The sequence below is a fragment of the Gammaproteobacteria bacterium genome (assembly GCA_029881255.1).
GTDB lineage: Bacteria > Pseudomonadota > Gammaproteobacteria > S012-40 > S012-40 > JAOUMY01.
Genome location: JAOUMY010000003.1, coordinates 57,376 through 115,046, shown reverse-complemented (window position 1 = coordinate 115,046; position 57,671 = coordinate 57,376). Strand labels below are relative to the sequence as shown.

General features: G+C 47.7%; 44 protein-coding genes and 1 pseudogene (2 of these 45 only partly in view). 28 read left to right on the top strand and 17 right to left on the bottom strand.

Annotated features, from left to right (window positions below; translation table 11 throughout):
• The 3 genes in view from OEZ43_07930 to OEZ43_07920 are tightly spaced (at most 18 nt apart) and all read right to left on the bottom strand, a layout consistent with a single transcriptional unit that may run on beyond the window.
• Positions 1 to 1,703, bottom strand: partial view of an SGNH/GDSL hydrolase family protein gene (locus OEZ43_07930; GenBank protein MDH5545504.1) — the 5' portion only. 67 nt of this gene lie to the left of the window's left edge; only the first 1,703 of its 1,770 coding nucleotides appear in the window; its start codon is at positions 1,701 to 1,703; the stop codon falls past the left edge of the window.
• A gap of 18 nt (positions 1,704 to 1,721) precedes the next feature.
• Entirely contained in the window at positions 1,722 to 1,901 is a 180-nt protein-coding gene (locus OEZ43_07925) for a hypothetical protein (protein MDH5545503.1), read from the bottom strand.
• Positions 1,902 to 1,903: 2 nt separating this feature from the next.
• The gene (locus OEZ43_07920) at positions 1,904 to 3,595 is read right to left on the bottom strand and encodes a carbamoyltransferase (protein MDH5545502.1); all 1,692 of its coding nucleotides are present in this window, start codon (positions 3,593 to 3,595) and stop codon (positions 1,904 to 1,906) included.
• Between the two features lie 370 nt (positions 3,596 to 3,965).
• Here OEZ43_07920 and OEZ43_07915 point away from each other — a divergent pair, with 370 nt between their 5' ends.
• On the top strand, positions 3,966 to 4,817 hold the full coding sequence (locus OEZ43_07915) for a methyltransferase domain-containing protein (GenBank protein MDH5545501.1): 852 nt from the start codon (positions 3,966 to 3,968) through the stop codon (positions 4,815 to 4,817).
• Positions 4,818 to 4,833: 16 nt separating this feature from the next.
• The gene (locus OEZ43_07910) at positions 4,834 to 6,783 is read left to right on the top strand and encodes a glycoside hydrolase family 57 (protein MDH5545500.1); all 1,950 of its coding nucleotides are present in this window, start codon (positions 4,834 to 4,836) and stop codon (positions 6,781 to 6,783) included.
• Here the strand turns inward: OEZ43_07910 and OEZ43_07905 are convergent.
• From OEZ43_07905 to OEZ43_07890, 4 genes are all read right to left on the bottom strand, one after another.
• The gene (locus OEZ43_07905) at positions 6,752 to 7,303 is read right to left on the bottom strand and encodes a hypothetical protein (GenBank protein MDH5545499.1); all 552 of its coding nucleotides are present in this window, start codon (positions 7,301 to 7,303) and stop codon (positions 6,752 to 6,754) included. The two genes, OEZ43_07910 and OEZ43_07905, sit on opposite strands and share 32 nt — an antisense overlap.
• On the bottom strand, positions 7,303 to 7,992 hold the full coding sequence (locus tag OEZ43_07900; protein ID MDH5545498.1) for a glycosyltransferase: 690 nt from the start codon (positions 7,990 to 7,992) through the stop codon (positions 7,303 to 7,305). The genes OEZ43_07905 and OEZ43_07900 overlap by 1 nt, the downstream gene beginning before the upstream one ends.
• Positions 7,993 to 8,147: 155 nt before the next feature.
• A complete protein-coding gene (locus OEZ43_07895; protein ID MDH5545497.1) occupies positions 8,148 to 10,004 on the bottom strand; it encodes a tetratricopeptide repeat protein in 1,857 nt (618 codons plus the stop codon).
• Positions 10,001 to 11,716: a tetratricopeptide repeat protein gene (locus OEZ43_07890; GenBank protein ID MDH5545496.1), complete on the bottom strand. Its 1,716-nt coding sequence runs from the start codon at positions 11,714 to 11,716 to the stop codon at positions 10,001 to 10,003. The genes OEZ43_07895 and OEZ43_07890 overlap by 4 nt, the downstream gene beginning before the upstream one ends.
• A 267-nt stretch (positions 11,717 to 11,983) precedes the next feature.
• Here OEZ43_07890 and OEZ43_07885 point away from each other — a divergent pair, with 267 nt between their 5' ends.
• The 21 genes and pseudogenes from OEZ43_07885 (at position 11,984) to OEZ43_07785 (ending at position 28,986) form a co-directional block, all read left to right on the top strand.
• A complete protein-coding gene (locus OEZ43_07885) occupies positions 11,984 to 13,462 on the top strand; it encodes a sigma-54 dependent transcriptional regulator (protein ID MDH5545495.1) in 1,479 nt (492 codons plus the stop codon).
• A gap of 185 nt (positions 13,463 to 13,647) precedes the next feature.
• Positions 13,648 to 16,140, top strand: coding sequence for an ATP-dependent helicase HrpB (gene hrpB, locus OEZ43_07880; GenBank protein ID MDH5545494.1), 2,493 nt, complete (start codon positions 13,648 to 13,650; stop codon positions 16,138 to 16,140).
• 336 nt (positions 16,141 to 16,476) lie between these two features.
• On the top strand, positions 16,477 to 17,016 hold the full coding sequence (locus OEZ43_07875) for a hypothetical protein (GenBank protein ID MDH5545493.1): 540 nt from the start codon (positions 16,477 to 16,479) through the stop codon (positions 17,014 to 17,016).
• Between the two features lie 208 nt (positions 17,017 to 17,224).
• A complete protein-coding gene (locus OEZ43_07870; GenBank protein ID MDH5545492.1) occupies positions 17,225 to 17,680 on the top strand; it encodes an SRPBCC domain-containing protein in 456 nt (151 codons plus the stop codon).
• Positions 17,681 to 18,317: 637 nt separating this feature from the next.
• Positions 18,318 to 18,722 (top strand): reverse transcriptase domain-containing protein, encoded by a 405-nt coding sequence (locus OEZ43_07865; GenBank protein ID MDH5545491.1) that lies wholly within the window; start codon positions 18,318 to 18,320, stop codon positions 18,720 to 18,722.
• Positions 18,719 to 19,033, top strand: coding sequence for an RNA-directed DNA polymerase (Reverse transcriptase) (locus OEZ43_07860; protein MDH5545490.1), 315 nt, complete (start codon positions 18,719 to 18,721; stop codon positions 19,031 to 19,033). The genes OEZ43_07865 and OEZ43_07860 overlap by 4 nt, the downstream gene beginning before the upstream one ends.
• A gap of 143 nt (positions 19,034 to 19,176) precedes the next feature.
• Positions 19,177 to 20,259, top strand: a complete 1,083-nt coding sequence (locus tag OEZ43_07855; protein ID MDH5545489.1) for a DUF262 domain-containing protein — start codon at positions 19,177 to 19,179, stop codon at positions 20,257 to 20,259.
• 4 nt (positions 20,260 to 20,263) lie between these two features.
• A complete protein-coding gene (locus tag OEZ43_07850) occupies positions 20,264 to 20,770 on the top strand; it encodes a HEPN domain-containing protein (protein ID MDH5545488.1) in 507 nt (168 codons plus the stop codon).
• A 149-nt stretch (positions 20,771 to 20,919) separates the two neighbouring features.
• Positions 20,920 to 21,704, top strand: a pseudogene (locus OEZ43_07845) (transposase).
• Positions 21,705 to 21,812: 108 nt separating this feature from the next.
• On the top strand, positions 21,813 to 22,574 hold the full coding sequence (locus OEZ43_07840; protein ID MDH5545487.1) for a DUF4145 domain-containing protein: 762 nt from the start codon (positions 21,813 to 21,815) through the stop codon (positions 22,572 to 22,574).
• 135 nt (positions 22,575 to 22,709) lie between these two features.
• Positions 22,710 to 23,723: an MORN motif-containing protein gene (locus OEZ43_07835; GenBank protein MDH5545486.1), complete on the top strand. Its 1,014-nt coding sequence runs from the start codon at positions 22,710 to 22,712 to the stop codon at positions 23,721 to 23,723.
• Between the two features lie 85 nt (positions 23,724 to 23,808).
• A complete protein-coding gene (locus OEZ43_07830; protein MDH5545485.1) occupies positions 23,809 to 24,522 on the top strand; it encodes a class I SAM-dependent methyltransferase in 714 nt (237 codons plus the stop codon).
• Positions 24,523 to 24,549: 27 nt separating this feature from the next.
• A complete protein-coding gene (locus tag OEZ43_07825) occupies positions 24,550 to 25,080 on the top strand; it encodes a GNAT family N-acetyltransferase (protein MDH5545484.1) in 531 nt (176 codons plus the stop codon).
• A 113-nt stretch (positions 25,081 to 25,193) separates the two neighbouring features.
• Complete coding sequence (locus OEZ43_07820) at positions 25,194 to 25,334, top strand: hypothetical protein (protein ID MDH5545483.1); 141 nt, start codon at positions 25,194 to 25,196, stop codon at positions 25,332 to 25,334.
• Positions 25,335 to 25,336: 2 nt separating this feature from the next.
• On the top strand, positions 25,337 to 25,549 hold the full coding sequence (locus tag OEZ43_07815) for a hypothetical protein (GenBank protein MDH5545482.1): 213 nt from the start codon (positions 25,337 to 25,339) through the stop codon (positions 25,547 to 25,549).
• A gap of 108 nt (positions 25,550 to 25,657) precedes the next feature.
• Positions 25,658 to 26,185 carry a DUF5946 family protein gene (locus OEZ43_07810; GenBank protein MDH5545481.1) on the top strand — a complete coding sequence of 176 codons (528 nt, stop codon included), beginning with the start codon at positions 25,658 to 25,660 and terminating at the stop codon, positions 26,183 to 26,185.
• 47 nt (positions 26,186 to 26,232) lie between these two features.
• The gene (locus OEZ43_07805; GenBank protein ID MDH5545480.1) at positions 26,233 to 26,373 is read left to right on the top strand and encodes a hypothetical protein; all 141 of its coding nucleotides are present in this window, start codon (positions 26,233 to 26,235) and stop codon (positions 26,371 to 26,373) included.
• A gap of 159 nt (positions 26,374 to 26,532) precedes the next feature.
• Positions 26,533 to 26,961 carry an SRPBCC domain-containing protein gene (locus tag OEZ43_07800; protein MDH5545479.1) on the top strand — a complete coding sequence of 143 codons (429 nt, stop codon included), beginning with the start codon at positions 26,533 to 26,535 and terminating at the stop codon, positions 26,959 to 26,961.
• 307 nt (positions 26,962 to 27,268) lie between these two features.
• Positions 27,269 to 27,829: a hypothetical protein gene (locus OEZ43_07795; protein ID MDH5545478.1), complete on the top strand. Its 561-nt coding sequence runs from the start codon at positions 27,269 to 27,271 to the stop codon at positions 27,827 to 27,829.
• Between the two features lie 174 nt (positions 27,830 to 28,003).
• Positions 28,004 to 28,540: an MOSC domain-containing protein gene (locus OEZ43_07790; GenBank protein MDH5545477.1), complete on the top strand. Its 537-nt coding sequence runs from the start codon at positions 28,004 to 28,006 to the stop codon at positions 28,538 to 28,540.
• Between the two features lie 194 nt (positions 28,541 to 28,734).
• Positions 28,735 to 28,986: a hypothetical protein gene (locus OEZ43_07785; GenBank protein ID MDH5545476.1), complete on the top strand. Its 252-nt coding sequence runs from the start codon at positions 28,735 to 28,737 to the stop codon at positions 28,984 to 28,986.
• Here OEZ43_07785 and OEZ43_07780 read toward each other — a convergent pair.
• From OEZ43_07780 to OEZ43_07740, 9 genes are read right to left on the bottom strand one after another with little or no spacing between them, the layout of a single operon-like run.
• Entirely contained in the window at positions 28,983 to 30,200 is a 1,218-nt protein-coding gene (locus tag OEZ43_07780) for a hypothetical protein (GenBank protein MDH5545475.1), read from the bottom strand. The two genes, OEZ43_07785 and OEZ43_07780, sit on opposite strands and share 4 nt — an antisense overlap.
• Positions 30,201 to 30,205: 5 nt before the next feature.
• On the bottom strand, positions 30,206 to 30,445 hold the full coding sequence (locus OEZ43_07775; GenBank protein MDH5545474.1) for a hypothetical protein: 240 nt from the start codon (positions 30,443 to 30,445) through the stop codon (positions 30,206 to 30,208).
• Positions 30,445 to 31,164 carry a sulfite exporter TauE/SafE family protein gene (locus OEZ43_07770; protein ID MDH5545473.1) on the bottom strand — a complete coding sequence of 240 codons (720 nt, stop codon included), beginning with the start codon at positions 31,162 to 31,164 and terminating at the stop codon, positions 30,445 to 30,447. Before OEZ43_07770 ends, OEZ43_07775 begins: the two co-directional genes overlap by 1 nt.
• 22 nt (positions 31,165 to 31,186) lie before the next feature.
• Positions 31,187 to 35,239 (bottom strand): hypothetical protein, encoded by a 4,053-nt coding sequence (locus tag OEZ43_07765; protein ID MDH5545472.1) that lies wholly within the window; start codon positions 35,237 to 35,239, stop codon positions 31,187 to 31,189.
• Entirely contained in the window at positions 35,239 to 39,075 is a 3,837-nt protein-coding gene (locus OEZ43_07760) for a hypothetical protein (protein ID MDH5545471.1), read from the bottom strand. Before OEZ43_07760 ends, OEZ43_07765 begins: the two co-directional genes overlap by 1 nt.
• Position 39,076: 1 nt before the next feature.
• A complete protein-coding gene (locus OEZ43_07755) occupies positions 39,077 to 40,054 on the bottom strand; it encodes a hypothetical protein (GenBank protein MDH5545470.1) in 978 nt (325 codons plus the stop codon).
• Positions 40,054 to 42,063, bottom strand: coding sequence for a hypothetical protein (locus tag OEZ43_07750; protein ID MDH5545469.1), 2,010 nt, complete (start codon positions 42,061 to 42,063; stop codon positions 40,054 to 40,056). Before OEZ43_07750 ends, OEZ43_07755 begins: the two co-directional genes overlap by 1 nt.
• Before the next feature lie 32 nt (positions 42,064 to 42,095).
• On the bottom strand, positions 42,096 to 52,211 hold the full coding sequence (locus OEZ43_07745; GenBank protein ID MDH5545468.1) for a hypothetical protein: 10,116 nt from the start codon (positions 52,209 to 52,211) through the stop codon (positions 42,096 to 42,098).
• A 2-nt stretch (positions 52,212 to 52,213) separates the two neighbouring features.
• Positions 52,214 to 52,813: a hypothetical protein gene (locus tag OEZ43_07740; GenBank protein MDH5545467.1), complete on the bottom strand. Its 600-nt coding sequence runs from the start codon at positions 52,811 to 52,813 to the stop codon at positions 52,214 to 52,216.
• An 856-nt stretch (positions 52,814 to 53,669) separates the two neighbouring features.
• On the opposite strand from OEZ43_07740, the gene OEZ43_07735 reads away from it, so the two are divergent.
• The 4 genes from OEZ43_07735 (at position 53,670) to OEZ43_07720 (ending at position 56,323) form a co-directional block, all read left to right on the top strand.
• A complete protein-coding gene (locus OEZ43_07735) occupies positions 53,670 to 54,065 on the top strand; it encodes a GFA family protein (protein ID MDH5545466.1) in 396 nt (131 codons plus the stop codon).
• A 273-nt stretch (positions 54,066 to 54,338) separates the two neighbouring features.
• Entirely contained in the window at positions 54,339 to 54,827 is a 489-nt protein-coding gene (locus tag OEZ43_07730) for a hypothetical protein (GenBank protein ID MDH5545465.1), read from the top strand.
• A 276-nt stretch (positions 54,828 to 55,103) separates the two neighbouring features.
• On the top strand, positions 55,104 to 55,628 hold the full coding sequence (locus tag OEZ43_07725) for a hypothetical protein (GenBank protein MDH5545464.1): 525 nt from the start codon (positions 55,104 to 55,106) through the stop codon (positions 55,626 to 55,628).
• A 224-nt stretch (positions 55,629 to 55,852) separates the two neighbouring features.
• On the top strand, positions 55,853 to 56,323 hold the full coding sequence (locus tag OEZ43_07720) for a hypothetical protein (GenBank protein ID MDH5545463.1): 471 nt from the start codon (positions 55,853 to 55,855) through the stop codon (positions 56,321 to 56,323).
• 113 nt (positions 56,324 to 56,436) lie between these two features.
• Here the strand turns inward: OEZ43_07720 and OEZ43_07715 are convergent, their stop codons facing one another.
• Positions 56,437 to 56,910, bottom strand: coding sequence for an Lrp/AsnC family transcriptional regulator (locus OEZ43_07715; GenBank protein ID MDH5545462.1), 474 nt, complete (start codon positions 56,908 to 56,910; stop codon positions 56,437 to 56,439).
• 225 nt (positions 56,911 to 57,135) lie between these two features.
• Between OEZ43_07715 and leuA the strand changes: the two genes are divergently transcribed.
• Positions 57,136 to 57,671 carry the 5' end (the start) of a 2-isopropylmalate synthase gene (gene leuA / locus OEZ43_07710; protein MDH5545461.1) on the top strand. The gene runs 1,183 nt beyond the window's last position, so 536 of the gene's 1,719 nt are visible here — the first part of the coding sequence; it begins with the start codon at positions 57,136 to 57,138; its stop codon lies off the right edge, out of view.

The window sequence follows — 57,671 nt, the reverse complement described above, 5'->3', positions numbered from 1 at the left end:
TCGTCAGGCTTTTCGATAAACGCAAATAGATTTTCTGGCTCTATCTCTTCGGCACCACCACTGTAGTAGATGTCGATTTTTGCACGAAAAAACAGAGGCGCCTTTATTTGAATTTTCTGGTGAGTCTGTTTACGCAAAATAGAAAACTCAAAATAGAAAAAGGATGGTAAATATGATTGTATGGTAACCCTAACGCTCCCTCCTGCAGATTTCGGTGTATGTAAATCAAATTCGATAGTTACATATTTTCTTGCTGTGTTGAAGCTGGAATGTTTGTATCCCCGTAGTTTATTTGTTAGTTCTATTAATACAGTATTTGTCACTTCAAGAGACTTATTTAGTTCTACAATCGTTGTTGATATTGATTGTGTATTTGTGAGCCGCTTTAGATCGTTAAAGTAAACAATGGCTTGATCGTATAGATCTTGCATTGTGAAGTATATGTTGCTAATCCTTTTAAGGTCACCGCTTGTGTGAAGAAGCTTGTGATTTAGGTGGTCAAAATTACAGGTATTGGTGGCAGAGCGCTGTAAAAAAGTGAGTGACCTATTCAGTTCCTCAATGCCGGAAAAGTGAACCTCTCCTATCGGGACCAAGTCGGCCTCAGATACGGAGGAGTTACTTCGTATGAGTGACTTAGGTGTTTTTAACTCTCCCATCCATTGTGACTCAAGTAACGCAACAGCCTTAGTCCTCCAATCCATCATGTCCTGACAAACATAGGTAGCCTTGTACCAAAGCCCAGCGTCAGACATAAGTTTGTCAACCATTGAGCGAAGTTTTAGAGCTTGCACCCAGATTTGATAAGACGTTTCAAACCCTTGCAGTATTGAATCATAGTGACTGTTGTTTAACGACTTCTCCTTCGGTATTTTGTCACGTCTTCTTGAGGCCCTTTTGGCCTTAAGTGTTTCAATTGACCAGTCTAAAGCAGTAATTGGATTTGTGCTTGTCTTGAGCGTTTTCACGACTAGCCGATGAATATCCTCTAGTATGTCGGTTTCATCGACGAAGTCAGGCTCGGAAAAATATTGATTCTTGATGACTTCCTTCAATATTCGACTGGCCGCAATGCCATGAGCCTGGGGAGATGGATGATAGTCGACTTCGGAGGCTCGAAGATGAAGAAGATCCTTTGTCTTTAGAGGGTCACCAAACACAGGTGATAGGTCAAGATAGTCAAATGCGCGTTGTGCACAATGTTTTTTCAATATTTCCGCAGGTGAATACGAGTGCATTAAGGGCAGATAGTAGTAATACACTATCAAACATGGTGTTTCGAGTTTTTTCACTAAAGTATCAAACTTGTCTAACGCTTGGAGGAAATGCGGAAAATACTCTCCTTCCTCGTTCCACATATCCCTAATGTGATCTTCAAAGGTGTGTTGAGAATGGTCGACGCCGGGAAAGTCGGTGTCGTTGTAGCAAACAGGTAAAATGAGTAAATCCGGTTTGTATATGCTTACAAGCGGTTCGGTTCTGTATAGGCTGTGAAAGAAAGAATGCCCGCACACGCCAGCATTAATGACTTCAAACGAAAGAGACAAAAATGTTTTGTTTAGTAGCGACTCGAGTTGACGAGGCATGGTCTCATCGTATTTTACCCCCTGGCCATATGTCATGGAGTCGCCGATACAAAGTACTCTTTTAACGCCTTGAGGCTCCATTTGAGGAGAAACTATTTCTCTGCTTCCGAACAGCATATTTTTATCCGTATTAGTCTAATGAGGATAAATAAATTCCACAACATAGCGATTATCGTCTTCCTTGAATGGAAAATGATCGATATTAGTTGCCGCGATTGCCAAGCACTGAATGAGCCAGTCAGGAGCGGTTTGTTGACGTTTCAGCTGCTCAAGCAGTTTATGAAAGTCTTCTTTCGAGTAATTGCTGTGTGCCATTGCTAGTACTCTTTCTCGACCAGAAAATTTTCTATAACCAGATAGTCAATATCTGTATTCTCAAAACAGTTTAAGGCATCTTCTGGTGTGCACACTATTGGTTCGCCTCTGATATTGAACGAAGTATTGATAAGTATTGGTATATCCGTGATTTGGTAAAAACTGGAGATAAGTTTGTGAAAGCGTGGGTTATCGGTTTCACTAACTGTTTGCAAACGCGCAGTATTGTCGATATGCGTAACAGAAGGAATGACTTTGTCTTTTCCTTGCCGTACAGGGGTGACAAACAGCATATAGGGTGATTCAATATTGCACTGAAAATACGTTTCCGCATGTTCAGCCAGAACAGCAGGTGCAAATGGACGAAACTCTTCTCTAAACTTGATTCTGGAATTAAGAATCTCTTTCATATCGGGGTGAGCGGGATTGGCAAGTATGCTTCTATTTCCCAGAGCGCGTGCGCCAAATTCCATTCGTCCTTGTACCCATCCAATAATCCGATCTTTGCTTAGGAGGTCGGCAACTCTGGAGCACAATTCATCCTCGCATAGCTCAGTATAAATGGCCGCATTTTTGTCGAGCTCGAATTTGATTTGATCACGAGTATAAGAAGGGCCCAAATATGGGGTGAAGGGCTCTACCGTTCTGGTTTTGCTGGAATCCAGGTTGTGGTGCGCAACTAGCGCAGCGCCAATAGCCGCACCATTGTCACCTGCGCCAGGTTGTATCCACATTTGTTCAAAACCAGAACTTTTTAAAATCTTCCAATTTGCTACGCTGTTTAAGGCAACACCTCCCGCAAAGCACAAGTTGCGTTGTCCGGTCATTTCCCTTAGGTTTCGCGCGAGCGCAATCAAAATTTCCTCTGTGACAATTTGAAGTGACGCCGCAATGTCCATATGACGCTTCTCCAAAACGGAATCTTTGTTCCTGGCTGGGCCGAGCAGACTCTCTAGTGCAAAGGTGTACATCTGGGTTTTGCTGTGTTCGAAGGAGAAATAGCGCATATCGAGGCTAAATGATCCGTCGCTATGCAGCTTAATCAGTTCTCTAATTTGTGTAACATAGTTGGGCTTCCCATAAGGCGCCAATCCCATCACTTTATATTCGTCATTATTGGCCTTGAAGCCAAGAAACGCCGTTAATGTGGTGTATAGCATCCCTAGTGAGTGGGGATAATGAATTTCACGGAGTTTGGTGATGTTTGTTTCGGTTGCGGTTGCTTGCAGAGTGGTAGACCACTCCCCGACGCCGTCTACTGTAAGAATTGCGGCTTCGCGAAAAGGTGAACAGTAGTAGGCGGACGCGGCATGTGACAAATGATGATCTGAATACAGAATCCTTCCGGTGTAGTCGAATTTTGACTCAAGAATTGCGGGAAGAAAGCACTGCTCATGTAGTGCCTGGCTTACTTGGGTCTGAATAAGTTCGTATCCCGCCTTTTGATGTTTGGCCGCCGTGACTAACGCGCGTTCGAGTTTCTTCAGTGGTTTCTCATAATAGCAAATCGCATCAATATCATCGATCTCGAGTTTGGCAAATCGTAGACAAAAGTCGATAGACGACTCCGGAAAACGGTTGTCGTGTTTTTTTCTGGTAAAGCGTTCTTCTTCGGCTGCAGCCACAACTCGGCCATTCTGAACAAGAGCCGCACTGGCATCGTGAAAATAACAAGAAATGCCTAGTATGTTCATTTTCTATCCTCTAATAGAGGCTATGCAAATCAGAAGGCATGGGACTTTCTATCCATGTCGAATCCTCAACTGAAGTTGTATTCGAAGTTTCATCTGGAACACAGGACAAGATATCTTTAAAAATTCGAGCAAGTAACTCGTTTTCAGGACTATGAAGAGGATTTTCACCGGGTTCACTCATGTCATACCTTTCACGAAAGTTTACGGTCAACTGGATTGATGACATCAAAGGCATTATAAGGATAAATAGTGTAGATAAACAATCATTTGTGTAACGTGGATTTAGTGGTTGCAAGCTTGTGAAGGTGTTTGATAATGTCGTCAGGCACTGGCTTTCATCGGCCGACAACTAAGCCAAGAGGGGGATGCTTTGCAATTTCAGCCCGGAAGCTCTGCGCGGCACGACGTATTGGCTTTCTATCGAGATATGCCTTTCAATTTTCACGAGAGTGCAAGTGAGGCGGCGGAGCGTATAGCGAAGATGAATATATGCGACGTATACCCTGTTCTCGAAAGGTTTTTGCGTCCTGCTACGCGGGTGTTGGAGGTTGGTTGCGGAACCGGTTGGCTTTCCAATGCAATCGCCTATCATCATCATTGTCAGGTTTTAGGTATCGATTTTAACAGGGTAGCAATTGAGCGATCAAAAGAGGTTGAAGGTATTTTGGGATCTGGCGCTGAGTTTCTTGAGGCAGATCTTTTTTCCTTTGAAACCGCTGAAAAATTTCGGCTAATCATTTCGCTCGGGGTTTTACATCATACAAGTGATTGCCTGGGTGGGGTACGTCACATATGTAGAACGTTGCTGGCGCCGAAAGGTCATCTATTTTTAGGCTTGTATCATCGTTATGGGAGGAGTCCATTTCTGCAGCACTTCGAGGACTTGAAACGACAAAAACTCAGCGAAGAGAATTTGTTTGTCGAGTACAAGCGCTTACATGGCGATCTGCATGACGAACAACATATTTTGTCCTGGTTCAGGGACCAGGTGTTGCACCCATATGAAACTCAGCACACCATCAAGGAGCTATTGCCGATCTTCGAAGAGGAAAATATGGAGCTTCGCTTCACATCCATAAACGACTTTGCGAAAGCGTGGTCAATTGATGAGCTACTTGATTTGGAAAGAGCGTTTGAAGAAAAAGCACGCCGTGACCTGCTAGAAGGAAAATATAACCCTGGCTTTTTTGTCGTGCTCGCGCGCAAGTTAGATTCTAAATAGCCTGAAAAATTGACAAATGGCGATACGCAAAACTTATATCGTATTTCACATGAATTTGCTCTATTCCTCGATAGGCGAGAGCCAGCATTCCGTTCTGTTGAGGGAGTGTTATGCACGGATGTTGGATTTTATCGAGGATACCGGAGTACCCTGCGGGGTAGAGGTAAACGCATTTAGTTTAATGAAGTTATATGAGCTGAATCCTGCCTGGGTCGCGAAGTTTCGACAACTGGTTCAAGAGGGGAAGGTCGAATTAATTGGTTCCGGATTTGTTCAAAGCATAGGTCCTCTTCAACCTGCGGCGCTGGTCAAAGCCAATTTAGTGCATGGTAGCTTGCTGTATCGAGAGTATCTTGGCGTTGTCCCCGAGATCGCATTGATAAACGAGCAGGCATATTCATCGGGACTCATTTCGATCTACAGAAATGCGGGATATCGTGCCCTCATTATGGAATGGAACAATGCTGCCAGCGTAAATCCCGCCTGGGGTAGGGAACTGAGATATCATCCTCAGATCGCCATCGATAGTGATGGAAACGAAATTTTCATCATTTGGAGCGATTCAATATTATTTCAACAATTTCAGCGTCTGGCTCATGGTGAGATAAATAAGTCTGATTATGAAGAGTTCCTATATAAGCACATCGGAAGTCAAGCCGGATCGTTATGTCTCTATTCAAATGACGTGGAAGTCTTTGGGTTTCGACCTGGACGATTTACGACTGAGCCAGATTTATGTGAGACTGGCGTGGAGTGGAGGCGTATTGGCGATGCCGTTGACGCTTTGCGCGAAAAAAATGAATACGAGTTTGTGCTTCCAGGTCAGACACTGGATGCCCAACACGAGAGTGCTTTTCATCGCCTGTCTTTGTGCAACAGCGTGCTACCCATACCAGTAAAAAAACAAGGCAAATACAACATCCTTCGTTGGGCAAACTCGGGCAGAAACGATCTCGAAATCAACACCCGTTGCTGGCGCATTTACCGACAAATTGAACACTACCCGATTGAACATTCCTATTGGCGTCGCCTTTGTGCCTTGTGGGCGAGTGACTTTCGCACGCATATCACGGATACCCGTTGGCAAGGATATATTGACGAATTGACGGCCTTTGAAGATGAATTGGGGATAGTGGATGCGCTCGCAAAGCCGTTTTCCAAGAATATAAACCCGATCGACATCAATGAACGCTTTCTCAAACTTGAATCACCAAGCGCCCGTATCGTTTTAGACACACGGCGAGGATTGACTATCAGATCCTGCGAACTTGGCGACAGCAAATTATCTCTGTTTGGTCTGATACCACATGGATATTTCCACGACATTCGTTATGCCGCTGACTGGTTTAGTGGGCATATGACGTATGAAAGCGGTGGTCGTCACAAGATAACCGATCTGTCACAGGTATCACTACCATCATTAGCGGCGGCTACACAGCAATCGGCGTATTTGTCGATTGCAGATTTCGGAGAAATAAGAAAGCAGATATCAATACAGGAACGCGAACCAGCCTTCACTATCGACTACGCGATCAATGGCAAACCCGATCATGATGGCCTGTGGCGCTGCGCCTACTTCACCTTCAACCCTGAGGCTTTCGACCAACAAACGCTGTTTTACGCCACCCATAATGGCGGTGAAACCCTGGAGCGATTTGAAATAGACAGAGAATTCGATCACGGTCGTCCGGTGTCGCATCTGGTTAGCGCCAACACGGGACTAGGTGCAACAAAAGGAATCGTGATCGTCGGCGACGAAAAGACACAACTGGAATTCCGTATCGATCAGGCGCAACTGGCGGTTATACCGATGCTGTCTTTCCACTATGTCGACGACAGTTATCTACTGCGCTTGTGGTTCTCGCTACGCGAGCTCGACGATACCCGTCGCTTCGACCCGCAACAAGCGCTGAACTACCAATTTACTATCCAGGTCAGACTTCTGGATTCGCCACATTTGCGCTAACCGGCCAGCCGAAATATTTCAGATTTTCGAGATAGCGTTCTGCGTGCAGGGCATCGTCTTCGCTCAATTGCCCGGTATGTTCGACGAAGTGTTCTACCGAAGTTGCCATATCACCGCGCATGGCTTCAACGAATAACAGCGCCAGTGCATACGTGAGACAGTTGTCATTCTGAAAACGCTCGCCTAAAGTCTGGTGCAATTCTTCCCATTTATCTGAATCTTCCAGCCAGCCCAGGGCGCTAAAAATCGGTGGAATCATCAGCAAACCATCGGGAAAAATAATGTCATCGACTTCGAGTACCGTGCGTTGCACCGCCTCGTTCCATACCTGACTCAGAATAAATAGCAAGGCGTGGTGATCGGCAAGAAAGTTCTGTACATCTTCGGCTAAAAAAGCGCCGAGGACTTCGTTCAACTGATAGACATCTTCTACCTGCGCCAGCGCTATCAGATTGGCATCGATAAACGCGAAAGGGTTTTCATAGTCCAGGGTAAATGTAAAAGCGTTGTCGGTAGTCATTAAGCCGCTCCTTTTTTACGTTGGTCGCAGTGCATCATATCGTCACGTTCCCTGAACCAGATGTCCGCGTAATCACAATCAATGTATTCCTGAAAGTAGGGGCCACCTATGGTGTAGTGGATAAGAGAAACATCTTTCGCATATTTGTCATAGCCCACCAGGTGGTTCCAGCGATGGGGGATTTCACCAATCAAACTGTCATCTCCCAACCATTTGAATTGATGTAGCTCAAGGCCCGAGGCCTTGTTCACATATTCCGGTGTTAACGCCTTGCACTTTGCATTGTTGAACAACATCACACTCGACCAGTTCTTTTTCTCATACTTGCTTTGTGGGGCGTTGAGAAACTTGGTCTCTTCTTCGGGACGATGATTGTGCTTAACGACCTGCACCGCATAGCGGTCGTCGCGTAGCTTCCAAAGATTGGCAATATCGTCGAGTACCAGCATGTCGCAGTCCATAAAAATCGACCAGCCTTCAAACCCGGATAGAAAAGGCGTGAGAAAGCGCGAAAATGAGAAATCGGTAGATTGCAGCGGATTACGCTCCCGTTTCATCACGCCCTTGAGTTGTGACAAGGCCACAGGGGTGATCGATACCGGCTCGGTGGCGCGTGCATTAATGCTATGTGACAACACGCTGTAGGCGATGGCCTCTCGGGGATCGTATCCAATAAATATCCTGATCATGGCTTACTCCAGAAGGAATAATTAAGTGCTTATTCATGAGTAACCATGCAGGGCATGTGCCAAGGAGTGAGGTGAAATAATGTCGAAAAATCAAGGACATATAGCTGGACATGTAAATGGGGAGATGGCTGAGAAAATGCCAGAAAATCAAGACCTTAATTCAAGTCCCAGTGTAATTGATCAAGCGCGGTATACCAGGAGCCACTCACGTCCTGCCGATAGACACGGAACTGCGGAAACCACGGTGAAGTATTGCCGCTTAATCCCCAGCGCCATTCCGGTGGATGGGGCACAAGCACGCGGGCGGGTTTGCCTATACCGGCGCGCAAGTGCATATTGGTATTGCTCACGCCGATATAATCATTGAGTAATTGCAGCAAGGCCAACATGCTGGGCAAATCATTATTGAGATGGCTTTGATCGAGTATAGGCGCCCCAATAGCATTTTGCAGTGCGTCCATTTCGCCAGAATCGGGATGCCGCTGCAAGGAGATAAAACGCGCTGGGGTGTTTTTTAATGCCTGTCCTAGCGCAGGAATATCGACCGTCTTAAACAATACCCGTTTGCGATCTTCTCCTGCGCGCCAGGTCAGACCGATATATGGTGGCGGACCAAACGCCGCGAGTGTGCGTTTAATTTGTTCGTATAAATCTTTGTTCACCCGCAAGGGTAAGGGCGGTGGTGGTGTCGCGTTGTTTTTCATGCCGAGCACCAGAGGCAGGTCACCCACGGATAGACAAATATCGTGCTTGGGAGCAACACTAATATCCTCATCGATAATTTTGTCTATGCAGTAAACACTGGACAATATGTTTTTGAGCTTATTATCGGCGCGATAAAATATACGCGCACCACGGTCCTTGATCTCCTGGGTAAAACGCAGAAAAAAGATCTCGTCCCCCAAACCCTGGTCTTTATTGATCAGTATCGTTTTATGGTCGAGGATCTTGTCGAGCAAACTGGTCGAGGTGGGAAAATTCAAACTGATGCGACTAGGTCTCGACGAATAATTTTTAAATCCCTGCTCGTACAGGCCAGCGGCAAGCTGACTAACGGCAAGATTGAAACGGGTGTCGGAGAATGTGGGATCGATGCGGTTCGCTTTTGAAAAGCTATCCTGAGCGTTTTGAGGCTCGCCAATGCGGGTCAGGTTTATGCCCAAACCATTCCAGCCTGGCGCATGGTCAGGCGCAATACGGGTGACTTTTTCGTACTGCATCGCAGCTTCCTTGAAGTCACCGATTTCCTCGTAATACTGCGCCATACCAACATTGGCTTCTATGCTCATAGGATCGACCTTGAGTGCCTTGCGGAATGACTGGAAGGCTTGTTCGGTGTCTCCCATATCAATTTGGGTAACCCCGAGATTGGCCAGACTTTTGGCTGAATTTTCCTGCAGGGAAATCGCGCGGGTAAAAAACTCAACTGCCTTCTCCAGCTCCCCCTGTGCGCGATGTATATAACCTACATTATTCAGCGCCTCGATATCATTCGGCGAATTACGCAATGCCTTGTCGAGTAACAGCATGGCCTCGCTGTAGTCTTTGCGTTGTTGAAGAATCAGCGCCAGATTATTCAGCGACTTCAGATGATTCGGATCTATCTTCAACACGCGACGATAGAATTCCTCTGCTTCGTCATTGCGTTTGATCTTGTGACAAAGATTGCCAAAATGAAACATCGCACTGGTGTAAGTCGGTTTTATCTTAATCGCATTGCGATAACAACGCGCCGCCGCTTCGATGTGATTTAACTGTTCGTTAACGACGCCAAGATTATTCCAGGCCTCGGCATACGTCGGCTTGATAACGGTAGCCTGAGTAAAGGCTTTTTCCGCCTCTTTTAGTTTACCCAACTGAAAATTCACTGTCGCCAACATAAACCAGGCGAGTTCATTCTTGCGCTCTTTCGCGCACACATTTTCGAGTAAGGACTTGGCTTCTTTAATTTGCCCCTGTTGAAATAGCGCAATAGCACGTTGAGTTTTTGGGCTGCTGGAATGGGCGCTCATAGGAATCCGGCATCTTTCCTGATTTTTTTCAATGCCTGTTGCCAACCGCCATTCTTTTCCTGACGATATAAAGTGAAGGTGGAATACCAGTGCGTATCCTCACCAGATTCCAGCCAACGCCACTCTGGAGGATAGGGCACCAGCAATCTGGCCGGAAGATTGAGTGAACCTCGAATGTGCATATTGGTATTGCTGACACCGATGTAGTCGTCGAGTAAAAACAATATTGCCGCCATTTCCTGCAGATTTTCATTAGCGCCGGTTAAATCGATGCAACTGCACTTCAGATGTTCGCGCAGGTGCTCCACTTCGCCCTCGCCTGGGTTTCTCTGCAGCAATACCAATGTGCCTTTAAAGTCCTTGAACAACTCTTCTATCAATGCGAGATCAATAGACTTATGTAGTAACTCAACATCTTCGGCCACGCTACCTGCGATGGCGCCTGCGCGCCAGGTAAGACCAACCCAGGGCTGTGGCATATTTTCCAGATGTTGTTGATGCAGTTTATCCGCAGTCTCGCTATCGATACTCAGGGGAAACGGTGGTGGCATCTTCGGTGTTTCGTCACTACCAAGCAGATACGGTAGATCGGCGATAGACACATGATGGTCGAACGACTCTTCCGGCACCTCGGTGCTAATGCACTGAATAATGTTTTGATCCTGTAACAAGGGGACTATCGGTTGGGAGACTACCACGTGCAGGTAATCGGCAAAGTTTGCCAGCGGCTGACAAAAGCGTAGAAAAAACAGTTCATCGCCCAGGCCTTGATCACGCTCCACCAGTACACGTTTCCCGGTAAAGCCACCACTGATATTGAAATCAGTTTTTTTTTCCCGCAATAAAATACTGGGTCGGTGGCGGTAATTTTTCCAACCGCGTTTGTAATCACCGCGTAACAAATAGATGGTGGATAACAGAAACGCGATTTTATTTTTCAGCAGTTCGGACTGCGGATTGGCGTTCCTTGTCTCAGCGAGCATACTCAAGGCTTGTTTAAAGCTTTGTTCAGCTGAATTGAATTCCCCCAGTCGGTAATAGGCATAGGCCAGATTGACATGAGAATTGAGATAGTCCGGTTGAACTCGGGTAAGATTCTCCAGATACGAGATGGCCAGTTCTTTCTGATTGAGACGTGCCAGCACCAGGGCTTTGTCATTAATTGCGTCCACGTCTTCCTTATTGGTTTCGATAAGGCGGTCGAGCAGGCTGAGCGCGGTTTCGTTTTCTTCCAGCTTGATGGCTACGCGCACCTTGCGTCTTAACAAGGCCGGCGTTTCACCAAACTGTTTTTCGGCGTCGGCGATCAGTTCGCTGGCGAGCTGCATCTTGTTTTGCGCGATATAGGTATTGATCAGATTCTGATAGGGTTCCCAATAGGTCGGTTCCAGCCTGATGGCGCGTTCGAACTGGGCCTCGGCGCTGCTGAACTGATCCATGGAAAAATACACCGAGCCCATCGAATTTCGCACCTGGGCATGTTGTGTGTTGCGTTCAATCGCTCTTTCGAGGAACTCAATCGCTTCCTGCGGTCGCCCCAATTGATATAGGGACAGACCCAATAAATGAAATACATCGAATAAGGCGTGGCCATTCGCCAGCAAACTTCGACATATCGAAGCCGATTCACGCCACTGGCCGCGCTGAAACAGGCGGGCCGCCATCTGCAGCATTTCCAGTGGAGTAGGGTTATCGGCGTGGGGTGTATTCATGCGTACTGAACGTCACAACTGTAGTTTAGCTCTGTAACGCACGAACTATGCCGTCCCGAAAATTAACGCAAGCTAAACGAAACCACGTTTTTATTGATGGTGATGATTAATAAATCAAAGGCTTAGCTTTTAAAAAATATTTTGCGACGACATTTTGACATGCGAAGCTGATCGTGTTTTACTATACGGCGATGAGGGTGGGGCGTTTCCCGTAAGAGGAAACTCCGCGCAAATGATGATTAAAAAACAGGAAGATGAGGGATACGCATGTCGACTGCATCATCCACTGTGCTTGTCGTTGAAGAAGACAGTCAGAAGAGACAAATCTATAAAGGCATTCTGGATTTCGTAGACCAGGAAGCCCGCATTACCGATTGCCGCCACTGGAAAGAGATCCTGACCCAGCCCAATACCATTGGTATGGTGCTGTTGGGAGATAGCGGCACCGACGATAGCCTGAAGAAGGTATTCGACGGAATCACCGAACTGGACGCGGATCTGCCGATTATCCGTCTGGTCGATAAGACTAAAAAACTCCCCAATAAACAGAGCGACATTGAACAGTTTGTTCAAGCCGAGTGCTTTAATACCCTCGACCTGCCGCTTAAATATATGCAACTGACCGATGCGCTTCATCAGGCCGAAGTCTTTCGCGCCAGCTCTGAAAAACCACGCGACGGTAGCACTACTGAGCTGTTCCGCAGCCTGGTCGGCAATAGCCGCAGCATCCGTTCCGTACGCGAGATGATGGGCCAGGTAGCAGATTCCGATGCCACGGTGTTGATCCTGGGCGAATCAGGCACTGGTAAGGAAGTGGTTGCTCGCAACCTGCACTACCATTCCAGCCGTCGCAACAAACCATTCGTACCGGTTAACTGCGGCGCGATTCCCGGCGATCTGCTCGAAAGCGAATTGTTCGGACACGAAAAAGGCGCATTCACCGGCGCAATCAGTACCCGTCAGGGCCGTTTTGAATTGGCCGAAGGCGGTACGTTATTCCTCGATGAAATCGGTGATATGAGTCTGCACATGCAGGTCAAGCTGTTGCGCGTGTTACAGGAACGTACTTTTGAAAGAGTTGGCAGCAACAAGAGCATCCGTGCCGATGTGCGTATCATCGCCGCGACGCACCGCAACCTGGAAACCCTGATCAAGGAAGGTAAGTTCCGCGAGGATTTATTCTATCGCCTGAACGTCTTCCCCATCGAAATGCCACATCTGCGTGATCGCCTTGATGACATTCCATTGCTGGTGAATGAACTGATCGCGCGTATGGAAGCGGAAAAACGCGGTTCGGTACGTTTGACACCTGCAGCGGTTATGGCCTTGTGCCAATATCGTTGGCCGGGCAATGTACGCGAGCTTGCCAATCTCGTAGAGCGTCTGGTCATTATGTATCCGTATGGCGTGGTGGACATCAACGACCTGCCGGAGAAGTTTCGCCCAAAGGGCAAGACCTTCGCGGCGGATGAAGTTGCAGAAGAACAAATGGCCAAGGTCTCTACCGAAAGCATTAGTCGAATGTTTGAGAAAGAGCCTTTAAGCATGCCACGTTTGCCGAACGAAGGGCTTGATCTCAAGGAACACCTGAATAATCTGGAATTCAATCTGATTAAACAGGCCCTGGACGATGCCGGTGGTGTGGTCGCCCACGCCGCCAAGCGTTTGAAAATGCGTCGTACCACGCTGGTGGAAAAACTGCGTAAATATGGTTTGCAGCGCAGTCAGGACACCGTCGGCGCCTGATCACGATCGTTCTTGAAAACCAAAAAGCCGGTGACATCGTCACCGGCTTTCTTTTTGGACTAAACCATAGCCGATGTTTTCGCTGTATGAGTAGGTTGCGTTACAAAGCGCTTGACTAAAACCGTCTACAGTTTGAACGAAATAGCGGGCGAGTTTGCCCTGGGTGCAAAGAGTAAACACGAGTCATGTCTTTCCCTGTCGATGAATGTATTCCTCAATTGCTGGACGCCCTGGCATCCTCACCCAATGTGGTGTTGCAGGCCCCGCCCGGCGCAGGCAAGACGACGCGCGTGCCGCTGGCCTTGTTAAAGGCTGATTGGTTGGGGGCGCGCAAAATTCTGATGCTCGAACCGCGACGCCTGGCCGCGCGTTCCGCCGCACGTTTTATGGCCGGCAGTCGGGGCGAAGCCGTAGGCGAGTGCATCGGCTATCGCGTCAGACTCGATAGCAAAATCGGACCGAATACACGCATCGAAGTCGTCACCGAGGGCATACTCACGCGTATGCTGCAACAAGACCCGGCGTTGGAAGACTACGGCGTGGTCATCTTCGATGAATTCCACGAGCGCAATCTGCAATCGGATTTGGGATTGGCACTGTGTCTCGATGCGCAGCAAGGTCTGCGTGAGGACTTACGTATCGTCGTGATGTCGGCGACATTGGATGGTGACGCCATTGCAGGCTTGCTGGAGCAGGCGCCGATAATTTCCAGTGAGGGACGGCGTTACCCGGTAGCTATTCACTATGCGCCGCTGAGCGCCAGCTTTGCCCGAGAGCGTCGCGATTTCTTGCAGCAGTTGGCGGCGCAAATCGTGTCCATCATGCAAAAAGAAAGCGGCAGTGTGTTGGTTTTTTTGCCCGGCGCAGGCGAGATACAACAGGTTTTTTCGCTACTGCAACAATCATCCTTAGGCCAGGACGTTAACCTCGCACCATTGTTTGGACAACTGTCATCGGCGCAACAAGATGCCGCGATACAAGCCGCACCCGAAGGCAAACGTAAAATCGTACTTGCCACCTCCATCGCGGAAACCAGTTTAACGATCGAAGGTATACGCATCGTCATCGATAGCGGCTTAACGCGTCGCCCGCGTTTCGATCCCAATAACGGAATGACGCGACTCGTCACGCAACAGCTTAGCGCCGCCAGCGCTGAACAACGCAGCGGTCGTGCCGGTCGTCTACAAGAGGGCGTTTGTTATCGCCTGTGGTCTGCGTCGACACACTTGATCGCGCAGACCGCGGCCGAAATCGTCGATGCCGATCTCGCGCCCTTGCTTTTGGAACTGGCCTTGTGGGGTGTTACTGATGTGACACAACTGCGCTGGCTCGATCAGCCGCCTGTAGCGCATGTCGCCCAGGCGCGTGATCTTTTACATGGCCTGGGAGCGCTCGATGACAAAGGCGCAATTAGCGCCCACGGCAAAGCGATGTCTGCGGTTGGTACGCATCCACGCTTGGCGCACATGATGTTGCGCGGTAAAGAACTGGGCATCGGGCGACTGGCATGCGACATTGCGGCACTGTTGAGCGAACGCGACATCTATCGCGGCCCTGAAAAAAACAGTGATGTGCAAAAACGCATCGATGCCTTACGTGATAAACACGCGGCTCGTGAATTCGATATGGCTGGTATAAAGCGCGTGCGTGAGACAGCAAACCAGTGGCAACAACAATTAGACGTACGCGACGACAAGAATATTGATCAGCAATATTGGGCCGGTGTGTTGCTTGCTTTTGCTTATCCCGATCGCATCGCGCAACGACGTAGTGAGCAAGATACACGTTATCGCCTGAGCAATGGTGGAGGCGCACAGTTAAACGAACACGATGGACTGCGCGTAAATAAATACATCGTCGCAGCCAACCTCGACGGTGCGCGTGAAGCGCGGGTGTTTCTCGCTGCTGCGATCGATGAATCACTATTGCACGAATATCTGCATGAACTGATAGCAGAGCAAAACATTGTCGAGTGGGACGAGCGCAACTCGGCGGTACAAGCTCGCAGCCAACAGCGTATCGGCGCAATTGTGATTGCAGACAAACCGTGGAAAAATGCCGATCCCGATGCAATTAAAAAGGCGCTTACCGAGGGCATACGCAAACAAGGAATCGATTGCTTGCCGTGGACGGATACCGCGCGTCAATTCCAATCACGCGTACAGTTTGTTCACGATCATGTCGACGAAACATGGCCGAGTTTTGACGACATCAATTTAATCGATACACTCGAAGAATGGCTGGCTCCTTTTCTCGACAAGATGTCGCGCATCAGTCACCTGTCGAATCTAAATATGCACGAGATATTGCTTGCGCGTTTGAGTTGGGAACAGCAGCGCCAACTCGATGCACTCGTACCCACACACCTAACAGTGCCGAGTGGTTCGCGCATACGCGTCGACTATGGGCAATTTCCACCAGTGCTCGCAGTACGTTTGCAGGAAATGTTTGGCCAGGCGGAAACACCGTGTGTTGCCAATGGAAAAATACCTGTGTTGTTACACCTATTGTCTCCTGCACAGCGTCCCTTGCAAGTTACTCAAGACCTCGCCGGATTTTGGAACGGTTCATACAGTGCGGTAAAAAAAGAAATGAAAGGTCGCTATCCCAAACACGTGTGGCCGGACGATCCCATGCAGGCACAAGCGACGGCGCGGGCGAAGCCGAAGAATGGTTAAGGACTTAACAAGCATAGTTGTTGGCTGACGTTTTCCTGGTCCGCGTATATTTTCTCTCTCGGCTCATTTTCCCTTGAATGCACATAGGATTTGCTATTAAATCAGCGATATGAAATTTTTCGTGCCTGTATACGGGGGTCAACAGCTACTGAAATAGCGAGAACCGCGTATATAGGGATACGGGGAAACCCTCTATATGTTTTGGGAGTGTTGCGTTTAGGGGGTTCTGATTATAGTCAGATATACAAACAGTTGCGGGGATTATGTGAAAGATTATTTAGGAATCTTAATCTCGTGCCATATTTTAAGCTGTTATGTGTTTGGAGAAAATGACCAATGGATTCTGGAGAATTAAAGAACGCCTATATTTCTTCTGCGGAGAATTTAGAAGTTATTAGGCGAGATTTCGAATCAAACGGAAACACCAAGAGCAGAAGGGAATTTTACCGACTTAGATATATGGCAGCCATTATTATGAATGATCTGAGTCGGGAATATTTGAGTATAGAAACGAATCCAACGAACGGTACTTCAAAGTTATTAGCAGTTGGAACACTAATTTTAAAGCTTTATGAAGCTAGACAATGGTACACGAAGGATGGTTATGTAACATTGCTAGATATTGCTGACCAGAAAGGAATTAAATCTGAAACTGAGCAAAAGCTACGATCCTTGAAAGGCCTAAAAGCCGGAAGAATCGATGCTTATTCAAAGTTTCGCAATACAATAGCCGGTCACTATTTATTTAACTCTTGCGAGTTAATAGAAGAATTGGAAAAGATAGAGCAAGAAGTATTCTTCGAAGATGCAAGAGCAGTGCTGCGATACGGTAACGAATGGATAAATGTACTGAAGTATGTTGGAGAACACACCTAACAAGTCGTTGCAGCGGACAAGCCGCTGAACTCGGCGTTTGAGGCTGTAGGAAAACACGAATGTCTAGAATATTTTTGAATTATAGGGTGGCAAAACCATTCCTGAGGTTGCGATCGTCGAACACATGGCTACTCAGGAGATCGGTTTTTCTGTTAAAAATCGTGCCAGGGTTTTTCTGCGGCCTCGTTAGTCATACAACAAGGATGATATGAATACAAACTACACTCGTGAAATTGTAGTTTCAAGCACACCAGGTGAAGCTTATAAAGCATTGACTATTGGTTTTAATAGATGGTGGACGACTGATTGCAATTCTGTGACTGATGCCGGAGATGAAATTACTTTTAAATTTGGTCCGTCCTACTGGGTAATGTGCGCCACAAAACTAGTGCCTGGTAAAATAGTCGAATTAAAGTGCATTGATGCCCATCATGTGCACGATGGATTGCCATCAACAATTCTTGTCGAATGGAAAGGAAGCAAATTAAAGTGGAATATCCAAAATCGGAAACAGGAAACAAAAATTGCATTTATTCACGAGGGTCTTTCACCATCACTAGAATGTTATGAGGTATGCGAGCAAGGTTGGGATTATTTCTTTGCTAAAAGTTTAAAGCAATATCTAGATACTGGTAAGGGGTTCCCATTTGAAAACCGGGCGTAAAACTTGCTTAACATGCGCTCGTGTAGGAAGCACATTACGTCGCGCCCCAAATCCAAGCGTTAGTTATAAATGTGATGAAGACACGTCTATTGCTTATATTGTTTTGTTTCAGTGTGTGTGTAAGTGCAGAGGATTTTGGTATCGGCGTGGCTAAACTTTCCTATCCAAGTAATAATGGAGAAATATTCGAAAAAGAAAACACGTACAGACCTCGCGCACTAGACATATATTTTCAAACAACCAAACCGTTTTCGCTCTACACGCATGTTTTACTAACGGAAAACAACAAGGCAATTGCGATTTACGGTTTTAAATATGGATTTGGCATTATGTGACGAGTTGGCGGAGGCATTGGATTGAATTTTGTCGCCTCAGTTTTAGTGGCGATGTTAATTTGAAGTGGAACTCGTATATAGTGGGTGCATATAGAGAGCATTGGAACTGGGGAGACGCGAGGTATGGTTCCTACGGGCTGCGCATTGGAAAGGGAATGTCTATATTTGGGTGGTAAAGTTACGTGGCTTTGTTTGGCTAAAAATTTAACAATTCGTTCAAATTCTCAGGGCAAAAAGCGCCCAGCACGGACGCCGCAAAAAGTGTTGCACAAATACTCAGCGGCATCTATGAAGCAGACTTTCTGCCCAATAGTTATGGCTACCGTCCCAATCGCAGTGCACATGGCGAGATTCACAGTCTACGAGTCAACCTGCAATTCCAGGGTTTTGGTTACATCGTCGAAGCTGATATCAAAGGCTTCTTCGACACCGTAGACCATCACTGGTTACAGCGGATGCTCAAGCAACGAATCGACGACAAGCGGCTGATGAGACTCATCCAGCAATGGATGACGGCCGAAGTGGTTGAACCCTCTGGAAAGGTTTCTAAACCAGACCAAGGCACACCACAAGGCGGTGCTGTCTCACCGGTATTAGCCAACATCTATCTGCACTATGTGTTAGACCTTTGGTTTGAGAAAGTGATTAAACCAACATGTCAGGGGCGAGCCATGTTGATACGCTACTGCGATGCCGCACCTCAATGAAGAAACAGCATGAGCTGATGCGATCCATCTATCAATGGATTAAACGCCATCGGCACCAGCGCAGCAACGTACTGTTGCCGAAGCTCAAGCGAAAGCTGGTAGGGGTTGCGAATTACTTTGGGCTGCCAGACAATAGCGAAAGCCTGATACGGTTGTATCGACATACGCTGCACAGTCTGCACAAGTGGTTAAATCGCAGGAGCCAACGTCATAGCTACAACTGGGCAGGACTAAAAGCGTTGTTGAATCGTTTAGACATTCAGCCGCTTCGCGTCTGGAAGCGCACGCAGTTGGTAGCGGATTGGTACTAGGGCCGTGTTAGCACGGGTGAATAACATGACTGAAGAGCCGGATGCGGTAGTTCCGCACGTCCGGATCTGTGTCGGGGCCATCGGGTGACTGGTGGTTCTACGATGACTACATAAATGAGAAAACATAATTTGGGAGAACCTGAATGGTTGACAAATTTTCCGAAGAAGACCTGACTATTGAGGAAGAACAAGAAGAAGAGAGCGTTGCAATAAATTACGATATTGCAAGCTATCCGTCGGACTTCACACTTTCTGGAATAGCGCAGATGTGGAAGGATGACGATATTTTAATCCCCGACTATCAACGTGAGTTTGTTTGGACTATGCGCCAATCGTCGCTACTCATCGACTCATTTCTATGTGGTCTTCCGGTTCCTCCGGTGTTTTTTTATATAGACGAGGATAATAAAAATTTAGTTATTGATGGCCAGCAACGAATTCTGAGTGTTGTGTTTTTTATGGAAGGCTATTTCGGCAAGGAAAGCACTCAAGGAAAACGACAAGTTTTTCGTTTGACCGGACTACCTGAAAAGAGCCCGTATTATAATCAGAGGTTTGAAGATCTAGACGAAACAGCACAACGCAAGTTAAAGCAAGCAGTGCTAAGAGCTGTAAATATACGCCAACTGAATCCCACTGGAGAAAGCACAAGCGCATATCATATTTTTGAGCGTCTAAATACAGGCGGCACGCCTTTAAAACCCCAAGAAATTAGAAACTGTGTTTTTCGCGGGGGGTTTAATAACCACCTAAAAGATGCCAATAAAGATGCCAATTGGCGAAAAATATTGGGTAAATCATACATCGACAAGCATCAGAAGGATGTCGAACTCTTGTTAAGAATATTTTCACTGGTTGGCGCATCTGATGAATACGAAAAGCCTATGAAAGAATTCCTAAACAAAGCCATGAAGAAGCATGACTCTGGTGATACTAAAAAAGCCAAGAATTTCATCAATATATTCTACAAAATAACGGAACTTGTGATCGATAAAATTGGGCCGAAGCCGTTTCATCTAAGAGGTCCCATAAACGTATCTGCCCTTGATTCGGTGATGTGTGTATTAATTGAACATCACGACAAAATAGACTTTCCTAATTTGAAAGATAAGTTTAAAAAGCTATTGAAAGACGATGACTTTGATGAGTACACCAGGATAAATACCACTGATACAAAAACGGTTTCGGAGCGTATTGAAAAAGTAAGAGAGTATCTTTTGGGTTAAGGCCGTGACATATAGCAATAACTTTCGACATGCCGATGATGTTGTGAATCATCTTAACACCATAGTTCCAGCTATAGCGGACCCATTGCTGAAAGCCAAATACGTTGGGTTCGTCTCCGTCGTTGCCGTTACTGTTTACGAGATGGCTGTTAAGGACATATTTATCGAATTCGCCAACAAAAAACATAAAGTCCTCGGTAATTTTACGGAGTCGTACTTCGATAGAATAAATGGGAAAATAAAACTTCATATTATTAAAGAAGATTACATTCCGAGATTTGGGGCGAAATACAAAACGAGATTTCAAAGAAATATCGAAATATGTGCGAACGACTACTTTAAGGCCCATCGCCGCGATATCAGAAGTGCATACGGTAATTTAATCACATGGAGAAATGATTTCGCGCATGAAGGTAGGACTAATACAACCGCCACATATGAAGAGGCAGTTCAGGCATATGAAGATGGCAAGGAAGTTATTCACTGTCTAGCAAAATGTATGACCAGGTGAAAATGTGTAACAATTCGCCCAAGGTCGCTACGCTCCCACGGACGCCTCGCTGCGCTCAGCGCCTCTTGGCTTTGCGTTGAGGCTGTAGAAAAACCCCATTTTCGCTTTTTTAACTGATAAACTGGCAGCGCGCATAGGGAGACATGCTGATGCCGAAATTCAAAGACTATAATTACGATCAAACATCGATGGTAGTAGTTAATTTTAAAGACCAACTACAGCCAGGGACGTTTGAATACACGATTCATTATCTGCTCGACGAGAAACTTGACCTGTCGATATTTTATCCTCGCTATCAAAACGATGACGGTGGACGTCCAGCTTACGATCCGGCGATTTTGTTAAAGATTATTTTGTTTGCCTACTCAAAGGGTATTACCTCAAGCCGTGAGATACAGTGGTATTGCGAGCATAATATTATTTTCAAGGCACTATCTTGCGATAGCGTTCCACACTTCACCACCATCGCCGCATTTGTCAGTGATCATGCGAAAGAGATCGAATCATTGTTTGATCAGTTATTGCTTAATGGGAATCGAAAATATATTTTGAAGGACGATTGACGAAGTGCCGTGCGTGCAAGCTGAAGTCGTAATGCATGAAAAACCCGGGTTCAGCAGACAGTCGAAAAGGACATGGTAGACAGGTCTCTTTTATCGTTAAAAAGAACAGCCCATATACAGACTGGATGAAGCACCGCGTTGACAGTGATAAAGGAAAACATATCTATAGTCACCGGATGTCTGTGGTCGAGCCGGTGTTTGCAAACATAGGCACGAATAAGCGGTTGAACCGTTTTAGTTTGCGAGGTAAAAAGAAGGTGCAAAGCCAATGGCAGCTTTGCTGTATGGTGCATAACATAGAGAAGTTGGCCAATTATGGCGGATTAGCAGCGTATAACGACAGGTTCAACCAAATTGATACAAATGGATAATGTTTGGGGCATGAAAAATTCACTGCATATTGTTCATACTGACGGGCTAGGTTGTCGGTGTCAGTTGCGGGTTTTTCTACAGTCTCGTTATGCATAAGAGAATTCATCATGGATAGAAAATCTTTCAAGCTACCTTTTCGAAAAGCGGGATTTACAAAATATCTCTGTCCTACCTGTAATAAAGGCTTCCTTAGAGTAAAGAAGGGGACATTTCATTTTGAAGAAATAAGATCATCGTCTAGAGAACGCCGCCATAGTGATTATTGGGAACCTGAATGGATGGAATATATCTATAGCTGCCTATTTGAATGTACAAATACAACATGTAAAGACACTGTATCAAGTTCAGGCGTGGGCTCCGTATCTCAATATTATAGTTACGACGAAGAAGGTAATCCTGATGTTGACTATGATGATTATTTTACTCCAAAATACTTTACTCCACATCTTAGGTTGTTTGTTCCTCCAAAAGATACACCAGAAACTGTTGATGATGAAATAGAAAGCTCATTCTCATTATTTTTTAGTGACCCCCCTTCATCAGCTAATCACATTAGGGTTGCATTGGAGCACTTGCTAACTCATTTAAAGATAAAACGATTTACTACAACAAATGGACGACGCAGCTATCTCGCACTTCACAAACGGATCGATTTACTTCCTAGAAAATATGACCATGTCAAGGATATATTTTTTGCTATCAAGTGGTTAGGGAATGCTGGAAGTCACAGTCAACACAAAGTAACAACTGATGATGTACTTGATGCATATGAGCTTATGGATGAACTTCTTGTTGAGATATTTGCAAATAAAAGAAAAAATGCAAAGTCGCTTGCAAAAAAAATAAACAAAAAGAAAGGGCCAAAATAAATGCATAACAATCAGCGCAACTTGACGCTTGACTGCTCCGGACTTACGCTGCCGCTCCAGGCCGTCGCAGTCAGTCGTAAGTTAGCAAAGCGTAATGTTTTCTGCTTCTCCTTTGACGTAAAGGTATACAGTTAGATGAGGAAAATCCAATTTTTAATTAGCCATTTAATTTTTGTGTTCTCGCCAGGGCTTGTCTTAGCGGAAGCTTGCTCATTCAAACTACCAGACTCCTCCAATTATGAAGGGGAATGTAAGAAAGGGTTGTTTAACGGCAAAGGAAAACTAACATGGCGTAACGGCTCCGAATACGTGGGTGAATTCAAAGATGGCTTGATGCATGGTTATGGTAAGTTCGTGCATACGTCTGGCTGGTCAAATGAGGGCGAGTACAGAAATGGCGCCTTAAACGGACAAGGTGTTTATAGGTCAGAGTACGGAGACACGTACAAAGGGAAATTTGTAGAAGATATACAAACAGGTGAAGGAAAATTCATTTACTCCAATGGAGATGTTTGTGAAGGTTACTTTGTAAACGGTTATCTTCACGGAAATGGCACTTGTAAATATTCTGATGGTACTTTCGTCAATACAGAATGGAAAAATGGACGAATGCACGGACGAGGAACCCTAAATAGTTCTAACGGAGACAAATATAAGGGAGAATTTGCCGAAGGAAGGATTAATGGAAGAGGTGTTTTTCACTACAGTAATGGTGATATGTGTGAAGGCCAATTTTACGATGGGAAAATACATGGAAATGCCACATGCAATTATGTAAATGGCACTCATATTAAAGGTGAATGGAAAAATGGGCTTTTAAATGGATACGGGACAATGACGTTTAAGAGCGGCGATCAATATAGCGGTCAATTCGAAAACGACAAAAGGGATGGAAAAGGTGTTTATAAGAGAGCGAATGGAGATAAGTATTCAGGAAGCTTCAAAAACAATACTTTCAACGGACTAGGAATATACGAACATAGTAACGGAGATAAATATACAGGCGAGTTTCATAATGGTCTCGCTCATGGTGAAGGTTCTTTTTATGATCACAAGACAAAGAAAGAATCGAAAGGTTTTTGGTGGAATGGAGAGTTATTGGACAAAGGTGGAGAAAGTTGCGAAATATCTCAGCCTGTAAAAACATAACAGTCGGTCGAGCGCTTACGGCTCGGACCTCGCTCCGCTCTGCCTCTCACCATAGGCGTTATGTTGTGCACAAGTGGAGCCTGAGATGAAGAACGATCCAGAACTAAAGATAGTGGAGTCCTGGAAAAGGAACGCATCACCGTGGATTCGCGCGGTACGTGAAAATGAAATCGATAGTAGAATACTAGTAACGAATAAGGCGATTGTTGATGCTGTTCTTAGTCAGTCACCAAAAAAAGTTCTGGATATTGGATGTGGAGAAGGATGGTTAGTTAGAACGCTATCTGAGAACGGTATTGATGTCCTGGGAGTTGATGTGGTCTCCGAATTCATCGAATCCGCCAAATTGTACAATGTAGGGCGTTATCAACTCCTGGGCTATGATCAATTGTCTTCTCATTCCTTGGGTGAGAAGTTTGATGTTTTGGTCTGTAACTTCTCGCTGTTCGGGCTGGAATCAGTGGAAGGGATATTTCGATCAGCCAAAAACTTATTACAACCCGGGGGATCCCTGACAATCCAGACACTTCACCCGAAAACGATCTTGGCAGAAAAAGAAGCGGTGGAGGGATGGGCTGAAGGATCATGGTCAGGATTTAGTAGCGAATTTTGTGATCCGGCCCCTTGGTATCGTCGTTCCATAGGAAATTGGATAGAGTTATTCATCGCATTTGGTTTTGAAGAGCCTGAGATAATCGAACCAGTAAATCCAAAAACAGAAAACTTTGCTTCAATTGTCTTTATAGGAAAGTATGCAGCTAACAAGGCACTTCATCCAACGCAAAAACCGCGCGGCTAAGTTTGTCATTAGCCATCTAGGTGAAAAATGTTATTTCGCGAAGCAAATTATAAAGACGCAAGCGCAATTGCCAATCTACATGCAGATAGTTGGCGTGTCGCATATCGCGGAATTTTTCGCGATGAGAATTTAGATGGTGATGTTGTCAATGAACGAAAAGAAGTTTGGAATCACCGGCTTTCTGCCCCAAAAGATAACCAACTTGTTATCTTGGCAGAGGAAAACAGTGAACTATGTGGTTTCGTGTGCGCTTATGGTAATGAGGATCCGACGTGGGGTACTTTCATAGACAACTTGCACGTACGTAAAGAAAGGAAACGCAAGGGAATCGGTCGTGGCTTAATGAAAGAAATCGCACTCTGGTCACGTCGTCACTATCCCGATGCGGGTCTATATCTAGGCGTTTTAGAGCGCAACCTTTCAGCGCGCAGGTTCTATGAAGCACTTGGCGCTCGAAATCAAGAATCAAGACTTTGGGAGCCACCGGGTGGAGGCGAAGTTGTAGATCTTCGTTATGTGTGGTCGAATCTTGATTCAATAATAGCGGGCAACGGCTAACAAGCGCTTCAACCGGACGGCCCAAATCAGCGCTTCGCTCTGCTTTGGGTTCCCTCGCCTAAACGCGCTCGGCCGCCCGTTAAGCTAGTCGTTGAGGCTATAGGAAAACTCGAATGTATAAAAATATTTTAGAATTATGGGGTGGCAAAACCATTCCTGAGGTTGCGATCGTCGAACACATGGCTACTCAGGAGATCGGTTTTTCTGTAAAAATCGTGTCAGGGTTTTTCTACGGCCTCGTTAGAAGAATATGAATATGAAGCTGAACGTATTTGGGAAACACATTGAAGTTTTACGCAGAAATAATAGATGGGAAACATATTATCTCGGCAATGAAGGGAAAAAAAGAATTGCTGAGGATATATTGGTACCCTCCAATATTGATGAAGCTGACTTGGTGGAGTATATAGCCGACTTGTGCCACGAATGGGCTACACCTCAAAAAAATAATGTCTTTATTATTAAATAAGGTATCTTCTAACAAGCAGTGCCAGCTTGCCCCTGCGGGGCCGGATCTCACTACGCTCGGCTGCTGCTCTTGTCGTTGGACGCAGTAAATAGAAAAATGGAATCTTCTATGAACACATGTAAATGCTTCAGCTGTGGTGGTGAATATCCTGACATTGAAGGACCTATACATCGATATATGACATCATCATCTGGTTGCTGGTCTGTGTATGGTGAAGTGCTTGCTCGCGAATACAGTAATCCTGATTACTTTGAAGTACACAGGCTAACTGTAGATGCTTATGCCGTCCAACACCCAGGTTCTACTGATCGTCAAAGTGTTCAGTCAGTTGGTGTTCACCTGGTTCGTTTGTGCCTGTTTCTGGAGCATGGCTTGACCGCAGAAAATGCAAATAACGCAATGCTTGAGGCTGGAAAATATAAACACAACTTCACTTGGCTTGAGCCGCCGGAAAATATGGGTAGGATTACCGCTGCTGATGTTATAAAAGCCAAAAATGTTGCAGAGCACAAGTCAATAGTAAGGGAATGGGCTCAAAGCTCTTGGGAAGCGTGGTCTAAACACCACAATACTATTTGGGCATGGCTACCCGCCCAACAAAGCGCTCAAGGTGCCACCGCTAAACGAAGCGTCTAAGCGTGACGCTATCTATGCGTAAACTGATCTCATATCAAGGATGACATATGGCAGATAATGTCAAAATAAGAATTCACTGGAGTTTTTGGGCAATAGCTGCCTTTGGTATGCTTTGGAATATTGGCGGATCAATTAACTATATGATGCAAACCAATCTAGACTTTGTTTCTACCTTACCCGCTTATTAGAGCTGGATGGCTATAACGAATTGGAAAAGCTGCTAAAAGCAGAAGGGCTGGAGAATGAAACATACAAGGCAAGCCAGTAATCCCCAACGGAGAAAAATCTTACTGCGTTCGGCTACTGCTCTTGTCGTTAGGGAAATAGCGTAATCAAGGAGGAAACATATGAAGTCTTTTAACACTACCATAGTCATAAATGCCCCAACAGAAAAGGTTTGGGAGATTCTCACTAATATTTCTGACTGGCACCAATGGAATACAACGATTGAAAATGTTGCGGGTTCAGTCTCGCCAGGTAGCAAAGTGACTGTTCGCGCAAAGGCAATGCCTGACAGAGCATTTCCGCTTACGGTCTCTGATTTCACTCCAAATAAATCGATGGTTTGGAGTGGCGGTATGCCTCTGGGTCTATTTACTGGGAAACGTACTTATACGATAACCAGTGCTGAAAATAATGCCACCATATTTTCAATGAGTGAAAACTTTTCTGGTTTATTGGCGCCTTTAATCACTCGTTCAATACCGGATTTGCAACCATCATTTGATGAGTTTTCAAAATGTCTCAAACAATGTGCTGAGTCAGCAGAAGTATGATAAGCGCCCGTGGAAATGGTGCTTATATCGCAACAAAGAGCTGGGTAGAAAAACATAGCTGACTATGCCTATCAAAGAACATTTACCCGGATACATTATTGGGCCACTCGTTTGAAAGAAATGCCACAAGCCTCTCTTCGCTGCTATACGCCGGTGAGTTGCGACATTGTGTGACCTAATTCATATCTACAACTTCAAATATTGTTGTAATTATGTATGAAGTAGCTTCGGAAATTAAACCTTTATCACACAAGGTAAAGATCCGTAGTTGCGCCAACACAAGACACCTTTCATGGAGGAAACATCAATGAATAAACAGGAATATGAAACCAACTTACACTGGGCTAATAATGCGTTACGTCATGTAAAGTACACGTGTGTTATAGGGGCTTCAAATAGACATGATGATATGGAACGCACTAGTAATTGGTCTAATGACAGCGTTAAACGGATGCGCAAACAGTCAGCTGCCCGTACGGCTACCACATGGGGAGAATTAGTTCGTTTACTAGCCAAAGATGCCAGTGATAGTCGATGTGGTAATTGCGGAGAACAAGCAGCCTTAGCCTTTGAGTATTTGAGACTTACACTCGGGGCAACGCCTATCGAATATATGACGTTGGCAAGCCAGCGGCAAGGAGGCGGTGGAGTTGGTGTATGTGATGGTGACCATGTGTTTGTCGTAATTGGTCGAAAGGCGGGCGGAAACCCCGGTACAGTTTCATCAACACTTGATATACAAAACTGGAACCCCGAGACAGTAATATGTGATCCCTGGGCGAATGAGGTATATCCGGCTTTTGATTTTGGTGTTAAATCCACTTGTGGTGGGGCGTGGCATAGGCTTAAGTCTGCACTACAAGCTTAATGTTGGCGAATATATCGACCATCGTTAAATTTATCTTTTAAATGCTAAAAACATCATTTTACAAAAGCAATAAATTCTATTTTACATAGCAAGCGCATTTTGGCGGACAGGTTTTCCATTGAGTTTCAAACGGGCCTCTCATCCAGGCGCTTGCCTATGTAATGGAGCAGGAAAATGGGAATAGTTTATTCAGTAAGCAAGAAAGATACACATAATTTCTCCAAAAATGTATGCTCGTCTATTAACTTAATTAAAGGCCAGGGAGTTGAAGGCGATGCTCACAGCGGAAGTACTGTAAAACACAGATCCAGAGTCGAGAAAGATCCTAGTCAGCCAAACCTGAGACAGGTGCATTTGATTCATTATGAACTTATCGAGGAACTTAGAGCGAAAGGTTTTAAAGTTAACCCGGCAACCATGGGTGAAAACATTACAACAAAAGATATTGATCTTCTCTCTTTGCCGCGAAATACAAAGTTAAAGATTGGTGGCGCAGTGATAGAAGTGACAGGATTGAGAAATCCATGCGCGCAGCTAGATAATTATCAAAAGGGTTTAACTGCCGCTGTCCTGGATAGGGATGAAAATGGCAATCTGATCAGAAAAGCGGGAATCATGGGGATAGTAAAACAGGGCGGTGTCATCAAAGCAGGTGATTCCATAAATGTAGAACTACCTGACGAGCCATTCCTGCCTCTAGAGAGAGTTTAGCTCTATTCAGTTGTTCAAAATACATGAGCTTCCAACATTCTTCGCCTTCAGTGGCGCTATGCGACCTCTATTGAATGTTGAGTGAGAAAAAATATTTGTAGCGTCACTGTTTGAGTTCCTTGTTCTTTGCCCTTTAAAACAGCTATTCTTATATTACTAATTAGTAGTTTCAGCTAAACATCTGCGAGTAAACAATGGGCATCAAAATTGTCGTAAACAACCGCGAGGTGACGAATCCATTCGCCCGTTTGGTGGGTGGAGTGTTAGCCGTCTTTATAACACTTCTCATCGGATTGGTACTGTTATTTATTGCGCTACCCGTGATGTGGTTTTCGGTGTCTGCCATGCTAGTGATTTTGTTGAGTGTGTTGGTGACTGCTCCGCGTTTGTTGACACAGGCCAAAGAGATTAGAAAACAATTGCCGCCGAAAGACGAAAATCTTTAGGGAGCAAAATACACTACGCCCGGTTCTATTTGTGCGCGGCTGCTTCCGCCATCCAGGACAAATCCACTTGCTACCCAATATGTTTTGCGTGAGGGATCAGGCTGAATATCCAAATAGTCACCCCACGCGCCGTTTTGTGGTGCATGCGTGGATTTCTTGACTGTTTTCATTTTCCACTGACTTAGACTTTCATCGAGCCAACCCACCGCATGGCAGGCGAAATCGTTTCCTCCGCCACAAAATGCGGTCATGCCAATATCGCCGCGTTTGTTCGGGCAGGTCGCTGGATATGACCAGGCCCGATCCAGGCTCCACAGATCAGGTTCGTCGAGCAAGGTTTCGTCGTGTTCGTTGATGCGTACGCAGCGTATATATGGATGAGGATGGTGGTCATCGGCACTGGCGCTCCACGCAAATCCAATAAGGCCTCTTGCACGCCATCCGGCGGTGATTCGATCATCCAGGCGTTTTAGCCAGGGTTTGTTATTCGGGCCGAGTGAATCATATGGTCCGTCTTTCCAAGGGCTGACGGTGATCGTTTTATGCGTAACGCTGGTGCTATTGTCCGCCCATTTGAACATCACAATGGCTGTTGACCGATTACTCTGACTAGCAAAGTAAGCCGAATCACCCTCGCCACGCGCGAATCGCAGCGAACCGTATTGAGTGGTAGACCACGCTTGGCGTGGTAAGCTAGCTCGCGCTTTTAAATCTTTTAGTGGTAATCGAATCACTACCGCCCGAGTCCATACATCACCGCTGACCGTAAACATATTAAAAGAAAACAACAGATAATTTTCGGTTTCTAAAATGTCGGGATAGTCAAACCATACATCCGTCCAGGAGGCGTTTATGTCGGTGGGTTTGGTGTCCCACCATGTCCACGATGTTGGTGTGCCGGAATTGCTTACCGCCACGCGAAATAGGTTGCCTTCACTGGTTTTGCGATATTGTGTTAACCAAAACCATAGGCGCCATTTCTTGGAGTAGTGGACGATTTGATCACAACATACGCCACCACGGGCTGGAGGTAAGGTTTCATAAGGATCAATGAATTTCCAGCTTTTGCCCATATTGCTACTGCGTGCGCAAAACCAATTTCCAGACACAATGATTCGTTTACCCGATGTAGCCAGACTGGGTTCGCAAATAGTACTGGCCTGGTTTCCTACCGCGTTTTGATTTAAACGCAGGTGTTTGATAATGCGTGTCATAAAGTCTATTCGTCTGGGTTGTTTGGCGGCGTCGTCGACTTGTGCGGTTTTTCTAAACTACGCGAACGACTTTTTTCTGGTCCTGGCGATTTTCGCTGTGGTGACACATTGTTATCCTGCAGATCGAAATCCGGTTTCTCGACTTGTTCGTCAGCATTGTTTTCGACATTACACAAATCACACGGCTCACCTTCCTTCACATGGTGATGTTCGTGCCCTACATCGGAATTTTTGGGTGGGCTCATCAGTTCAATACCAGTCGCGCGGAATATCCCAATATGACCGTCCAAAACAAGGCCATAAAACCTTTTTCGCCTATGGAATGATTGATATATCGACCAGCGTAGGTGCTAATAATCATGACGGGGAGCAAAATGCCAGCGAGTATCCACGCTTCTTTACTGAGCAAACCTGCGTTGTTAAACACCGCTGCTTTGGTTGCATCACCGACGAGGGAAACCATTGCGGCTGCGCCGACTAAATACTGGCGATCCAGTCCCAGGCTGCGTATCGCCACACCTTTGAGCGGTCCGCTCATGCCTGAAAATCCGGAAGTGGCGCCCGCTGTAAAGGCCATTATTCCCGCCCAACTCTTGCGCGTTACACCATACGGTAGAAAATCCAGGGCAAAGGTAGCGAGAAACATCACAATGACAAAGCCTTTCACCCAGGACTCAGGCGCAACAATCATTAACTGTGCACCCAGTGCCGCGCCGAACATCACCGCTATCGCGATTAAGGCAGAGGATTTAAGTGGCAGTGTTTTACGATAGGCATACGCTTTCACCAGATTATTCGCTGCGAGTAATAATGCAGACAGTGCGACGCCTTCCTTGACACCCGTCGTCATCATTAATACGGGGACGAGTATCAACGAGCCACCAAAACCCGCAGCTGCCGACAAGGCAAACGCAGCAGGAACGGCTACAGTAAGTATTGCGATTGAAAAGAGATCGAACTCCATAAACTTTCCTTTTGGTATAAATCTAGAACAAAGCCTGGCGCGGTCGATTAACAACGCGTATCAATCGTGCCGCGGCGTGTGGCCAATTACGTACCAGGTCATTCACACTCACGTTGCCGGCGGCAGGTAAATTAGTCGGTGCACTAAATTGATCGATTTGCGAACCGCCTATCGCCAGTAGTAACACATAATCTTGATCTACCGTTGGTGAAGGATTGGCGACATCGCCGCCGGCATCGCTCGGTGGCGCATCAGTGCCTAAATCTATTCTGACTTCGACCGATCTAGGCATGCGAGCACTGAGCTTGACTGGTAAACGATGTAATGCATTCCCGCCGTTTAACGCTACGTTCCAGTGAGTCAACGTCGTGGGTGCGCCCGCTGAAAACTGGGCACGGGCAAAATCGATCACGCTGCGACAATCGACATTGAGTAAGTGGGTTTGATCCGAATGACTACGCCAAAGTAACACGACGCCCGATTCATTGACGTTGACGGGGTTAGTATCGCGGTGATGCAACAATACATCGACGATTACCGGTTCACGATGGATTTGCCACACCCCGGCGACTACGCGACGCGGTATGACTGTTTCCATTAAATCCGCTTCGGTGCCCGGATTGTTTTCGACGACTTCGTTTTGCCATGCCGGTCGATATACGGCGAGCTGTGCGCTGGAATCTTTCGCATTCGCCATCACCCAATTCCATACGGCCTGAGTGATGGTGTTGGTAGGAGGGCCTGCTATCTCTGCGTTATGTTCTCGCGTGAGACGCGCGATGATGTCGCTCATTTGGTCAGACCATTTTCCATTCGGTACGACGCTCGGATAAATCCATCGCAATGCCGTTTGAAAAGTCCACAGTTGATATGGACTGTGCGCAAATGAAGTCCCCGGTATAAAACTGGGCGCATGAGTCACCGGCGTTGCTGGCCGTACCACGATGTCAGGACTGTTTAAAACGGACAAGGGGGTTTGCGTAGTCGAAGTGGGATTTGCGCGTGGATCGGCCAAGGGTGTCGGAAACTGCCGTCTGTCATCGTGGGCATGTACACGAAGAAATGTTCTGACGGGTTCTTCTGCACTCAGATTAACTTCCCATATTCCCCGTGACTGCAAAGCGACGCGCAGCAATCGCGTTGGCGTCGCGGCGCCAGGTGTTGGGTCTGTCCAAATCTTTAAGTCTTGCGCAACCGATTCGGGTAAGCCGTTATCAAACAGCGCCCATTGCCATTGCGGAACATCGTGCGCGTCGGCACCACTACCCACGGTGATCATGCTCTTAGTGCCTTTCCACACGCCGGTAGAGGTACCGACATATACGGGATTACCTGCGGCAGTATCGACGACTACCGAGTAGGCCGGATCGACCGGACTATCCGTGTCATCGTAGGGATTATCCATGAAACCGAGTAATTCAAGGTCTAATCCTGTGCGATAAAATTTGCTGCCTACATCGGCGTAATAGAAACACGTATCCAAACGGTTCATGGGTGTTGGGTTTAACGGATTGGGGCTAACGTTACCGGAACCGACTACGTAGAAATCATTGCTGCCCGGTACCACTGCCACGTCGGCGTAATTAAATGTCCATGGAATGACGCTGCCATCGGTGGGGGTGGCAGCAACCGCAGCATCGCGATCCGATAGAATACGTGCCGTCCATTTGCCTGAGGCATCTTCATCGTAGAGCACGATGCCCTCGACATAGACCGCAACCAAACGATGTTCATTGACCCACTTAACGCTTACGACAGCGCCCAGTGGCAAACTGGTACTGGTGTCAATTGTTGCGGGAGCCAAGGGTACACCGAAACGGCGAGCATTGTTGTTACCCGGACCGCGATCTGGCGCGCGTGCATAACGAGTAGGTAAAGGCGTTCCCGGCGGTGTTACAGGTAACACACGCCAGTTGGTGTTGTGTGTGTTACCAACATTGTCTGCGATCCAGACACGAATAGTGCCTAGTGCGACGCGTGTATTGTTTGTGCCTGGACGACGAAAAACATCAATACCAGAATAAAATTCTGACAACTTGTTTTCAGCATCTGTGTTGGTTGTACGAATAGGGCTTCGGTATTGCGACGTTGGGCGACCATCCCAGGTGCCTTCAATGTACTGGCCTATGTGTAAATTAGAATACACCGGATGAATGAGTACGCCGCCACCGTCGCCTTCCATACCTGTGCGAAGTTGCCAAACAGTAGCGCCTACGCGAATTTGACGACCGTTATCCTGTGTTCCCATTAACATAAACTGACTGTTAGTTGGATGTGAACTGATAAACCCTGATTCGATCGATGCAATCCCGGTATTGCGCGAAGTAAAGGTATTTGCCTGACCATTGCGCGTTGATACAAACACGCCGCCGTCGCATCCCACCCATACGTCTTGTCGTAGTGTGCCGGCTTTTTGAGTGATTGCAATCTTGTGTATATCCGGGTGTATGCCATTGCCAATGAATCCAGAAACGTTAGCACCAAAACCGCCAGGCACTGTGGCAGACACATCGGGAATCGCGACGAGATTGGTACCGTTAAAATCCCAGGCCCACACCGAACCATTCCAATCGGTCAATCCCGGCAGGTTGGCACCTGAATTGGTTTGTCCAATACATCCGCCGATATACACGCGATCGACATTTGTTCCTGGTGCGCCACCGGGTTCGTAGCTGTGAACAAGTATGCATTGGTCGTAATTCATTTGACCATCCCACAAACTCTTGGCACTGGGAAAATGTCCTGGACTGGCAACGCGCAGGGGCGTTGCTGTTAATCCCGCAGATGCACCCGCTTGCGCGTCATTGACACGCCAAACATAAGGGGTTCGGTGTTTGTTTTTTGCTGCAGGCGTACGCCAAATTTCTCCCAGCGCATACACCGCGTTTTGCGTTCCGTTGACCGCGATACTGATGCGTCCGGCCATCATACTGCCGGCAGGATCACTGCTACCCGTCGTTAAACGCATGTGAGGTATCCAGTGATAGTGCGCATTGTTTACGGTAGTAAAATCGTTTCCGAATTCACTCGGATCTAACATCGCCAGCCCGCGGCTAAAGAAAGCGATGTATAAACGATTGCCACAAAAAGCGACGTCAGTGACGATAAAACCAGGATCGGGAGAGCTATGGTGTTGTATGTGTTGCGCCTGGGCAACAAGACCAGCCGTGGGTAAATTTATAGACACCCATTGGTATCTATTGGAAAGAGCACCAGCGACACGGTTACCCAGTATCAATCCTTTCGAGCTGGCGGCGATGACTTTGTCGTTTAGTTCACCTGCATTCGCTCCGCTCAAGGCGTGTGGTACGCGGACCATACGCATGATTGATTCGCCTTCGAATACAAATAGACCTGCGTCTTCTTCCCAAGGATCGTCTTGCAAATTGGCGAGAGCAGCGTTGTTTGATACTAATACGCCTATGCCTCGAAAACCTCTAAAGCCAGCCGTAGTGTAGCCTGAGCTAGGCTCACCGGTGCCTACCATCACAAAATCATTTTCACTGTTGACATCGTTATCAAATTTTACGAGCAAGCATCCGCAGGAAAATGTAGAAATATTGCCACCCGTACTGCGTTCATCGCTTGCCCACGCGCCTATAGGATCCCATGTCAGACCTGCGTTGCGTGTATACCAAACGCCACCTTTCGCCGTGGCGATATAGGCACGTTTACCGTTGGGACTGACTGCAATATCGCGAACACGACCGGACACGCGTGGCAGGCGATCGGCTTGTCCGCTGATGACTACGGAGGGACCGATAGGCACCCAGCGATTTTGATTGCGGTTGGCGGCGCCGGGTTGTGAGAAGGCACGCGCTGACATCGAACGCGTTCGCGCTGTTTCACTGTCGGGCTCTCCTATGTCGGTTTGCGCTAACAACCGACGATTTTTTTTATAGGCACTGAGCGCATTGCGTAGCAGTTGGGGAGGCTGGTTAGGTATTCGTTGTTGATTGTATAGTTCACGTGCAGCATTCATTTTCTTTCGAGCTGCTTTGCGTGCCGCGCGCTGTTCTCGAATCTGTGTTTGTTCGCGTGTTAAATCCGGCGTATATTCCATTTCGCTCATCATTATTCTCCCTCAATAATGCGAATCCATCCTTCTTGAATCTCATGGGGAAGGGTCGGTAACAAGGCGGCGTCAGTTGCAGAGACAATCGGATCATCACGCCACGTAAGCGGTCCGGTGCGACGCGTAAACTGTTGCTTCTCGCCGAGCAAATTCACTTTCGGCAAACGAATTTCCTCGGGATCTACCAGTACAGGGCCGACGCGTACGGATGGAATCACCCGTGTTAATCCTTTAGTGATCCAGGCGTCGTTCAATGACAATGATTTCTTAGGCAACACGCCAGATGTCAGATGCACCCGTCCAGCAGGCAACATCAGTAGGGTGAGTCGAATCACTTGCCCGGGACGCACATAAATCGTGTCATCTTTTTTCAGCAACGGGTGGGTGAGCTTCACTGTTTCGGGTGTCTGAGTACTTCCCAAAGGACCGAGATGTCCGCGACAGCGTCCCGAATCTTTTGCATACTCAGCGAGCACTTTGTCGACGAGATAGAACTCATCGTAGTTTTCGTTGACATAAAAACCGAGTAGCGAATCGTCACTGCGATGAAGATCTCCGAAACGCACAGGAAAATATTGATCTCGCAAGGACTCAAATGATTCGCGCCGCGCGTCTGCGCCACCGATGTGGGTGATTTTGACGCTATCAATATCGTCGGGTATATCCAGACGCAGCGTCGCCTTGACTACAGCGATCGGTCGGCCAACCAGTCCGGCGACTGCACTGGTACCTAATGAGCTGTAGGTGTCTATTGTCCACAGAGCGGTATCAATTGTTCGTAACAACGCGCTCAAGGCCGAGTCCCGATCGGGTTGACTCGTGGCGCGATTACGCACGTCACTACGCACCACGCCTTCTGCCAATAGTCCCAATGCCATCGCCGAATCTGGAATTTCTTCTGACGGTCCCGCTGTTGGAGGAACAGCTCTCCCTGGCGCGGGTTCCCATCGCACGGCACCGGAAATTTCATGATGACTTAGTTGACCAAGCGCATTGCCATCAACATCAAAAAACTCCAGAGCCTCATCGATGTGATCTGGTAACAAAAAACCGGCGACCGGATTGATGGCGAATTTAGGCTCGATCTGGTTGACAAAGGCTTCGGGGGCGTTGGCTGCATCGGCATTGAGTGGCCACGACGGACTGACGAGTCGAAAGAGCCAGCGAGCGCCATTTTGTATCCGCGGATGCATGCGGATGCAGGCGTCTTCACCTGGCACTTCTAATGCCGTGGTTGTTTCCACTTTGTTTAACGCAATAGTTTGTGTTCGGCCAAAGGCATCGACAAGACGCAAATTGAGTAGCTTCAATTTGCCGCCGAATAATGGGACAGGCAATGCGTGCGCTGTGGGTTTATGTTCTTCTTCTTTTGCGGTGTGGATACCACCTTGATAAAGCAATCCCAATAACTGCTCGCGAATTCCGTCGAGGGACGTCGACACCAAATCCAACGGGGCGAGAAAGTCCGCAAGATCTTCCAGTGCAGCTTTATCACTATCGCCGAGCGTGGCTTCGGTGGCGTCACGTTCCTGCTCTGCGGTGATCCAGCGTTGGATACTGCTGTGTAGCGCAGTACTCAAACCGCGGTTAATCGGGCTGCGTCCATCGAATTGAAAAATCTTGTTCGCGCCGCTGTCTTCCAGCAATTTGAAATCCAAATCCTCGAGCGTCCAGCGGTCCAGGTTGTCCCAGCCAGTGATCTGTACACGCCACTCCAACCATAACGGCACCCACGGCTGACGCCATGCGGTAATGCCAATAGGACTGGGTGGTGTACCCTTTAGATAGGCCATACGTGACAACTCGGCTAATAACTGTCTCGCCACCGAGCTGTCGTAGAAGGATTCTCCCTCCCAAAAGTTTCCATTATGCGCACGTGTGGCATCGCCTTGTATGGACATCGGTGAGGTCCGAAAATTGAATTCACCGGTGCCGTCATAGCGACCATCCAATGAATACATTCTCAGCATTTCGGCTTGAATACGATTGCTAAATTGCAGCTCATATGTCGAATTCTTGCTCACGGCTTTTGCCAGCCAACTCGCGGCGTAGGGTGTTAAGATCGCCGCTTCGCGGGCTAATAAAAGAACTTCGTTGGGTACTGCGCCGGAATTTAGCGACGGTACCAGATCGACTCCGTCAACGACGCTGTCGATACATTTTATGACTTCGCTGGGATACCGACAACGCAAGCGATTGTGATCGTCGTAACTACCATCATGGTGATGACGTAAGCTGGGTTTGCAACCTTTTATCGCAACAACCGGCGCCTGAGGTCTAAAAAGGCGTGGGGCAGGTCGTCTGACACTGCGTGATTCTCCCGGGTTCTTGGTCGTGTCTTGCAACCAGTCATTAAGCGGCCGTGAGCTTCCGAGTCGACCGTCGACACGCAAACCGAGCTGGTCACCTTTGGTGCCGAATTTTCCCTGGCGTCCTTTCGTTTTACTAAATTTCACTGAGGCGATAGAGCGAGCCTTGCGACCAATTGATACGGGATTGGCCTTGGCGGAATCTTCAACACGCAAGACATCTTCACGATCAAGTGGCAATGGTTTTCCTGGCGAAGACCAGAACATATCGGAATGTTCTTTTTCCGCGATGTCTCGTAAACCATCGGGTTCACCTAAGCGATCCATTAGATCGCTGGTAAATGCAGCGGCAATCGTCTCAGCGGTTTGTCGATCACTGATTGATGTTCCCAAGGTGCTGGCACCCAAGGCCGTGACGACATCGTCAGTGTCGAATCCAATGGCTAAAGACAACGAGCTGCTGTTAGGCCGCTCATCATACATCGGACTGGCTGCGTTAATTGGAACGCCCGTGACCATGCCATGTAACATCGATGAAAAACGCGGCGGGCGTTGTTTAATAATGACGCGTCCGGGATTGCTCACCGCTAGCGATGATTCAGGAATAATGTCGGCGTGTTTGTATTTTTGAACATCTTTCTGCGTATGTATTTCGGTTTCGCCAACGTCCTTGAAAAATTGAAAATATCCCGAACTCTGCAACATCGCTAGCGTCGACAACAATGGTTGAGAAACATCCTCGTCTTGCTCGGGATCGACAAACCAACGCAACTCCTGCAGCAGATCGAACAATTCCCCTTTGCCAGTGGCATTGAGAGGATCTTCGGCATGTGTACTATTCCAACCACAGACCAGATAGGTAGCGATGTCGTTATGAAAACCTTTCTTGGCGGTATTCTTTAGAATGTTGATATCGTCGAGCGGATCATGAAAACCAAAACGTCCGGCACTCGCATGATACGATGCTGTCCACAATAATGAACCACCGATACCACCATTGAGTGGGTCGAACGTCTGCGCATCCGTTGGCACGTTAAAGCTACCGTTGAAATCCTTGAGCGCGCTCAGTGCTTTGGTTTTGGCGTCGATCACCCAACCACGAACCATCGGGCGATCGTGTCCGTTGGGGAATAACAGCCGTAACACCACCCACCGATCGGGTAGCTTGGGTAACACCAGGGCATCGCCATGCTCTTCGTGTTGACCGCGTAACAAAGCATCCGGCATGGCCCAGTGCAGATGTACGCCGTAAGAAGCGACGCTGCCTTCCGAAAATGGCGCGGGATCATTTGGACCACCGGTCACCGGCGTTAGCAGCTCGGTTTCGTTTGAGAAATATGCCTGAACATCAATCGGTACCAGTATGCGTTTATCACGCAATAAATTGGGATCCCACGTGGTGATTGAACCAATATCGGTGCTGGCACGAACAAGCCAGGCCCATCTCTCGGAATAGATCGCGTTGTCGAGCGTTGATTTTTTCAGTAAATCGCGATCGCTGACGATATTGCCACTTTTGCTCGCCATATCACTGCACTCCCTTTTTCACGCCGGAAACCAATTGGGAGTAGTTCACTGTCGCCTTAAATACGGAATCCAACGTTGGTTTTGCAATCGCTCCAAAAACTTGTCGATAGGGGAAACGCAAACACTGTAATGCGTATTCGCCACTATTCAATTCATCACCGGCCCCGGTATCACCACCCGTGACCGCAGCCAAATCTTTTTCCAACTGACGAATATCGATTACGCCAGAACCGCCGGGACGAAAGTGTACGGTTTTGTCTTGCCCTCCCAATTTGTCGATGTATTCACTGGTATTGACGTCGCGTGGTCGGATGACAGCGCGCCGCGTGTTGCCAACATCTTTCTGCAACACACCGAATTGAATTCCCTGACGAGGCTCTTCGATGTGTACCACTTTCGGCACGCCGTCAAATAGGCACAACAATACTGCCGGCGCGAGACGCTCTAAACGAATCAACTGCACTTCCGGCAAATTGTCGCTATAGTCGCCCTCATCTCCTTCGTCGGGTTCTTCGTAAAACGCCCGTACGTGCAGTCCAGGCCAACCAGCGACTGCACGTGATCGCAATAAAAATCCGCTAATAGGACCGGCGCCGCCGGATTTGCGACTGGCCTCGGAATTCAGACGTACGTTGCGTTCTTCGGTGTCCAGTTCTGCACGTATAGCTGCGTACTGGGTTTCGAGCTGAGTACGATCGTCGCTATTGACGGTGCCAACACTTAAGGCACCTTGCACCAGGGCATCAGTCCAACGTCTGTCCATATAGAACCAGCGTATAGATTCGAGGGGAAGCAATTCACTATCGGCAACCAGATTGGCAAATGGAACCCCTTCCAGAAGTCGTAGCCGAACCAGCCACTGACGTAACTCGGCAGGCATCGCGGTGTCTTCGAACTTTCTGAATTCTGCGGCCGAAGCCTTCTTTATCGCGTCTAACTCAGGGGCCAAATTATTCAAGATATCCTGCGGCTTATACATTAGATGTTTTCCTCATCTTTTTCAGCAGCCAAAATTCGATCCAATATATCGAAATTGACGGTTTTCTTACTGATGTCCAAAACAGAGACATTCGGACCAACGAGTACATTGTTTTGTAAAATCGAATTTAATGTGTTGGACACGATATCGACTTTTTGGTTGTTGAGACTGGCTTGAAGATTTTCGCGAAAGTTGACGCGACCGATGTCGTTCAATTCGAAATTCATCGTCGGTGTTTCGAGATCGCGAATGTTATCGAGTATGCGACCAATATCGCCGCGCAATAAATGCGTATCTATTCCTAATCCGCGACCGAGTATATCCGTGGCCATGCCATCGAATGGCATGGGACGCCCGGGTGATATGGTGACCCGTGGATTGCCAACAAATTTTTCCGGTTGAGTAACGATGGCTTTGGCAAAAAATCGCCCGACAATTGGCCCCAAATGTTTGAGCGTTTCTTCACGAATGTCCTCGCCGAGAAGTTCGCGCCAGTTTTCCAACCGACTATCCAAAATCGAACGCAGCCGTGCAGCGTGATAGTGACGTTGCCGCCAACGCAACAAGGAATTAATGATCGACGGTTGCGACAGTGTGAGGAGTCGTCCGATTTCAAACGCCGACGCCAGAGACAAATCTTCGCGACCATCCGGCACAACGATGCGCAACTGATCAGAGCTATGGGCTAAGGGTAGTCGATCCGCTACGGATGATTTTGTTGGATGTGGTACCAGAGGACCGCGATACCACGAACGGACTTCGTCTCCCTCGCGGGTTTTGTGATTTAATCCAAGATGTCCGGTTTCGACAACCTCTAGCGGTAAACGGCCATCGAGGGGTTTGCTGTGCGTGCCCGTATCACCGAGTAAGCGTGAATCCAAATGCTGCATAAGATAACGAAATGTCGTGGAACCTGACGAGGTAAAACTCCAGTGCAGTAGCACGGGAAATCGGTAGGTTTTGTCTAACAGAAAGTTCGGAATATCGGCGTAAGCAAAATCTTTTGCCATTTTCAGTTGAACACTCATCGAGTCCGATGGTTTATCCTTTTTCTTACCCCAATGCGATTTAACCGGATTTGATTGCACGCCGATGGTGTTGGCGCCGGTAGAGATTGAGTATGCAGTTGAGCCTGAGTCTGCGCCTGCCAGGGGCGACGGTGCGTCAAGACTGCCAGTGCCTGAACTGACGCCGTCAAAATGTGTTTTGATGGTAGTCGACATCGCTTGGTGATCACTTTGGGCAAGCGACTTTATGTAATTGGTAGCCTTCGAAACAAACGTAGTATAGGCCAAATAGGGCGGTGACTTTTCCAGTAATGCATCAAACTGCCCTTCGAGATTGATCAGGCAGGCAAGATATTTGACCGGTACTTCGTTGCCCTCATCATCGCGACCTGGCAAGGGTAAACGATTGCATACCACCACCGATAGAAAGCCATCGTCGTCGCCCATCATCAGTTCTGTATCATTGATGTCGACTTCACGGGCGTGAACTAATAACTCAACGTCTTCCTGAGTAGGAAAAATCTTGTCGATCATCGATTTTCGAATCACCAGGCAATTGCCTTTTTCCACGTCCTTTACACCGGGGAGCGTAACACCCGATGTAACACACTGGTCGACGCTAATGCCTGTTTCCAGTATCGCTTCTTCTTGCGCGATGAGTACCAGGGCCAACCATGGCACACGTTCAGGCTGACCGTCGATTTGGCGTTCCCACGGTAAGGTACGACGTTTAATCACCACTTGAGGTAGTCGACTACCGTAACTGCCGCTTGAATTCGCGGGTGGAAAAGTCGAAAGGACTTGATCGGGTGGGAGTAAGTAACGCGGCGAGCGCACGCGTATATGAATCTCCGATCGATCAACTTTTAAGTCGTTGTTGCCGAGCGCTTGTCCATCTTTATTTGCAGTGAGTTTTGTATCGGCGACGAATTTCCAATCACCGGCTTTTAAGTCGGGCTCGATGCTGCCATATAGTTGAAATTGTCCTTTGCCTACTGCCATACCTTAAACTCCCATGCTATGAGGAACTCTCATCATTCTGTAGTTTCCTCTTCGTCGCTAGTCACATTGGTGTCTTTGAAAACATTCGGTGCTGCAATATTGCCGCTGAACACCACTTCATCTTTTTGAATCGATACTTGTCCCGGTGTGGGCTGGCTTGAAGAAATTTCCGCTTGCTGCCAATGTAATGTACAACCAGAACCTTTTGCGGCACGGAGTCTGGCGACGCACGAGAGCAAACCACGATCAGCAATCAGATCGGCGACGTCATTCATCGCGCTTTGCGAGGCGATAACACCGGCGATTTGACGCGTACCACCTTCATTGACGCGAATGATGATCGGTGATTGGTCTTTGGCCTGGACCTCGAATAGCACGATGCTTCGACCACCGATTTGAATCACGGTTGGTTGATCAAGGGTGTGATTGGACGTGGCATTGATGATATCCACGTCAGTATCCAGTAGATTTTTTAGTTGTGTCTGGCGTAGTACCAGGCCTATCGTTTTGACTTGATGATCAAAACGTGTTGAAACAACCGCCGCATTACGCACGATATCGCCCGCAGTGTTCCAGCCTAAGGGTTCGCGAATTCCTTGCCCCTGGGTATTAATCACGCAGGCTGCACCCAATGCTGAACGTTGACCGAGACGAGCGACACGCGACTGATCATGCCATCCGATAATATTTATGCCGTGATTTTCAACAATATCATCGACGGTGCCATCGGCTTGAATTGCGATCAAGGCTGCGCCTTTGCAAATGTCCAGCTTGTCATTACTGACAACAACATCTTGTTGAGCAAACCCGCTGCTGTCTAATACCACCACGCGTGCAGTTCCATCGACGCGGAGACTGGGTCGGTTTTCGTGTACATCAATCGCAGCATCGGGAGAATTCAACACCACAACGTCGCCGGGACGCAGACGACTGCCCGGTTCAAAACCTTGTGGCTGATGACGGTGAGTTTTGGCTCTATTCGATAGGGGTGATGACAGACCGCTGACTATCGACCCCCCAAATGCCGTGCCGACATGTCCACCGCGATAGGAACGGGCGACACCCGCCATATGGGTTTTGGGAATTGCACCTTGTGTAATTACGGTCAGGTCATTGACAAATGCGGGTGCCGCCGTGAATTTCATGCTGATCGGCAGACTACGTCCTAAACGACCTTTCACCGAATCAATACTCGGCGCTGCACGACGTTTGATTCGTTGGTTACTCACGCTAGTGCCTTTAGGTCTTAATTCAACGCCTGTACCACTGGTCATGACGGTAGCGACAAAAGGCGCGCGCGGTGTACGGCCCACGACGGCGGGCGCAGCCTGCATTAATGCTGAAGAAGCGTTGACGTCATTGGCTTCCAACATTCCTTCGGTTAATGTTCCGAACATAGGTGGTGCAGTACGAGAACCAACGTAGGATGCTTTTGCTGTTGCGCTACGTTGACTATTGCCAATAAAACCATCGACGGCAATAGGGCCGAGATCACTAAACAAGGTTTGTTGCGCCAGGTTCATTAGCGCCTCGGTTTGCGAAGGAATGCTAGGCAAACCAAAACTATTGGCAGAGTTGATTATCGTGGCGCGCATCGGACCGGTTGCCAATAACGGTAAGTGACGGCGTTCTGCCTCGACGCGATTGTTATTGATAGGAGGCCCGGTGATATTTTGCGGGTCAGCTTCCGCTACTAATTTGTAGCGATTCGGCGCAAAAATAACATCGCCTTTTGGTAATGCCTTGGAAGGTTGTTCCGGATCTTTTGATTCGCCCCATGCGCCGATGGGGAATGCCTCGTAGCCATAGCTGGCGCCTTTATGACTTTCGCTTTCCTGTGCAAATCCTGCTGCCAACTTGGCCAACTTTGAACTGGAGTTCGAGTGAAGAGAATCAATATTAGGCCAGTTGCCCGCATTGTCTTTTTTGTACAAGGCGAGTTCGAATACCGAAATGAAATTGCTGGTACCCACTGGCGCCAAATTGATTGTCGTTGCCGTGCCATCAGAGGTTTTGATAGTCATGTCGTGCACGCCGACAAAGTGTATCTGTGTCTTCTTGATGGGGATGGTCGATACGATGCTTAATTCAAATTCTGCAAAAACTTCATATGGACGATCTTCTGATCCGTCGCTCGATGGTGCATCGCGCTTGCCATCGGTAGCCGCGGGTAAACTGCCTTTACCGGTAATACCGGTGACGCTTCGCGCACCACCGTGCACGCCGCGTTCAAGATATTTTGCGACGAATTCATCCCAGCTAATGGTGGGATGTTTGGCGGTATTTTGATTGCCGAAGGGTACGGTAACATCGACCGGTCCGAGTTCGAGTCTAGCCTTGCCGTGAAAATCCGGACCTTCAACTTCGATGGATGCACCGAGTGAGAAGCTCAGGCTTATGGTGCCGAAGAAGGTATCAATCTTGATACCTGCTGAGATTCTCGCATAGGCATTGGCAATTAAGTAGAACGGGTCGAAATAAATAATTGCGTGAGCCCCGAACGAAATTCTCGCCCACACAAAGCCGAAATCAACGCTGACTTCGATATCCAATCCTGCCATCAAGGCTTCTGAGGTTAAGGCGAAATACGTTCCGCCCTTGATGACAATAGCGTCGCCCAGCTTCCACACCAGTCCTAATCGCGGCACGATCGGATAGCCTTCGCGGGAAAAACTCGGGTGATAGCCGCCGAGCGTCATTACAAACTGTCCAGCGTTTTTACCTTTCCACCAAGTAGCAAAGGCAAACCCACCAGTGAGACGTACTTCGGGATAGAGTAACCAGGAGTTATCGGTGAGTTGCGCCTGAATCAGAAACAAACCTTCCGATGTTGAAAATCGCGCGATTAATCCTAATTCAATCGATACCAGTGGTGCTTGCGGGCGAGGCAAGGCCATGCGCGCCAGTCCTAGCAGATTAATGTCGAGTCCTTTGCCAAAGGACACGGACAAAACGGCTATGCCATCAACCAAGGAGAAGCATGTAAAACTGATGCCGGCAGCAAACCAAAAGTTACCTGGTTCTGCGCCAAAGTATGTATTTAGTCTGCGCAACTTTTCCATCGGATCGCCAGCACTTGAGGCATTGGGATCGAGGGCTTCAATAAACGGATAGGTGGCGAATTGAGAGAAATCATCAGGCATTCTGATTTTGCGTTGGATGCCTAGTCCGCCGCCAAGTCCGGTGAGGAAAAACGCGGGTGGTCCGCCGATAGGTCCGACAATCGCACCAAAGACAAAGAACGAAGGCGAAGGTTTCGGGGGTGAAGGATTCGAAGGATCTGGCGGCATGATGTTAGCGGTGTATCCGCCAAACACCGACAGACCGTAGGTGGCAAAACGGCCAGTCAACATCCCAACATAACTAATGACACCGTCGTCATTGGTTTTTAACATGCCGCCAGACAGAGACAGGCCAGAAAAATCACCGGCGACTGCAAATCCGGCCAAGTCTGCGGACCAACTGCTGACGTCAAAAAAGTCGCCGCCGCGATGCCAGGTCAGACTAAGTTGGTCGACAGCGGCGCTCATGCCGAACATATCGACGCGCGCGTCAAACAACATGGTAATAGCGTTGATGTTTTGCTCGTCTTCATCGACCTTTAGTCCAAACTGTTCGATATAGACTGGACCGAGTTGGCGTTGAATGACCAGCCACCAGGGGCCATTACCCTCACCAGCGCGTAAACTGAATTTTGCGTCACCGGGTCCGGGATTTTTTTGAATGGCAATTGATGGGCTGAACGAAGGTCGCGCAGAGGGCGAAGATGACGATGCTGCATCACTTAGCAAGTTTTCGGCAACGGCGTTATTGCCGCCACCACTGGAAGGGGTGAGGGCTAAGCCGTCGAGTTGCAAATGAACGCCTGCGCCAAAGTCGCTGCCTGTATGTTCGCCATACACATGAACTGCCAGCGCATTGATGCTCATGATTCCGAGATCGATAAGCGGGCCTGCCGTTTTCGAAACGCGCACGCCTAGTCCTGCCAAAGCAAACGATGGCGCGAGGGAATAATGATCACTGGCATCTTTTTTTATTAAATATAAGGAAAATCCTGGCTGTGATGCGACGGAACTCTTTATCCAGTCGGCAAGTACTTCGAGGTCAACATTGGGATCGCCGGTGGCTACGTTAAGATTGCCATTGAGATTGACATTAATACCGACGCTTTGATTGGGCCCGTCAGTTTTCTTAATCAAACTGACAACGACTTCATTACTATCACCAAATGAGAGTTTGATGTCAGGTCCAGCGAGATTAAATGCCAATCGATAGATTCGGTTGAGCAACGGTTGCGGATCTTCAATATTGACGAATTCAGAAAATAGCGCGGTATCGAGTGCAGGCAATCCGTTTTGATCAAGTAAGACAACACCTTTGAGACGAGTATGCCACTCGCTGTTTTCTACAAGCGCGACTTTCTGGAAAACAAAACTCGATGCCAGAGAAAGTAGTTTTGCGGTAATCGCAATGGCTAGATCAGTATCACTAGAAGCGGTTTCAACTCCCTCGCTATCGACTATTGCCAAATAGGGAGGGCTTGCATCTAAGTTCCACCGAAATTCGATACATTGACCGGTGCTATCTAACTCCAGGCCAATTCCGAATAAACGCGAGAAACTGCCGGCAGTTATTCCTGCGCGGCAATGTATGACCGGCCGTAACATGACGGCGTTGCCGATATTAAAATTCTCACCAATATAACGAATCTCGGCCTGCATTCCGTATTGATTGAGACGGATTTGATTGACACGTATGGTGCCTGCTTGCGGAAACTGGAACTGGGCACTGAGAACTACGGCCGGAGTACTGGGTACGGTGTTGTCCATCGTCATGCTAAAAACAGACGGAGAACCGAAGTCGAGTTTGGTTTTTCCTGGCGCAGGGGAACTTACCGCCACAGCCAGCGAAGGACTGTTTAACATTTGTGCCAGTCGCGTGAGTGTCGCGGTAGTTAATTGCGGTATTCGATCAAGGAAAGCTGCGGCAGGATTGTTGGCAAAGTTGGTGATTCTTGCCGATGAAAACTGACCCGCTTCGAGCAAATCAAGCGCTCCACCCAAATCAAAAACGACTTGTCCAGTATCACGCAAAATCTGATCGACTGACGCATTGCTGCGTTGAGCCGCGAGCGCATTGAGCACGGGTGGCAATGCCATTTGCAGTCCTGCGCCTATGAGCGCGCCAACGCCGGGACTATTGGGATAAATTTGCAATGGACTGGTCAACGGACGCAGGATATCGACACGTACATCCGGCGTTATCGCGACGGCCAAACCGTTGCCGTTGAATTGCACCGATGCATTGGCTGCGGGTAAAACAGTAAGCGCATTTCCCGATTGGGAAATCGCGATACCACCGATAATACTGGCATCAAGTGGTATGTCGCCTAGATTGTGATGAATATTAACGGCAAGACCTAAACGCAATTGTCCGCTGATAACGGAATAGGTAATGGCGACATCGTCTGATAGTGGCCACCCCGTTCCGCTATGACCGGGAACGATAATCGGTAGTAGCTTATCCATGACGGCGATGGTTTGTCCGAATGGATCAGATTGCCAGGGCGCCGCGCCAAAACGTAACCACGCACCCGGATCCATGAACAACGCCCACGGCGTGTAGATGCCACGATAGCCGAATTCGTCAGCATCTTTGAGCAATTGCAAACTCTGTAGAACTTGGTCAATTGCTTGGGCAGACGAGGCTTGAACGCGGCCACGCAATACGTCGATCACAGTGCTAATGAGTGTCGCCGGAACAAATGAAGCAACCAGTTTACTTAATCTATCTGTGTGCGCCGGATCAAAAACGTCGATAGAATCGACGGGAGATTGTCCGGGCAATTTCCAATCGACGTACAATTCTGCATCGCTAGGTGTCGCGGATTCGATAACACCACGTAACTGAATTCCTCCTCGCGTCGTGTCGACAAAACCCACGGCGCCGCTCATACGCAAACCTGTCTGGCTAAGTGCGACGCTCAGGCCAAACGGCGGAAATCCAGTACTTTCGTGCAATATGTCGACGCCAAGCGTGCGCGTCGCCAGGTCGACGGATATCGTTGCCGCGTCGATACTCCAGGCGAGTGATGTACCGTTGCCACTGAAGCCGTAAAGGCTACGCAGGATACCGGCCATGTCAGAGGCCTTGGCGCTTAATGCGGCGCGCAGGGTTTGCTCTGTATCAAATACGAGACGATCAATTCCTTGAGCGTCGAAACCGCCATCGCGGACTAAACCTAAACAGGCAAACAAGGAAGTGAATTCAGGAGAAACGCTGCCAATACGGCTAACAATATCAGCCATAATCATGTGGCTGGCCGGATCGACAACAGTTGCACCGATGGCGAGGGCGTCGAGTGATACAATCCATCGATCACGTTTGACGCCAACACAATTGGCTTCGTGAAAAATGATTTCCGTACTGCCGCTGCGCGTTGGGTCGTTGATCGGAATCTTCACGTCAACAGACATCCAACGTGCTTCAATTGGGCTGTCAGAACCGGGGCCGCCGATGAGCCAGCCATCGTGAACACCAAAATTCAATCGCAAATGCAATTGCTGTTGATTATGAATGGCGAAACTGTCACCACCCGTGCCTCGATCAAACGAAACAAGCTCTAATGTCGCGCCTGCACCGACAAGTATCCCACCCAGGTTCAGATTGTTGACCGGGATATCCAGACCTAAATAAAGTTTCTCTTGTTCGATTGCAGATTCACTGTCCAAGTCGGCATAGGCATAGTTAATCGCCTCACGTACCAGCTCTGCGAGCGCCGAATTCAATTGCTGTGACGACAAATTGCCAAACGCTGCCGTCACCTTGAGTCCACTACGTAATGCGAGCGCGGAGGCATCGGGTATCGTGTCGAATAAAGTCTCGGAATCACCTACCGAGGCCAAGGCGCGATCAATCAGGTGGAACAGATGCAAATATTCAACGGCCTCGTTTGCATACCACTCCTGGTCAGGGTCGGCTTCTTCTTCGATAGGAATGCGTGACAAGAAACGTAGCGCGTCGCCACTGAGCCCAGTGGAAAAAGTATCAACTGAGACTGCACCCCAGGGCGCGCCTACGGTAGCGACATGTTCGATTTGTGCGTTGGTTTGCGCAGCCTTGATGGCGGCGGCGCCAGCTGCACCGTAGGCAACTACGGTAATCGGTGCACTTCTGCCTTGTAATAATCGATTGATACGTTGCGCTTGTTCAGCGATACCACCTAAATCCGGGCGCGCAATCGCTGCTTGTGTTGGCGTAGGTAGCGCTAATGACCAAATGTCGTTTGCACTACTGGAAATCGGTGTTCGTGTCGATGCAGTTCGCAAATCAAAGCTGTTGACTTCGGCGCCAAAACAACTCGCCCACACGTCCTCGCAACCGACAAACAACACCGCATTCGGCTTGCTAGGGAATATGTCAGCGAGTATCTGTTTTGTTGCGCCACGTGCGATCAAGGCAGAATAACCAAATCCCTGTATGCTCACGCCGTCGACATTTTCTGGTAACGATACCGGCCGTCCGACTATGCCATCAGTACCAGCAAAACGTTCTATCAGGACGCTAAACCCCTCGGCCAATTGATTGCGGCCGGTAAGCAGATCGGCCAAATCGGGTAGTGCGCTACTGGCATCGTGTAATGCGTCGACTAGAACTTGTGTTTCGAAATTATCATAAACATCGAATCGACCGGGTAAGGTCTGATAACGATTTAGCGCTAGCGGACAACCGGGATCAAACCACGCAACGACTGCCGGCGCGGAAGGCTCTGCGGCTATCGCGCAACGATAGGGTGCGCGTTGGTGTCCGTAACCGGAAGGTTCGGCATCGCGAAAACCATTAAGAATATAGGCAACCGGTTGCAAAGCGGTGCGTATGTTGGCGCAGTCGATAACGAGTTCACCAAGCCATTCGAGGAGCGCTGCCTTCGGGTCACTCACCAGTCCCTCAAGCTTCAGGTGTGCGCCGAGGCCACGCCAACCACTCAGATCCAACATCACCTCAATGATCGGAGAATTGATACGCGAAAGTAAAATAGCAACGATGCTTTCGAGTTGTTCCCAATCTGGAGTAAAGTCGACAGAGCCGTCTTTTTTGAATTTCGGTAAGGGGATTTCAAAATTTGCGGTGCCGCCTTCATCAGATATTGCGTCGATTTCTAGGGCAAGCTCGCTGGATTTCAGATAAAACGCAAAGCCATCACGCGGCGACCAGGCAGCCTCCACGCCGAAGGATTTGAGTAATAAATCGGCGGGGCCTAAATCAAATCGCGCGGTACTGTCATCTGCTTTCTTGAATTCAACGCAAGCGGAAAAACTATTGAAAAACTCTGCGCTGGTTTGTACCAGGTTGCAACGTAGAAGGCGGGCATGAATGGTCGCACTGGCTGCAAAATCATCGAATATCGGAGTTGAAAATTCAGCCCCGAAATCAAATAACAACTCATCTCCTATACTGCGAACAAGTAGTTGAATGCCATTAAAATCGACCCGCCAGGGGTCGATGTCACTCCCTGAGCCTGTAACAGCATCACTGTCATTGCCGGTAAATAATTCCTGTAGCGCAAGCAGAACGCTACGCATCGCATTTGAATCAGCGCGTAAGGCATTCCAATAGTCGCGAACCGCATTAAGCGGATTATTGACTATGGCTTGTGCAGAAATGCCACTAATACCGGTCGGCGGGTTAAGCCCGATCAACATACTGGTGATTTCACCTGGTCTACCCAGTGCGCTGAGAGCGGCAGACAATGCGGAGTTTACTGCTGTGCTTAGTGCGTCGAGAGCGGAATTCGGACTGGATAAATCCATCAGCGCGTGTACATCGCTGCCCATGGTGACACCGTGAGCAGTTAGCGCAAACTCTGGTTTGCCATTGAGTAAGCGTGCGCCGAGTTTAATCGCGTTAATACCAATAGCAGGGCTGAAACTGCTATCGACAGGCATCAATATATTGGGATCGCTACTCGATGTAGGGTTGTCGGTACCAAACTCCACCATCGCCGACAGAGTAGGAAAGGCCTTTACTTCACCTTTTGCCGTATCCGCAGTCAATATCTCTGCAAAAAATTTCGCCTGAATATTGCTCTGAACTGCCAAAGTGACGTCAATAAACGGTGTGATCTGTATGCCACCACCGCTGGTTGAGCCTATCTTTAAACCGATGCCAAATTTGGCAAGCGTAAGCGTAAAATTTAATTTGGTGCTGTTGCCAACAGACATAATATCTGTTGGTGTTACGCCGAGCAGCTGAGCTAATTTATTGAACCAGGCATTACGGTTGCTGGGGGAGATAAAGATGGATTCAAGCCATACCACTACCGCCGATACGCCTTGTGTGACAAAATTTTCGATCGGTAATTCGGGAATGTTGGGATCATTAGTGAGTCCGAGTAGACCCATCAAAGCTTTAAACGGCGCAAACGCACTATCGTCGTCGATGGCGTCCGCTTGCGCCTTTAATAAACTCAACACAAATTCGAGTATGTCCGGACCCAACGTGGCAAGCGAAGAACTGTTGAGTTCGAAATCTTGAGGCGTGCTGGAACCAGGTAATTGAAACTGTTCCAATGTTAGCGAAAGCCCAAATGCGTCGCTACCATTTGTCGGAATCGATGCTTTAAGCGTTACGCCATCAAGTGCTACTTCGCCGGATGCAGGCGATACATCGGCAAAATCCAAACCAAGGCTGATTTCAATGAATGCGTTGTCCTTGCCCAGGAACAACCAATCGGGTTCTGGTGTTTTTTGGCGCGTGTCGCTTGTACCCGCAATTTGAAAAATCGGTACATGGACTTTGGCAATGACTTTGGTAGCGCCGTCGTTTTTGTATTCAACGCCAAAACCGATGACAGTTTTCCCCGCGGAGGGCGTAACAACAGCGTATATCGTTGCTCCCTGCTCTGAAAACAACGGTACCCACGTTGCGCCGTTTTCAGTTTGTCGATCTGGGGCTCCCAGAACCTGATCGACAAATTCCAGTAGGGCTTCGCGTTGTTCATCAGAAGACAGGATGTGTTTCAAGCCTTTGGCGTTACCTGTGCCACCGACGGGATTGTTAAACCACTCCCCTCTGAAACCGGTACTGTCTGTTAGTCCGACGGCAGTGGCCAGACTTCCAAATACATCGAGTTCTTGATTATTACTCACGATCAGGCTTCCACTCTTAGGCTATGGCGGGCGATGGGTTGGATTAACAAGATTTGGGATCCGGCGCCGATACTGCCGGGCACCAGTGGTCTACCCTTAGTATCGACGCCAAATTGAGAACAAATGGCTTTGGCTGTCTCAAGCAGTGTTTCCCAGGCGAAGGCGGTGAGTGAGTCTGTCCAGATGTCGACGATGGCGCGTGGGCCTTGCAATTCATTAAATGCTGACATCAACAAACCACTTGGTGAGGAACTGCTACCAACACCGAGCGGAATCGGAATCTCGACAACGCCGCTTTGATCGCACTCTACAGTTGCGGTTATGGTGACGATTCCGCTGGATAAATCGATTCTAGTTTTATCACTGTGCAGGAGGAGTTCACTGTCGCCGTGAGTCCACACTACCAGTGGAGTTGAATTGCGTGGTAAGTCGAGTACAAATCTCACCACCGAATCGACTATGCGTTGCGCATCTCGTCTCGGCACTTTGACAATTTTTTTTGTGAGTTCACCGGCATTGAGCACCAACAGATCTTTGGCGTCCGGCAACCACTTAAAAGAATTTTGTTTGATCGAAAAAAACGAAGGATCAAAGTCCGCCATAAGTTCGACTCCTTTCGAAAGTTATTGCAGACGTGGAACAGGATTACAGATTAAAACCAAAATTCTAATTTAGCAATGAATTTTATTTTTGCTTTATTTCGGTCGACGTAATTTTTTCAATTCTAAATAAAACACTCTGGAATTACGTAATTTATTGATTCGAGATTCAGTGAATAGTCGCGTTGCTGTGTTAAAAAATGCACTTAATTATTTTGTTTGTTGATTAACAATTGAAAGTTTTTGCTTTCGATTGTCGACCGAGTTCTAATCGAAAGCCAGTAGTGAGGGCAAAACCGTAGACGAGAAATACGCCAAAAAATTTGTCGCTCCTACAAGTAGTGTCTCCCACGTCATGCAAAGCATGATAGGCGCCTCCGCGCGCTATGCCACCATCTGGGTGGCATCTTGAAAATACACACGGTTCGGTTAGTGGGGTCTGCAAGTAGAGACTAGTTTCCAGAACGGTAGTAATTGCTATCCACCGTATCGATTCACCCCTTAGCAAATCGAACACGTCAGAAATAACAGATGATGCTCTACTGACCTAGCATCTAGCCCAATTTCATTGGCGGTTTACGGCTAATTTTCCCTTGTTTGCATCGTGGATTTGCTATTAAATCAACACTGTTGAAATCGTAGCCGTGGTATATGCGGAACCCCGTATCTCGGGAAACGAGGGGCCTCCTATATTAAGGATACGGGGAAACCCCCTATGTGGATCTTCAAATGGGCATCGAGCGCGGAAATTCTAGAGGGGTATATTCAAATAGTTACGGGGGATTTGTGATGGGCTATTTAAGAATATTAATCTCGTGCCATATATTGAGCTGTTAGAAATTATTATCAGGAATACTATATGATCGATGGCGAATGTTTTTGCGGAACAATAAAGTACAAGATCGATGGCGAACTTATTAAAGCTCGAGCCTGTCATTGTTCGCGCTGTCGTAAAGCATTTAGTGGTGCTTCTTCAGCCTATGCAGAGTTGTCTGATCCTGGTTCATTAACATGGGACAAAGGAGAGGCTAACCTTCAAAGCTATGAATCCCAAGAAGGTTGGGGACTTGCATTTTGTAAGACGTGCGGAACCACATTATGTGGAACCTACCAAGGAAAAGTGCATGGCATAACCCTTGGAACAGTTAATGGAGATCCCGGCGTAGAAATAGAAGCACACATCTTTGTTGGTTCAAAAGCGCCATGGGATCATATTGGCGGACAAGCACCACAATTTAAAGAATGGCAAGAATAATTCTAGCAAGCCAATCAAGATCGCACGCAAAAGGCGCGTGCTGGGACCGCCGAACTGCGGCGGCCATTTATTGAATCGTTGAGGCTGTAGGAAAACTCGAATGTATAAAAATATTTTTGAATTATGGGGTAGCAAAACCATTCCTGAGGTTGCGCTTGTCGAACACATGGCTTCTCAGGAGGTCGGTTTTTCTGTAAAAAATCGTACCAGGGTTTTTCTACGGCCTCGTTATGCACACTATGTATTTTCAACAAAATACAAAAGAGATTCTATATGACTAGAATGTTAATAAATACTCTGGCCTCTGCTATTTTGATTTGGGTATCAGGACTGCAAGCCTCATTGGCCTCAAACGAAACACAACCTACCGTGGCAATAGGAATCGGTTCCAGAGTAGTGGATATCCGGTATTTTATATCAAAAACAGATGTGGTTTCGTTAGGATTTTCTGTATTTCGCAACAATTGGCGTACTCAGAATTTAACTCATAACGAAATTAGAACGGCTGTGGGGTATCGGAAATACTTTCAACACGCAGATATAAGGTCGTTCGTTTTGATTGAGGGAGTGTATGGAATGGCTTTTGGAGAACAATTTGAAAAGGAGACATCCTACGGGATGTATCCTGGGATTGGTTTGGAACGCAGCGTTGGAGGGAGCCTTAACCTCGAAGGAAGTGTAGGGGCAGATTTTTGGCTGGATGACTCCGTGGGTACAGTTCAAGTACCTGCATATAGAATAGGATTAAGCTATCTATTCTAGAATAAGCATAACAAGCGACTGTTGTGTCAACCTCAACGCTAAACGTTAATATGCCCATGCAGTTTTGTCTCGCACCATGGCGTTTAGCATCACAATAAATTTTCTCAAACATGCGGTGATCGCGACCTTTTTGTGTTTTCCCTGCGAGATGCGAGACAAGCTGGAGATAAAATACCTTTGAAACGCATTCAAGACGAACAGTTCAGAGCAATATTGTATGTTGGAAGATTCAGCCTTCTGAGTGTAATGCTGTTTGTGCTTCTGTCGGGATGCGCGATGGAATCCATCCTGGATAAGGATGAAAAATTTCACGTTGTCAGAAACGAACAGCAAATATTTCTAAAAAGTGGCCTTATACAGGTCGCGCTGATATCGGGTGAGCATCGTTCCGGACACCGCCTGATGACAGACGACGGTATCGTATACCTCTATCGTCGTGACGGCGACGAACAGTTCAAATTCCATAGAAAAGATATCAACTATGTGACAATGACTTCTCACTGGAAGGGGATGAGCGAGGGCGTTAAAAAAGGCGCATTCTATATCGGAGGTGGTTATGCCCTGGCAGTATCACTGGTGGATCCAACAATGGCCCTTTTCGTGGGTCTTTACGGCGGTCTGACTGGCGCTTTTATCGGTGGTGTCGGTGGCGCTGTATTTGGCCATCGCGATATTTATGTATTCGACCTGGTCTCGCCGCCGAGCTCTGAAGTGGAGATAAAACCCTCTAGTCTGATTGAACTGGATAGGCGGGGTATAAATAAGAAAGAGAGTACGGATTTTCTCGATATAGAGGAGTGATTATAAAAAATGGTGGCACACTATGTGTTCTAGTTTGCCTTGCAGGTAAAAACAATTTCCGGTCTAGATCTACAAAAGAAAGGCTTTAGTGTATATACGTATTCTGGTGTAGTTGATTCGGTGTGCTGGCATGAAGGTCGCCAAGGTTAAGTAAGCCGCTTAAGGTTATATGGACTGTACGTATTTCTATATCTCAAATAGCTATCTAACTACTTACTAACAAGATGAAAAGAAGAATTATTCGAAATTTGGTGTTGTGTTGTACTGTTCTATTATTCAGTCTTCAAGTGCTCGCTGATGAAGCAGAGAAACAAATGGAGAACTATCTAGAACTCGGGATTTCCAATCATTATTCAACCCAGGTAGTTTCGATTGGCGGTTTATCTAAAGGTGATAACTTCCACGCTTATGTAAGCATAGGGTTTCCAACATTATTAAATGTCGGTTTCGCTTGGGCATTAAATACCGACGGAACGGGAATAAATGCGAGGGTGGGAGTCATTGGTGGTTCTATAGGCGGCTGGAGTTCTTCCATATCGTATGGTTTCAGTCCTGAAAAGAACAAAATCTTATTCCTTGGAATGGGCTATGTGAGCACCTTTAAAGGGCTTGGAATTAACGGCGGAGACTTCGCAAGAGATATGCAGTTTGCCTTTTTTTATCCAGTTATTTCGCTGATGCACAAATGGCGATAAAACAAACAATAGTACCAAGTGCGCTCTAGAGCTTCCTACGGTTGAGTTGACACCCAGAGCGAACATTTCAGATCCGGAAAAATGTCGCAACCACAAACCCGATCGCTCAATTTCTACAAAGCCAAACTCGTCCTATCCACCACTCTTCGCATCACAAAACTCGACTGCACCCCGGTCACGCCTTCGATGCGCGTAATTTTGTTGAGCAACAAAACTTGATACGCGTCCATGTCTTTCACGACTGCCTTTAATTGATAGTCCGCGCTCTGGCCGGTGATCAGCAAACACTCCATGATCTCCGGCAACTCGCTAATCTTTTGTTCGAAGTTTTCAAAGCGCTCAGGGGTGTGTCTGTCCATGGATATGTGAATCAAGGCGGTCAGGGTCAGGCCGAGTTTGCGGGCATCGCATAGCGCGCGATAACCAGCAATGATGCCGGACTCTTCCAATGCTCGAACCCGTCGCAATACCGGCGAGGGAGAGAGGCCGATCTTGTCCGCAAGGTCTTGATTGCTAATCCGTCCATCCTGCTGCAGGATGGCCAGGATCTCGCGGTCATAGCGGTCGGGAGTGAAATTATCTGCCATAGTGATAATAATATCGGCAATAATCTATTAATCAAGAGCGAAAATCGGGCACAAATAGCAAGATAATGCCCCGGGGATTGGGCTATGCTTTCTACACGACGGCTAAACAGGCTTGAGTCGTGACCAAGACTCCGAAAAGCGGGCCTTACCGGGACTGCCAGATGGAAACTGATACCAGAGGTGGAAATCGATGTGGGTCAAACCAGTGGCGCAAAAGGATACACAATGAAGCAGTTTAATCACAGTAAATACCGCCCGGCGACGGGCGTAAATCTGGCGAATCGGCAATGGCCGACCCGAGTCATCGAGCAGGCACCGGTGTGGGCCAGCGTGGATTTACGCGATGGTAACCAGGCCCTACTCGAACCGATGACGGTAACACAGAAGCGCCGCCTGTGGGCCTTGTTGGTCAAGCTGGGTTTTAAACAAATCGAGGTAGGTTTCCCGTCGGCCAGTCAGCACGATTATGATTTTGTGCGCTGGCTGATTGAGGAAAACCAGATTCCCGATGACGTCACGGTACAGGTATTGGTGCAGGCGCGTGAGGCTCTCATTCAGCGTACGTTTGAATCGCTGATCGGTATCAAGCGCGCTATTGTGCACGTGTATAACTCCACCTCTACGATTCAACGCGAGCGTGTTTTCGGAATGGACCGCGAGGGCATAAAGGCGATTGCAGTGAATGGCGCAACGTGGGTACAAGACGAAGCGAAAAAATATCCGAATGTGGATTGGACCTTTGAATATTCCCCCGAGAGTTT

Coding starts and splice junctions, on each gene's coding strand:
- OEZ43_07925 (MDH5545503.1), bottom strand. CDS start 1,901: ATGGCACACAGCAATTACTCGAAAGAAGACTTTCATAAACTGCTTGAG.
- OEZ43_07920 (MDH5545502.1), bottom strand. CDS start 3,595: ATGAACATACTAGGCATTTCTTGTTATTTTCACGATGCCAGTGCGGCT.
- OEZ43_07910 (MDH5545500.1), top strand. CDS start 4,834: ATGGCGATACGCAAAACTTATATCGTATTTCACATGAATTTGCTCTAT.
- OEZ43_07905 (MDH5545499.1), bottom strand. CDS start 7,303: ATGACTACCGACAACGCTTTTACATTTACCCTGGACTATGAAAACCCT.
- OEZ43_07900 (MDH5545498.1), bottom strand. CDS start 7,992: ATGATCAGGATATTTATTGGATACGATCCCCGAGAGGCCATCGCCTAC.
- OEZ43_07895 (MDH5545497.1), bottom strand. CDS start 10,004: ATGAGCGCCCATTCCAGCAGCCCAAAAACTCAACGTGCTATTGCGCTA.
- OEZ43_07890 (MDH5545496.1), bottom strand. CDS start 11,716: ATGAATACACCCCACGCCGATAACCCTACTCCACTGGAAATGCTGCAG.
- OEZ43_07885 (MDH5545495.1), top strand. CDS start 11,984: ATGTCGACTGCATCATCCACTGTGCTTGTCGTTGAAGAAGACAGTCAG.
- hrpB (MDH5545494.1), top strand. CDS start 13,648: ATGTCTTTCCCTGTCGATGAATGTATTCCTCAATTGCTGGACGCCCTG.
- OEZ43_07875 (MDH5545493.1), top strand. CDS start 16,477: ATGGATTCTGGAGAATTAAAGAACGCCTATATTTCTTCTGCGGAGAAT.
- OEZ43_07870 (MDH5545492.1), top strand. CDS start 17,225: ATGAATACAAACTACACTCGTGAAATTGTAGTTTCAAGCACACCAGGT.
- OEZ43_07860 (MDH5545490.1), top strand. CDS start 18,719: ATGAAGAAACAGCATGAGCTGATGCGATCCATCTATCAATGGATTAAA.
- OEZ43_07855 (MDH5545489.1), top strand. CDS start 19,177: ATGGTTGACAAATTTTCCGAAGAAGACCTGACTATTGAGGAAGAACAA.
- OEZ43_07840 (MDH5545487.1), top strand. CDS start 21,813: ATGGATAGAAAATCTTTCAAGCTACCTTTTCGAAAAGCGGGATTTACA.
- OEZ43_07835 (MDH5545486.1), top strand. CDS start 22,710: ATGAGGAAAATCCAATTTTTAATTAGCCATTTAATTTTTGTGTTCTCG.
- OEZ43_07830 (MDH5545485.1), top strand. CDS start 23,809: ATGAAGAACGATCCAGAACTAAAGATAGTGGAGTCCTGGAAAAGGAAC.
- OEZ43_07825 (MDH5545484.1), top strand. CDS start 24,550: ATGTTATTTCGCGAAGCAAATTATAAAGACGCAAGCGCAATTGCCAAT.
- OEZ43_07820 (MDH5545483.1), top strand. CDS start 25,194: ATGTATAAAAATATTTTAGAATTATGGGGTGGCAAAACCATTCCTGAG.
- OEZ43_07815 (MDH5545482.1), top strand. CDS start 25,337: ATGAAGCTGAACGTATTTGGGAAACACATTGAAGTTTTACGCAGAAAT.
- OEZ43_07810 (MDH5545481.1), top strand. CDS start 25,658: ATGAACACATGTAAATGCTTCAGCTGTGGTGGTGAATATCCTGACATT.
- OEZ43_07805 (MDH5545480.1), top strand. CDS start 26,233: ATGGCAGATAATGTCAAAATAAGAATTCACTGGAGTTTTTGGGCAATA.
- OEZ43_07800 (MDH5545479.1), top strand. CDS start 26,533: ATGAAGTCTTTTAACACTACCATAGTCATAAATGCCCCAACAGAAAAG.
- OEZ43_07795 (MDH5545478.1), top strand. CDS start 27,269: ATGAATAAACAGGAATATGAAACCAACTTACACTGGGCTAATAATGCG.
- OEZ43_07790 (MDH5545477.1), top strand. CDS start 28,004: ATGGGAATAGTTTATTCAGTAAGCAAGAAAGATACACATAATTTCTCC.
- OEZ43_07785 (MDH5545476.1), top strand. CDS start 28,735: ATGGGCATCAAAATTGTCGTAAACAACCGCGAGGTGACGAATCCATTC.
- OEZ43_07780 (MDH5545475.1), bottom strand. CDS start 30,200: ATGACACGCATTATCAAACACCTGCGTTTAAATCAAAACGCGGTAGGA.
- OEZ43_07775 (MDH5545474.1), bottom strand. CDS start 30,445: ATGAGCCCACCCAAAAATTCCGATGTAGGGCACGAACATCACCATGTG.
- OEZ43_07770 (MDH5545473.1), bottom strand. CDS start 31,164: ATGGAGTTCGATCTCTTTTCAATCGCAATACTTACTGTAGCCGTTCCT.
- OEZ43_07765 (MDH5545472.1), bottom strand. CDS start 35,239: ATGATGAGCGAAATGGAATATACGCCGGATTTAACACGCGAACAAACA.
- OEZ43_07760 (MDH5545471.1), bottom strand. CDS start 39,075: ATGGCGAGCAAAAGTGGCAATATCGTCAGCGATCGCGATTTACTGAAA.
- OEZ43_07755 (MDH5545470.1), bottom strand. CDS start 40,054: ATGTATAAGCCGCAGGATATCTTGAATAATTTGGCCCCTGAGTTAGAC.
- OEZ43_07750 (MDH5545469.1), bottom strand. CDS start 42,063: ATGGCAGTAGGCAAAGGACAATTTCAACTATATGGCAGCATCGAGCCC.
- OEZ43_07740 (MDH5545467.1), bottom strand. CDS start 52,813: ATGGCGGACTTTGATCCTTCGTTTTTTTCGATCAAACAAAATTCTTTT.
- OEZ43_07735 (MDH5545466.1), top strand. CDS start 53,670: ATGATCGATGGCGAATGTTTTTGCGGAACAATAAAGTACAAGATCGAT.
- OEZ43_07730 (MDH5545465.1), top strand. CDS start 54,339: ATGACTAGAATGTTAATAAATACTCTGGCCTCTGCTATTTTGATTTGG.
- OEZ43_07725 (MDH5545464.1), top strand. CDS start 55,104: ATGGAATCCATCCTGGATAAGGATGAAAAATTTCACGTTGTCAGAAAC.
- OEZ43_07720 (MDH5545463.1), top strand. CDS start 55,853: ATGAAAAGAAGAATTATTCGAAATTTGGTGTTGTGTTGTACTGTTCTA.
- OEZ43_07715 (MDH5545462.1), bottom strand. CDS start 56,910: ATGGCAGATAATTTCACTCCCGACCGCTATGACCGCGAGATCCTGGCC.